General features: G+C 57.9%; 50 protein-coding genes and 1 pseudogene (2 of these 51 only partly in view). 29 read left to right on the forward strand and 22 right to left on the reverse strand.

Features of this window, described 5'->3' with window-relative positions; all coding sequences use genetic code 11:
* The 10 genes from Q2T94_RS09900 to Q2T94_RS09945 form a co-directional block, all read left to right on the forward strand.
* Positions 1-824 carry the 3' portion of a PDR/VanB family oxidoreductase gene (locus tag Q2T94_RS09900; RefSeq protein ID WP_302263991.1) on the forward strand. It extends 184 nt beyond the left edge of the window, so the window shows 824 of its 1008 coding nt (coding positions 185-1008); its start codon lies beyond the left edge, outside the window; its stop codon occupies positions 822-824.
* A gap of 54 nt (positions 825-878) precedes the next feature.
* The gene (locus tag Q2T94_RS09905; protein ID WP_302263993.1) at positions 879-1865 is read left to right on the forward strand and encodes a VOC family protein; all 987 of its coding nucleotides are present in this window, start codon (positions 879-881) and stop codon (positions 1863-1865) included.
* Positions 1849-2703: an alpha/beta fold hydrolase gene (locus Q2T94_RS09910; protein WP_302263995.1), complete on the forward strand. Its 855-nt coding sequence runs from the start codon at positions 1849-1851 to the stop codon at positions 2701-2703. Before Q2T94_RS09905 ends, Q2T94_RS09910 begins: the two co-directional genes overlap by 17 nt.
* Positions 2700-3443, forward strand: a complete 744-nt coding sequence (locus Q2T94_RS09915) for an SDR family oxidoreductase (RefSeq protein WP_302263997.1) — start codon at positions 2700-2702, stop codon at positions 3441-3443. The genes Q2T94_RS09910 and Q2T94_RS09915 overlap by 4 nt, the downstream gene beginning before the upstream one ends.
* An 83-nt stretch (positions 3444-3526) precedes the next feature.
* The gene (locus Q2T94_RS09920; RefSeq protein WP_302263998.1) at positions 3527-4315 is read left to right on the forward strand and encodes an SDR family oxidoreductase; all 789 of its coding nucleotides are present in this window, start codon (positions 3527-3529) and stop codon (positions 4313-4315) included.
* A 174-nt stretch (positions 4316-4489) separates the two neighbouring features.
* Complete coding sequence (locus Q2T94_RS09925) at positions 4490-5107, forward strand: alpha/beta fold hydrolase (RefSeq protein ID WP_302264000.1); 618 nt, start codon at positions 4490-4492, stop codon at positions 5105-5107.
* Positions 5100-5318, forward strand: coding sequence for a recombinase-like helix-turn-helix domain-containing protein (locus Q2T94_RS09930; protein WP_302264002.1), 219 nt, complete (start codon positions 5100-5102; stop codon positions 5316-5318). Before Q2T94_RS09925 ends, Q2T94_RS09930 begins: the two co-directional genes overlap by 8 nt.
* A 3-nt stretch (positions 5319-5321) precedes the next feature.
* Complete coding sequence (locus Q2T94_RS09935) at positions 5322-6419, forward strand: Rieske 2Fe-2S domain-containing protein (protein ID WP_302264004.1); 1098 nt, start codon at positions 5322-5324, stop codon at positions 6417-6419.
* Positions 6420-6479: 60 nt separating this feature from the next.
* A complete protein-coding gene (locus tag Q2T94_RS09940) occupies positions 6480-6788 on the forward strand; it encodes a hypothetical protein (RefSeq protein ID WP_302264006.1) in 309 nt (102 codons plus the stop codon).
* Complete coding sequence (locus Q2T94_RS09945; RefSeq protein WP_302264008.1) at positions 6785-7171, forward strand: RidA family protein; 387 nt, start codon at positions 6785-6787, stop codon at positions 7169-7171. The genes Q2T94_RS09940 and Q2T94_RS09945 overlap by 4 nt, the downstream gene beginning before the upstream one ends.
* Before the next feature lie 281 nt (positions 7172-7452).
* Here Q2T94_RS09945 and Q2T94_RS09950 read toward each other — a convergent pair whose 3' ends face one another.
* On the reverse strand, positions 7453-7971 hold the full coding sequence (locus Q2T94_RS09950) for a cupin domain-containing protein (protein ID WP_302264010.1): 519 nt from the start codon (positions 7969-7971) through the stop codon (positions 7453-7455).
* 198 nt (positions 7972-8169) lie between these two features.
* Here Q2T94_RS09950 and Q2T94_RS09955 point away from each other — a divergent pair, with 198 nt between their 5' ends.
* From Q2T94_RS09955 to Q2T94_RS09975, 5 genes are all read left to right on the forward strand, one after another.
* Entirely contained in the window at positions 8170-8712 is a 543-nt protein-coding gene (locus Q2T94_RS09955) for a MarR family winged helix-turn-helix transcriptional regulator (protein WP_302264012.1), read from the forward strand.
* A 742-nt stretch (positions 8713-9454) separates the two neighbouring features.
* Positions 9455-10606: an FAD-dependent monooxygenase gene (locus tag Q2T94_RS09960; RefSeq protein ID WP_302264014.1), complete on the forward strand. Its 1152-nt coding sequence runs from the start codon at positions 9455-9457 to the stop codon at positions 10604-10606.
* Complete coding sequence (locus Q2T94_RS09965; RefSeq protein ID WP_302264016.1) at positions 10590-11396, forward strand: IclR family transcriptional regulator; 807 nt, start codon at positions 10590-10592, stop codon at positions 11394-11396. The genes Q2T94_RS09960 and Q2T94_RS09965 overlap by 17 nt, the downstream gene beginning before the upstream one ends.
* Before the next feature lie 452 nt (positions 11397-11848).
* Positions 11849-12835 carry a VOC family protein gene (locus tag Q2T94_RS09970; RefSeq protein WP_302263993.1) on the forward strand — a complete coding sequence of 329 codons (987 nt, stop codon included), beginning with the start codon at positions 11849-11851 and terminating at the stop codon, positions 12833-12835.
* A 215-nt stretch (positions 12836-13050) separates the two neighbouring features.
* Positions 13051-14718, forward strand: coding sequence for a thiamine pyrophosphate-binding protein (locus tag Q2T94_RS09975; RefSeq protein ID WP_302264018.1), 1668 nt, complete (start codon positions 13051-13053; stop codon positions 14716-14718).
* Between the two features lie 285 nt (positions 14719-15003).
* On the opposite strand, the pseudogene Q2T94_RS09980 reads toward Q2T94_RS09975, so the two are convergent.
* A pseudogene (locus Q2T94_RS09980) lies at positions 15004-16071 on the reverse strand (transposase).
* Between the two features lie 210 nt (positions 16072-16281).
* On the opposite strand from Q2T94_RS09980, the gene Q2T94_RS09985 reads away from it, so the two are divergent.
* The 4 genes from Q2T94_RS09985 to Q2T94_RS10000 are packed head-to-tail and all read left to right on the forward strand — an operon-like array spanning position 16282 to position 21264.
* The gene (locus Q2T94_RS09985; RefSeq protein WP_302264020.1) at positions 16282-17163 is read left to right on the forward strand and encodes an FAD binding domain-containing protein; all 882 of its coding nucleotides are present in this window, start codon (positions 16282-16284) and stop codon (positions 17161-17163) included.
* Entirely contained in the window at positions 17160-17729 is a 570-nt protein-coding gene (locus Q2T94_RS09990; RefSeq protein WP_302264022.1) for a (2Fe-2S)-binding protein, read from the forward strand. The genes Q2T94_RS09985 and Q2T94_RS09990 overlap by 4 nt, the downstream gene beginning before the upstream one ends.
* A complete protein-coding gene (locus Q2T94_RS09995; protein ID WP_302264024.1) occupies positions 17726-20053 on the forward strand; it encodes a xanthine dehydrogenase family protein molybdopterin-binding subunit in 2328 nt (775 codons plus the stop codon). Before Q2T94_RS09990 ends, Q2T94_RS09995 begins: the two co-directional genes overlap by 4 nt.
* Positions 20054-20070: 17 nt before the next feature.
* Complete coding sequence (locus tag Q2T94_RS10000; RefSeq protein WP_302266402.1) at positions 20071-21264, forward strand: XdhC family protein; 1194 nt, start codon at positions 20071-20073, stop codon at positions 21262-21264.
* Positions 21265-21695: 431 nt separating this feature from the next.
* On the opposite strand, the gene Q2T94_RS10005 is transcribed toward Q2T94_RS10000, so the two are convergent.
* Positions 21696-22232: a cupin domain-containing protein gene (locus Q2T94_RS10005; RefSeq protein WP_302264026.1), complete on the reverse strand. Its 537-nt coding sequence runs from the start codon at positions 22230-22232 to the stop codon at positions 21696-21698.
* A 203-nt stretch (positions 22233-22435) separates the two neighbouring features.
* Between Q2T94_RS10005 and Q2T94_RS10010 the strand changes: the two genes are divergently transcribed.
* Together Q2T94_RS10010 and Q2T94_RS10015 are read left to right on the forward strand one after the other, a co-directional pair.
* Positions 22436-22990 carry a MarR family winged helix-turn-helix transcriptional regulator gene (locus Q2T94_RS10010; RefSeq protein WP_302264028.1) on the forward strand — a complete coding sequence of 185 codons (555 nt, stop codon included), beginning with the start codon at positions 22436-22438 and terminating at the stop codon, positions 22988-22990.
* Positions 22991-23028: 38 nt separating this feature from the next.
* Positions 23029-23829 carry an aspartate dehydrogenase domain-containing protein gene (locus Q2T94_RS10015; protein WP_302264030.1) on the forward strand — a complete coding sequence of 267 codons (801 nt, stop codon included), beginning with the start codon at positions 23029-23031 and terminating at the stop codon, positions 23827-23829.
* Between the two features lie 428 nt (positions 23830-24257).
* Here Q2T94_RS10015 and Q2T94_RS10020 read toward each other — a convergent pair whose 3' ends face one another.
* Together Q2T94_RS10020 and Q2T94_RS10025 are read right to left on the reverse strand one after the other, a co-directional pair.
* Complete coding sequence (locus Q2T94_RS10020) at positions 24258-25229, reverse strand: ABC transporter substrate-binding protein (protein ID WP_302264031.1); 972 nt, start codon at positions 25227-25229, stop codon at positions 24258-24260.
* A 386-nt stretch (positions 25230-25615) separates the two neighbouring features.
* On the reverse strand, positions 25616-26383 hold the full coding sequence (locus tag Q2T94_RS10025; protein ID WP_302264033.1) for an IclR family transcriptional regulator: 768 nt from the start codon (positions 26381-26383) through the stop codon (positions 25616-25618).
* A gap of 158 nt (positions 26384-26541) precedes the next feature.
* On the opposite strand from Q2T94_RS10025, the gene Q2T94_RS10030 reads away from it, so the two are divergent.
* The 6 genes from Q2T94_RS10030 to Q2T94_RS10055 are packed head-to-tail and all read left to right on the forward strand — an operon-like array spanning position 26542 to position 32381.
* Positions 26542-27921, forward strand: coding sequence for an MFS transporter (locus Q2T94_RS10030; protein ID WP_302264035.1), 1380 nt, complete (start codon positions 26542-26544; stop codon positions 27919-27921).
* Positions 27918-28895, forward strand: coding sequence for a C-terminal binding protein (locus Q2T94_RS10035; protein WP_302264037.1), 978 nt, complete (start codon positions 27918-27920; stop codon positions 28893-28895). The genes Q2T94_RS10030 and Q2T94_RS10035 overlap by 4 nt, the downstream gene beginning before the upstream one ends.
* Positions 28896-28905: 10 nt before the next feature.
* Entirely contained in the window at positions 28906-29682 is a 777-nt protein-coding gene (locus Q2T94_RS10040) for a glucose 1-dehydrogenase (protein ID WP_302264039.1), read from the forward strand.
* Positions 29679-30344, forward strand: a complete 666-nt coding sequence (locus Q2T94_RS10045; RefSeq protein WP_302264041.1) for a bifunctional 4-hydroxy-2-oxoglutarate aldolase/2-dehydro-3-deoxy-phosphogluconate aldolase — start codon at positions 29679-29681, stop codon at positions 30342-30344. Before Q2T94_RS10040 ends, Q2T94_RS10045 begins: the two co-directional genes overlap by 4 nt.
* Positions 30341-31300, forward strand: coding sequence for a sugar kinase (locus tag Q2T94_RS10050; RefSeq protein WP_302264043.1), 960 nt, complete (start codon positions 30341-30343; stop codon positions 31298-31300). Before Q2T94_RS10045 ends, Q2T94_RS10050 begins: the two co-directional genes overlap by 4 nt.
* Before the next feature lie 58 nt (positions 31301-31358).
* Entirely contained in the window at positions 31359-32381 is a 1023-nt protein-coding gene (locus Q2T94_RS10055) for an L-idonate 5-dehydrogenase (RefSeq protein WP_302264044.1), read from the forward strand.
* A gap of 241 nt (positions 32382-32622) precedes the next feature.
* Here the strand turns inward: Q2T94_RS10055 and Q2T94_RS10060 are convergent, their stop codons facing one another.
* On the reverse strand, positions 32623-33771 hold the full coding sequence (locus Q2T94_RS10060) for a DNA cytosine methyltransferase (protein WP_302264046.1): 1149 nt from the start codon (positions 33769-33771) through the stop codon (positions 32623-32625).
* Between the two features lie 287 nt (positions 33772-34058).
* Between Q2T94_RS10060 and Q2T94_RS10065 the strand changes: the two genes are divergently transcribed.
* The gene (locus Q2T94_RS10065) at positions 34059-35732 is read left to right on the forward strand and encodes a TIGR02391 family protein (protein ID WP_302264048.1); all 1674 of its coding nucleotides are present in this window, start codon (positions 34059-34061) and stop codon (positions 35730-35732) included.
* Positions 35733-36174: 442 nt separating this feature from the next.
* Here the strand turns inward: Q2T94_RS10065 and Q2T94_RS10070 are convergent, their stop codons facing one another.
* From Q2T94_RS10070 to Q2T94_RS10145, 16 genes are all read right to left on the reverse strand, one after another.
* Positions 36175-36942 carry an ATP-binding protein gene (locus tag Q2T94_RS10070; protein WP_302264050.1) on the reverse strand — a complete coding sequence of 256 codons (768 nt, stop codon included), beginning with the start codon at positions 36940-36942 and terminating at the stop codon, positions 36175-36177.
* Between the two features lie 62 nt (positions 36943-37004).
* Positions 37005-37763, reverse strand: coding sequence for a Mu transposase domain-containing protein (locus Q2T94_RS10075; RefSeq protein WP_302264052.1), 759 nt, complete (start codon positions 37761-37763; stop codon positions 37005-37007).
* Positions 37757-38287 (reverse strand): DDE-type integrase/transposase/recombinase, encoded by a 531-nt coding sequence (locus tag Q2T94_RS10080; protein WP_302264054.1) that lies wholly within the window; start codon positions 38285-38287, stop codon positions 37757-37759. The genes Q2T94_RS10075 and Q2T94_RS10080 overlap by 7 nt, the downstream gene beginning before the upstream one ends.
* Positions 38284-38538, reverse strand: coding sequence for a hypothetical protein (locus Q2T94_RS10085; RefSeq protein WP_302264056.1), 255 nt, complete (start codon positions 38536-38538; stop codon positions 38284-38286). The genes Q2T94_RS10080 and Q2T94_RS10085 overlap by 4 nt, the downstream gene beginning before the upstream one ends.
* 746 nt (positions 38539-39284) lie before the next feature.
* A complete protein-coding gene (locus Q2T94_RS10090; protein ID WP_302264057.1) occupies positions 39285-42380 on the reverse strand; it encodes a Z1 domain-containing protein in 3096 nt (1031 codons plus the stop codon).
* Positions 42380-43378 carry a PD-(D/E)XK motif protein gene (locus Q2T94_RS10095; RefSeq protein ID WP_302264059.1) on the reverse strand — a complete coding sequence of 333 codons (999 nt, stop codon included), beginning with the start codon at positions 43376-43378 and terminating at the stop codon, positions 42380-42382. Before Q2T94_RS10095 ends, Q2T94_RS10090 begins: the two co-directional genes overlap by 1 nt.
* A gap of 3 nt (positions 43379-43381) precedes the next feature.
* Positions 43382-44923, reverse strand: a complete 1542-nt coding sequence (locus Q2T94_RS10100) for an ATP-binding protein (RefSeq protein WP_302264061.1) — start codon at positions 44921-44923, stop codon at positions 43382-43384.
* 8 nt (positions 44924-44931) lie between these two features.
* On the reverse strand, positions 44932-48402 hold the full coding sequence (locus Q2T94_RS10105) for a sacsin N-terminal ATP-binding-like domain-containing protein (RefSeq protein ID WP_302264063.1): 3471 nt from the start codon (positions 48400-48402) through the stop codon (positions 44932-44934).
* Between the two features lie 236 nt (positions 48403-48638).
* Positions 48639-48908 carry a DUF6398 domain-containing protein gene (locus tag Q2T94_RS10110; protein ID WP_302264065.1) on the reverse strand — a complete coding sequence of 90 codons (270 nt, stop codon included), beginning with the start codon at positions 48906-48908 and terminating at the stop codon, positions 48639-48641.
* A gap of 412 nt (positions 48909-49320) precedes the next feature.
* The gene (locus Q2T94_RS10115; protein ID WP_302264066.1) at positions 49321-51060 is read right to left on the reverse strand and encodes a thiamine pyrophosphate-binding protein; all 1740 of its coding nucleotides are present in this window, start codon (positions 51058-51060) and stop codon (positions 49321-49323) included.
* Between the two features lie 37 nt (positions 51061-51097).
* The gene (locus tag Q2T94_RS10120; protein ID WP_302264068.1) at positions 51098-51907 is read right to left on the reverse strand and encodes an SDR family NAD(P)-dependent oxidoreductase; all 810 of its coding nucleotides are present in this window, start codon (positions 51905-51907) and stop codon (positions 51098-51100) included.
* A complete protein-coding gene (locus Q2T94_RS10125) occupies positions 51904-52662 on the reverse strand; it encodes an ABC transporter ATP-binding protein (RefSeq protein WP_302264069.1) in 759 nt (252 codons plus the stop codon). The genes Q2T94_RS10120 and Q2T94_RS10125 overlap by 4 nt, the downstream gene beginning before the upstream one ends.
* Positions 52649-53380 carry an ABC transporter ATP-binding protein gene (locus Q2T94_RS10130; protein WP_302264071.1) on the reverse strand — a complete coding sequence of 244 codons (732 nt, stop codon included), beginning with the start codon at positions 53378-53380 and terminating at the stop codon, positions 52649-52651. Before Q2T94_RS10130 ends, Q2T94_RS10125 begins: the two co-directional genes overlap by 14 nt.
* Entirely contained in the window at positions 53373-54512 is a 1140-nt protein-coding gene (locus Q2T94_RS10135) for a branched-chain amino acid ABC transporter permease (RefSeq protein WP_302264073.1), read from the reverse strand. Before Q2T94_RS10135 ends, Q2T94_RS10130 begins: the two co-directional genes overlap by 8 nt.
* Positions 54509-55375, reverse strand: a complete 867-nt coding sequence (locus Q2T94_RS10140; RefSeq protein ID WP_302264074.1) for a branched-chain amino acid ABC transporter permease — start codon at positions 55373-55375, stop codon at positions 54509-54511. The genes Q2T94_RS10135 and Q2T94_RS10140 overlap by 4 nt, the downstream gene beginning before the upstream one ends.
* A gap of 69 nt (positions 55376-55444) precedes the next feature.
* Positions 55445-56701 carry an ABC transporter substrate-binding protein gene (locus Q2T94_RS10145; RefSeq protein ID WP_302264076.1) on the reverse strand — a complete coding sequence of 419 codons (1257 nt, stop codon included), beginning with the start codon at positions 56699-56701 and terminating at the stop codon, positions 55445-55447.
* Between the two features lie 181 nt (positions 56702-56882).
* Here Q2T94_RS10145 and Q2T94_RS10150 point away from each other — a divergent pair, with 181 nt between their 5' ends.
* A protein-coding gene (locus Q2T94_RS10150) for an IclR family transcriptional regulator (protein WP_302264078.1) crosses the window boundary here: on the forward strand, positions 56883-57671 show its 5' portion. The gene runs 9 nt beyond the window's last position; 789 of the gene's 798 nt are visible here — the first part of the coding sequence; its start codon is at positions 56883-56885; the stop codon falls past the right edge of the window.

Below are 57671 nucleotides of genomic sequence, written 5' to 3' on the forward strand. Positions count from 1 at the left end.
AGCTGGCCAACGGCCTTGTGCGTGAATACTCGCTCTGCTCGGACCCCACGGACACCTCGGGATGGACTGTTGCGGTCTTGAAGGTGCCTGATTCCCGTGGAGGCTCGAAGTCAATCCACGAAGAATTGAGGGTCGGCTCCATTGTCACCGTAGACGGTCCTAAGAACAACTTTGCCATCGAGCCCTCCGCACACTATGTATTTGTAGCCGGCGGCATTGGTATCACTCCGATCATTTCCATGGTTCGGGAAGTCGCGTCTGCGGGAGCGTCATGGTCGCTTCTTTACACCGGACGATCGCGTTCAAGCATGGCGTTCCTTGACGAGATCGCTTCCCTTCCAGCCAACCACGTCACCATTCATGCAGATGACGAAGCCAACGGAAAGTTTCCCGATCTTGTGGCCGCCGTCGGAAGCATTTCTGCAGACACTCTCGTTTATGTTTGTGGCCCGGAGCCATTGATGAACGCAGTGGCAGGTTCAATGGCCGACGAGTCTCAGCTGCGGATCGAAAGGTTCAAGGCGCCGGAAGTTGTCGTCGACCCGAACGCGGAAGAAAACTCCTTTGACGTTATCTGCCAAAGTAGCGGGGAACGGGTCACTGTAGGGCCAGATACCTCCGTCCTGGACGCTCTCCAAGAGGCGGGATTGGACATGCCGAGCTCTTGCACAGAGGGAATTTGCGGTACCTGCGAGGTCGGGGTCATCCGTGGGGACGTGGATCATCGGGACTTCCTCCTGAGCCCGGCCGAACAAACCGCAAACAAGACCATGTTCATCTGTGTTTCGCGCTGCCGTTCCGCGGAACTCGTCCTGGACATTTAGGCAATTCATTAATTCTGTCGCACCATCCTCCAGCCAAGAAAGAACACTGACCAAATGAATTTCTTTGCAGCAGAGCCTGTTTGCAATCTGCGTGCCCTGCGTTCGGTATCCCTGAAGATGCCGGAGTTGACGTCGACGAAGGATTTTTACCACGAGGTTTGGGGTCTTTCCACCGTTGAGGAGGATGGGGACAAGTTTTGGTTGCGGGGTACGGGGGACGAGCACCATATCCTGAGGCTTGAGAAGGGTGAGCAGAATGCCTTGGGCAGTATTTCCTTTGCTCTTGCTACACCGCGGGATGTTGATGAGGCGGCCAGGAGGCTGGAGGAGCTGGGGATTCCGTTGTTCCGCGAGCCCGGTCCGTTGGATGATGCCGCGGGCGGGTATGGCTTGCAGCTGGTGGATCCGGAGGGGCGCCTGGTGGAGCTTTCCGCGGACGTTTTTGCCGTGGCCAAGCAGGAGCCGGCCGGGAGGCGTGCCATTCCACGCAAGATTGCCCACGTCGTGCTGAACACCGTTGATATCGATCGGGCCACTGCCTTTTACACCCAAGTGTTGGGCATGCGGATTTCGGATTGGTCGGAGCACCAGATGGCTTTTTTGCGGTGCAACTCCGAACACCACGTGATTGCGTTCAACCAGGCCCCGTGGACGGCGGTGAACCATGTTGCCTACGAGATGCAGAGCATTGACCACTTCATGCGGGGGATCGGGAGCTTGAAGACCAACGGGATCACCCCGCAGTGGGGTCCCGGGCGCCATGGCCCGGGTGACAACACCTTCTCGTACTTCACCGATCCGGCGGGCCTGGTCTGCGAGTACACCTCGGAGGTAGCTCAGGTGGATGAGGACAGCTGGCTGTGCCGGACGTGGAAGCGGACCCCGGAATTGTCAGATCAGTGGGGGACCGCTGGTCCTCCGACCACTGAGGTGCGTTCGGCGATGGCGGGAATCCCTGATCAGGGGTACCGTTCCCTGGTGGTTCCCGGTGACCCCGGCTATTTCTCGGTTCCGGAGTTGAGCGATGTCAATACACACTAACGGCTTCTCTCCCGATACCGAACACGAGAACTTATCCACCACTGAACTACGTCTGGACCAACCAAGGACTTTGACGACTTCGGAAGGCTTAGCGCTAGTCATCCGCGGTGCTGGGACCCCTGTGTTCCTCATGCACGGGATCGGCGGCAGTGCGCTGTCCTGTGGTGGCCTCGCCCAGGAGTTGGCAGCGGAAGGCTTCCAAACGATTTGTTGGGATGCTCCCGGCTACGGGGATTCGAAGAATCCAAAGCCGGATGTCGAACACGCTGAAGCGGCATTAAGGGCACTGGACGAGCTAGGGGTTGCCAGCGTGCATCTTATTGGAACGTCGTGGGGCGGCGTTATTGCTACCCGCATTGCAGCACAGAACCCGGTACGCGTGCTTTCAGTGATCTTGATGGACAGTACACGAGGATCAGGAAGAACCGAAGAATCTGCGGACAATATGCTGGCACGGTTGCCGGAGCTGGAAGCGCTTGGTGCCACCGCATTCGCCGCTAAACGTGCCGCAAAACTAGTCTCACCCATGGCAGGCGAAGAGGTGGTTGCGGCGGTGCGCAATGACATGTCTCGCATCCGAATCCCGGGGTACGGTGCCGCTGCACGGATGATGGCAACCTCCGATACCTCGGAGGACTTAAAAAGAATCACCACTCCGGCACTGGTGCTCGTCGGAGAACACGATATTGTCACCGGGGTGGCTGAATCCGAGGTCTTGGCCGAATTGATTCCGGGCGCCGAATTTGCAGTGGTTCCGGAAGCCGGGCACGCAGCAATCCAGGAAAAACCCCGTGACGTCGCCGCCTTGATCTTGAACTTTTGGAAGAAGTCATCATGAATCGTTTGATCGTTGTTACAGGTGCCGGCCGCGGCCTCGGATTTAGCATCGCCCAACGTCTTGCAAGCAAAGGTAAGCGCATAGTCATTGCCGAGAAAAGTGCGGAGCTTGCACAATCTGCCGCTTCAACACTGCAGGGCCTGGGTTATGACGTGGTCTCCCACGTCACCGACATCGCCGAAAAGGGATCCGTCATGGACCTCGCGTCCTTTGTGGATTCCCTGGGAGGAGCCGACGGACTGGTCAACAATGCGGCCATGGCCGACGGTGTCGGCGGGGACACCTTCTGGGAACTGGACGAAGATTTCTTCAAACGCGTGATGAATGTAAACGCCTATGGCACTTGGCTGGTCAGTAAACACCTCGTTGGGCAAATGATAGGCAAGAAATCAGGGGCAATCGTCAACATCGCCTCGGATGCCGCGCTCTTTGGATCCCCACGGCTCGTTCACTATGTTGGTTCCAAAGGGGCAGTCATGTCCATGACGAGGACCATGGCCAGGGATGCCGGTGAATATGGAGTCCGAATTAACGCGGTTGCACCCGGACTGACACGGGTGGAGGCCACCGAGACAGTTCCAGTCGAACGCTACAAGCTCTATGAAAACAATCGAGTGCTCAAGCGAGAACAGACACCGGATGACGTTGCAGGCGCAGTCGAATTTCTACTCTCCGACGAAGCGGCGTTCATCACTGGCCAAACGCTGGTGGTTGACGGCGGATTTGTCATGGGCCACTAGCTTCACACGTACGCTCATCCGACACTGAAGACTTGGGGCCGGCCGATTCCGTCCTCCCCGTTTATTACCAAGGAGAATTACTGATGGATCTGCAGCTTAAAGACCGGACAGTTATCGTCACGGGGGCAAGCTCCGGAGTCGGGCTCGCCACGGCCCGCTATTTGTTGGGCGAAGGTGCCCGCGTGGCTGCCTGCGCCCGCGACATGCAGCGGTTGTCTGCGGCGTTTGAAGAATTCACTTTTGCGGATCCGGATCAGATACTGCTTGGCACCTGCGACGTGACGGACAAGTCCAAGACTGATGCCTTCGTCGCCCTGACCAATGACCGCTTTGGCGGTATTGACGGCTTGGTGTGTAATGCCGGTCGCTCTCTGATGGCGACCTTGGATGAGACCAGCGAAGAACAATTCCGCGAGGAATTTGAGCTGAAGATCTTCGGTGCCTGGAACATGGTTCGTTCGGCACGGGGCGAATTGGCGCGCTCGGGCCAAGGCTCGATTGTCAACGTCAATGCGATCCTGTCCCGCCAGCCGGAAACCCGTCTGGCGGCAACCTCAGCGGCTCGGGCCGCGCTATTGAACCTTACCCATTCGCTCTCCGCGGACCTTGCACCCGAAGGAACCCGAGTCAATTCGGTGCTCCTTGGCTTGATCGACACCGGACAATGGCGCCGCCGGTTCGAAGTGGCTAATACCACGCAGAGTTACGAAGAGTGGAGCGCAGAGATCGCATTGGACCGCGGTATCGGAATGGGACGTTTCGGGACCGCCGAGGAAGTGGCCTATCACATCGTCACCATGCTATCCCCGCTCAGTGGTTTTACCACCGGTGCCTCGGTGGATGTCGGTGGTGGTGTTGGCCGCTACATCTAAGCCCGGCCTCCGCTGACCCTCGAACTTGCTCGAGGGTGCATCAGCAATAAGACCGAGTGCGGAATTTCCGGCACCCTTGATTTTGGTGCAATGCATGCGAAAAAGACCAGCAGGAGAAGCTGTTTCGCTGGTATATGTCTCTTTACAGATTTCTGAACGAAGAAAGAATGCCTAATGACAAGCTTTGACCTCGGCTTCGAGGATCTCGATCTTGAACCGGTTTCCACCACCAACAACCAGAAATTTGGCGTTGTGTGCTTGCCCGCACGCAACGACTCCGCATCCTGGTACATGAATCAGGTTAGTGCCTTGAACGCCTCCACATGGAATGCGGAGATGCCCGAGGAAGATGAAGCCTCGATCGGCCGATGGGTGGAAGCAGCCGCTGCCCATCTCAGGGCAGCCGGTGATCGCCCAGTAAACGTCATCGCGTCGGGCGAGACCGCCCTGGGGGCAATTCTGCTGGCAGCTGCGCATCCAGAACTCATGACGAGCCTAATTCTCGGTGATCCGGAGGTGGACGTCACCAGCGAGCTTTTCACTCGGGCAGTTAAGCGCATCCGGACGCCAACGCTTGTCATCGCTGCAACACCCGAGAGGGACACCGACATTTCAATTTCCCAGGGCATCGCCGGTGGAATCGACAATGGGGTCTTCGTCATCATCGATGATTGTGCCGTTCCGGCTCACCACAACAAACACGATTCGTTCAATGAATGGACAAGTTCATTTATCAGGATCGCCGAAGGTCTACATACCTTTGGCCAGTCGCAGGAGGAAAATAATGTCTGAACAGTACCTGGAACCCAACCAGACTCGTAATGGCCCCGCCACGGCCTACGAATTGAAGCTAGCTGGTTCGTTGTCGGAGGTCTTTTCCACCGGTACACACGACTTGCCTGGAATCATCAACGGGCTCAACGCCTTGGGCCTGCATGCCCCAGGCGGTACCGCCTGGAACGAAGAGAATTTTCGCGCTGAAATGAAACGATTGGGAGCATAGATCATGACAACTTCAACAGTGTCCGCAGTCGCGGGTCGCGCCAAGGGTACAGGACTCAAGAAGCGCTACGTTGTGGGAACCCGGAGGGAACTCGACGCCGGGGAACTAGCGGCAACAGGCCTCCGGGACCGCTGGTACCCCATTTATCCCTCGCGTTTCGTGGGTGTAGGTGACATGGTCAAGGTCAAGCGACTGAACGTCGATTGGCTGTTGTTTCGGGATTCGACCGGACAGATCCGTATGCTTGAAGACCGTTGCCCGCACCGCAGCGCACCGCTATCGGTTGGCCAGCACCTAGGTGACCGGGTGGCATGTAAGTACCACGGTGTCCAAATCGATGGTGAAGGCAAGGTAGTTTCCGTCCCCGGCATGCCGGGCTGTGCCCTTGAGGGCAAGATCGCGACCCCGTCGCTGAAGGTGTTCGAAGCCGCTGATACGATCTTTGCATTCGTTCCGCTGACAGTGGACTCGGTCCCAACTGAATTTGAACTGCCCGAGCGGTTGGCTAACCCTGATGTTTCTTGGTTCCCGAACTATGCGGAATGGGCCGGGCCATGGCGCTTCTACATGGACAACGTGCTGGATCCAATGCATGGTGCATTCCTGCATAGTGACTCGCATTCAATGTTTGGCGGGGACACCAGCGCCAGGTTCCGCATCCGCGAGACCGAACGTGGATTCTTCTTTGAAAAGACGGATCAGCGCGGCGTGAACTTTGACTGGGTCGAGTTTGTGCGTGGCGCGATGGACCACGTGGACCTCGAAATTCCATACGGGCCCTCCGCGGGGCCCGGCGGAACATTCGGCATTGTCGGAATGTCGACGCCCATTGATGCCGAAAACTCCGCCATCTTCCACTGGCGTACCCGGACGGTATCCGATTGGGAGCGGGATGTATGGCGATTCATGTACAAAACGGTGCTTGAGGAAAAGCACTGGGCGGTACTTGAACAGGACCGTGCAGTCCTGGAGGTCCTGGCGGCAGACGCCGACAAGGAAGAAAACATGTATCAGCATGACCTGGGTGTTGCACGCATCCGCCGACTGTACGCTGCGGACGCAGTGGAACAGGCGGCCGTCATTGCCGGTGGCTCCGCCTAAATGAGGCAACAATCTCCGGGGTCCGTCGTTGATGGCAACGGCGGGCCTTCGGATTCCGCCATGATGATTACGGTCTTGTTGCGACACGACCAAACCCAACATTTGGAACAGATCCAGGCTTCGTTGGAAGAACGAGACTGGTGGAACGGGTTTCCTCCGAACGGATGCGAAATCGTTTCCTGGGTTGTCGCCATGGGAATCGGCCAAATAGTCACCCTGCGCTTTCCCGCATGCAACCTCAACGAGGTCAATGTGGAACTTGAGCGTCGTGCATGGGGTGTCTTTTCCACCGAATTCTACCCAACCTACGACTTTCTTCCGGTTCGGGAGCGGCTGAAGCGGGAATCGAACGAGCGGACGGGGCGATGAACGCAGCCACTCCAGGGGGCGTCCCTGCCCCTCCGAAACCAATGATGTTCAGCAACGCCAGGGTCCATCACGGTCACTTCACTATCTCGGGAATGCATGCCGGGGGATCGGACGCCCAAGGAACCTACGAGCAGGCGGTGGAAACGTTCCGCCGCATAGAGCTACTGGCAGCTGAATGTGGTGCTTCCCTAGACGACATCATGGCGCTTCGCATCTACTTGCTGGACATCGACGAAAAGGGTGAAGTGGGCAGGGCCCGGGCCGAGGTGTTTTCAGGGGCGTTCCCCTGTTCGACGCTAGTCGAGGTTTCTGCATTGGTGGAACCGCAGCTGAGAGTGGAAATTGAGGCTCAAGGTATCGTTGGCTCCGCGGCATCGCAGTAGAAGTTCCTCGACAGTCACCAAAACAACGCGAAAGCGAAACCATTCGAATCGGCCGGCGAGATCCACCCCGTAGATGGGGGAATCGCCGGCGGGTTTGAAAGTTTGGTGGAATGCAGCGGATAACAGGGCAAGTGCCAACTGGCCCGTGAGTGAATCTGAGTGTGCCTTGTCCGTCGTGCCACTCAAGAAATGCCGAGAACTGTAACTGAGTTTTGGGTCGGATGAGACACCAATGGTCCGGTCCCCACTGGGGACCCGACCATTGGTGTGTTGCGCTGTGGTTAGCGGGTGACGCCGTGCATTTCGGAGGATGGCGGGTAGAAGGGGAGGGCTGGCTTTTTGGCTCCGATGATGACGCAGATGATGGCGTCGGTTTCGGAGACGGTGCGGAGGCTGCGGGGGACGCCGGCCGGGACGCGGATGAGGTCGCGGTAGCCCAGGATACGGCTGGCTTTCTTGGTGCCGTCTTCGACATCGTGGACACTGAATTCCACTTCGCCTTCGAGGACGAAGAAGACCTCTTCGACGTCGGGGTGGGTGTGCTCGGGGCCGACGCATCCGGCGGGGAGCACCATGTTGGAGAAGGTGAAGTTTTCTGCCTGAAGGATGTTGTTGTCGTCGGAGTGGTCACCGGTGGCGCCGGATCCGATGTAGCGGACCTGTCCGCGGCGGAACTTTTCGCCCATTTTGGTCTGGAACTTGAGGGTGTCGAAGTCGACGATTCGGCTTTCGCTGGAGGCGATTGAGGAATCGATCAATTCCTCGAGTGCGGTTGTCGTTTCGGTGGTGGTTTCGTTCATGACTGGACCTTTCTCGGCACATGCATCGGTTCTGAAGCTTTACCCGAAGGCCTAGCTTCTGACATATAAGTATCTTAAGACTAAGTTACATTGCTGACGTTGGCAAGGCTCTTTTTTGACGATCTTGTAAACCCTTCCGCTCGCTGTGAGACTTAGGATTGAGATTGATAATTGGCGACGAATGCTAGGGGCGAATCAGTGGGCAAGACAACGTCAGCGGTGGAAAATGACGCGGTAGATGCGATCATGGCAGACTGGGCCCGGGAACGACCGGAATTGGACCCGAGTACGCTGGCGGTTTTTGGGCGCCTTCCCCGCCTGGTTGCCCAGCAGCGAATAATCCAAAATGTGAACTACAAGGAGCATGGCTTATCCCTTGCTTCCTTTGACGTGTTGGCGAATCTTCGTCGGTCGGGAGCCCCGCACCGCAAGACTGCCGGGGAATTGGCAAGCTCCTCCATGTTGACCACGGGAGGCATTACCTTCCGACTGGACCGGATGGAGGAACAGGGCCTGATCGAACGTGTGCGCACACCGAGCGACCGCCGGGTTGTATATGCCCAGCTGACGGCCCAGGGCAAGAAGGTCATTGATGAAATCATCGAGAAGCATTTTGAGACCCAGCAGAAAATGCTTGGAGGGCTATCGCCCGACGAAACAAGGAAACTCGCCGCGCTCCTTCGGAAAGCCGAATCTTCAATTAACGAATATGCAGATCACATCGCTAATTCGGTTGAGTAGGGAATGCGGGATTCGCCATCGAGTGACTGGGTGCGTGTAGCTCACTGACGTCTGGGGGCAGCTAGGTCTTCTTTGTGGCCAAGGAATATGGCATGGCAGGGAGTTGGGCCAGCCGGCGCGGAGTGCGTTGAATGACCCTAGCCGCGGTGTTCGGCAGTTTCTGGCGGGTAGCTGATCCCGCGCCATCGACTCGCCAGATATTCGAGCAGGGAATGGCGCGGGCCGATCCCCTAAGCTTCTGGCCGGGGCCGCTTTGGGGGCGTGGCGGTATTTTCGGGGCACCTCCCCGCGGCGTGGGACTGCGATTTGTCCCTCGCATGAGAGCGCCCCGGCAACCTGGAACTGGTGTCCAGCTGCAAAATTTAGGGTTGACCGGGTCCGGGTCTGGCGATAAGTTCCGGCAGTGGCCGGCGCTTGCCAATGGTGCCGCACGTGCACGGGAATCTCACAGTGTCAGCCCACTTCGCGTGCAAGTGACGTCTGGAAAAATCTGAGGGTCGTGCCCGCCGGCGGTTGGGGGCCCGCGGAAAGCGCTGGGAGCTTCGCGGTCGGCTCGCTTCCACATGGCGCTTGTGCGGATGGCGCAATGTCGACACACCTCACGTCCGGTGGACGCTCCCGGTATCGGATCCCGGCATCCGGACTATGCGCTCGCGAGGATACGACGGTTTGGGAGTCCGCTTCATTGACCATATTTGAATGATGTGTTCAAATATAAACACATCAACTGAGGGAGAAGATAATGTCCAGGATCGGAATCAGTGGCGCTGGAATCGGTGGGCTCGCTGCAGCCATTGCGTTAAGCCGAAGGGGGCACGATGTGGTTGTTTTTGAGCAGGCACCAAAATTTGCCAGGGTGGGTGCCGACATTAACCTCACCCCGAACGCGGTAAACGCGCTGGATGGACTGGGCGTTGGGGAAGAGCTGCGTAAGACCGCTGCGCGGCCGACGCACCGAATCAGCCGCACCTGGGATACGGGCGAAGAAACCTCGAGACTGGAAATGTCCCAAGCGGCAGAGGACCAGTATGGTGCACCCCAACTGACTATGCACCGGGCGGATCTTCTGACGGCCATGGAGACTGCACTTCCGCGTGGGATCGTTGAGCTGGGACGCAAGCTTGTCTCGGCAACACAGGACGGATCCGTAGTGAACCTGGAGTTCGCCGACGGGAATAAGGACACCGTTGACGTCCTTGTCGGCGCCGACGGCATCCACTCGGCCGTGCGCGAGTCGATCTTCGGCCCCGAACACCCTACCTTCACCGGCGTCGTAGCCTACCGAGCGGTTGTACCTGTTTCACGCTTGGGAGATCTGCCCAACGTCGAGGCATTCACCAAGTGGTGGGGCGATGACAAGGACACCCAGATCGTCACCTTCCCGCTGAACAGCGGCAAGGACGTCTTCATCTTTGCCACGACACCGCAGGATTCCTGGCGTGAAGAGTCATGGACGCTTCCAGGATCTGTTGAGGAATTGCGTGAATCCTATGCAAGCTTCCACCCCGAGGCGCGTCAGCTACTTGGCGCATGCGATGAGGTGCTGAAATCTGCGCTCTACGTCCGCGACCCATTACCTAGCTGGGGGCAGGGGCGGATCACCTTGCTCGGCGACGCGTGCCACCCGATGATGCCGTTTATGGCACAGGGTGCAGGGCAGGCGATCGAAGATGGAATCGTCTTGGCTCGTTATCTCGACGCTGTCGGCGACGGCTCGGTCGAGCAAGCCCTGCTGGACTATGCAGACATGCGTCGGGAACGCACAGCAAAAATCCAAATGGGATCCCGGGAAAACAGCTGGCTCAAGACCGGTGGGACTGCGGATTGGGTGTATGAATACGACGCTTGGAACGTGCCGTTGGGACGATCTGCCCAAATTGAGCGAGTTTCCTGAAATACTTGATCCGGTGACTACCGATACCCCCGCAGACTCGCCGACGTTACGCACATTCCGCCTCTTGCAACACATTGCGTCCGGCGGCAAAACCGCCAATCTCAGCGAACTGTCACGCGAAACGGGCATCAATCGCGCCACTGCCATGCGGCTATTGGAGGATTTGGAAGAAGCCGGCGTCATTGAGCGTGGCCGAGGTGGGCACCGACCGGGTATCGAACTGCTGAAGCTGGCGGCCACGTCCCTGAGCGGGCAAGACCTTCCGGGTCTGGCGCGCTCAGTGATGGAACGTTTGGGTGCACAGCTGGGGCTGACTGTGTATCTAGCGATCAGGCAGGGACGCAATATCCTCTACCTGCTCCGCGAAGTTCCTCAAACGCCCCTGGTGAGCAACATTTCCATAGGAAGTGTGATCCCGGCCCACCTAACGACACCCGGACGTGTGCTGCTGGCCCAATGCTCGGAAAAAGAGATCGAGGAGCTGCTGGGCCCGGATCCCTTGGAGAAAGCGAACTCCCAAGGACCCTCAACGCTTGCCGAATTGCGGCCCTTGTTGGGGGCGGCAAGAGCTGATGGCTGTGCCTGGAGCGAATCGGGATTTGAAGCGGGGATTAGTTCCTGTGCAGCCCCTGTCCTAGGCAGGGATGGTCAGGCAATAGCCGCAATCAGTGTGGTGGGACCGAGCGAATCATTTGCGCCGGACGGCGATCGTCACTTTAGGGGCGTAGTGCAGGGGAGTGTCATCGGAGCGGCCCGTGACCTCTCCGATCTACTACGCGGGATTCAATAAAGCAGGTCTCTGTGCATTGTCCGCACCAGCCGGACGCGGATGAAGGCAACGCCAAGCTAATAGTGGCTTTCACCCACCTTCTTGGAAGTGTGCGAGGCAGTATGGCCTCGTAGCACCGCTGCATCTTCAATTAATCGCCTCCTGCGGAGAAGCTGTACCGACACGGTTAAATTTAATCTTGACACAAAGTATCTTATTGCTGATATTCTTTGGGTGTGGTCGACCAATCAGGGTGTCGCCGTGGCTTGAGTTGGTCGTGCAAGAACCTGCGGCCTGGGTAGGGTCCCGACAAGAGGACGAGAAGGCTGTCATCCCGAACATTTCCAAAAACCCTGACCATCAGAATTTTTCACTAAAAGAAGAGGAGCGGGACCCATGGTTCACCTTCGCTTCGTACTCAATTAGTAGAACTCAAAACGAGTCCACCTTGGCCCCGAAAGAAGGCTGGAACCATGAATTTCTTTGCAGCAGAGCCTGTTTGCAATCTGCGTGCCCTGCGTTCGGTATCCCTGAAGATGCCGGAGTTGACGTCGACGAAGGATTTTTACCACGAGGTTTGGGGTCTTTCCACCGTTGAGGAGGATGGGGACAAGTTTTGGTTGCGGGGTACGGGGGACGAGCACCATATCCTGAGGCTTGAGAAGGGTGAGCAGAATGCCTTGGGCAGTATTTCCTTTGCTCTTGCTACACCGCGGGATGTTGATGAGGCGGCCAGGAGGCTGGAGGAGCTGGGGATTCCGTTGTTCCGCGAGCCCGGTCCGTTGGATGATGCCGCGGGCGGGTATGGCTTGCAGCTGGTGGATCCGGAGGGGCGCCTGGTGGAGCTTTCCGCGGACGTTTTTGCCGTGGCCAAGCAGGAGCCGGCCGGGAGGCGTGCCATTCCACGCAAGATTGCCCACGTCGTGCTGAACACCGTTGATATCGATCGGGCCACTGCCTTTTACACCCAAGTGTTGGGCATGCGGATTTCGGATTGGTCGGAGCACCAGATGGCTTTTTTGCGGTGCAACTCCGAACACCACGTGATTGCGTTCAACCAGGCCCCGTGGACGGCGGTGAACCATGTTGCCTACGAGATGCAGAGCATTGACCACTTCATGCGGGGGATCGGGAGCTTGAAGACCAACGGGATCACCCCGCAGTGGGGTCCCGGGCGCCATGGCCCGGGTGACAACACCTTCTCGTACTTCACCGATCCGGCGGGCCTGGTCTGCGAGTACACCTCGGAGGTAGCTCAGGTGGATGAGGACAGCTGGCTGTGCCGGACGTGGAAGCGGACCCCGGAATTGTCAGATCAGTGGGGGACCGCTGGTCCTCCGACCACTGAGGTGCGTTCGGCGATGGCGGGAATCCCTGATCAGGGGTACCGTTCCCTGGTGGTTCCCGGTGACCCCGGCTATTTCTCGGTTCCGGAGTTGAGCGATGTCAATACACACTAACGGCTGACTTCTGCCCGAACCCGCAGCCACTAATTTGGCGAAGCGGCCCATCCGGGATCTTTGCTCCCAACCCCTCCGCGTCGTTGGAGTCACCAGCTCCAAAATAAACGGGGTGCGACAACGGAAACGGGAAGAAGCATTGTTCATGTTCCCAAACCTGGGACCACATACACTCCCTAACTTTTAGTCCATAGTGCCATGAAAGAGACCACAAAATGTCAGTAGAACTGTCACCAGAAATCCAGAAGGAAGCCACCGGCGGCGATGTCTTGGTTCAAGTCATGCGAAGGCACGGAGTTGACACCGCATTCGGTGTCATCAGCATCCACAATTTGCCACTGGTTGAAGCGGTCGACCGGGAACTAAATTTCGTTGCTGTTCGCCACGAGGCAGCGGCAGTCAATGCCGCCGACGCCTACTCGCGGGCTTCAGGGAAAGTTGGTGTAGCGATAACCAGTACGGGGACGGGAGCAGGTAACGCCGCCGGATCAATGATCGAAGCGCTCACCGCCGGAAGTCGTGTCTTGCACATCACCGGCCAGATCGACAGCGAATTTATGGGCTCTAATCGCGGGGTGATCCATGAGGTTCCGCGGCAGCTTGAAATGTTGGAATCAGTTTCGGGTTGGGCCAGGACCATTTTCAACGCTAAAGACGTGGAAGCGGATCTCGAAGAGGCTATTAGCCATCTGGGGACCGCACCATACTCTCCTGCCAGCATTGAATGGCCCACAGACTTGCAGTATCTTTCGGCACCCGAAGAACAGCGCCCCATTGAACAAACCGCGATCACGAAGCCAGAGATTGACCAAGCTTCTGTGGCACGGACAGTGGAATTGCTATCTCGCGCAAAGCGGCCGCTGATTTGGGTCGGCGGAGGGGCCGCGGGTGCCGAAAAAGAACTGAGCAGATTACTTGAACGATTCGGTGCCGGCCTGCTGACCAGTAACTCTGGTCGTGGAATTGTTCCGGAAGATAACGAACGGGTAATCGGCAACTTTGCCACAACGCCGGAAGCTACCGCATTGATCGCTGATTGCGACCTCTTCTTGAGCATCGGTACGCATTTCCGCTCCAACGAGACTAAGCACTATGCGATGGCTCTTCCCACACCCCATATCCAGATCAACATTGATCCTGCGGCAATCGGCCGCGTCTACCCAGCAGACATTGGTCTGGTCGGAGATTCCAGCCGAGTGCTGGAAGCGATCGACGAATCGGAATGGTCCAGTGCGCCCGATGCGCAATGGGCTAGTCGAATCAAGCAAACGCGAGACACCGTGCGCAAGAACTTGACTGAATATATCGGCGGCTACGCAGAGATCTGTAAAAGCCTGCGTCGACAGCTCGACCGAGAATCGGTGGTAGCTCGCGACGTCACCATCCCCTCCAGCCAGTGGGGTAATCGACTGCTGGAAATGTATTCAAGGGACACCAATATATTTCCAGTCGGCGGAGGTATCGGTCAGGGGCTAGCCATGGGAATCGGAGCTGCTCATGCCCGTCCCGGAGTTCCAACAGCCGTCATGGTTGGAGACGGCGGACTTGCAGTGCACCTTGGCGAGCTGGCCTCGTTGGCTGGTTCCGGCGCATGGTGCGTGGTACTGGTTTTCAACGACAGCGGATACGGCGTGCTGCGCAATATGCAGCAGGCCAACGGGTTTGCCCAGGCCGCAGTCGATCTTCACACACCCGACTTCAAGTTGCTCTCGGAATCGTTGAACTTACCGTTCTGGAGGGTTCGCGGAGCGGGAACATTCGACCAAGCACTATCCGAGGCGCTGGCAATCTGCGGACCAGCCGTGATTGAGATCGATGTTACGGCGCTGGACCCTGTGCCAGGGTCATTCGTGCCACCGGTTCACATCCCAACCCGAAGCTGAACGCCAAAAACGTAAGTGTTTGTAGCTCTTGTGACTCTTGAGTGGGCGTGACCCCCGATCCTTAACGTCCACACGCCGCTTCCTGCCTAGCGTTCCAGCGCCACTGCGCGCCGTGGAGGTCGAAAGTCGGGGCCGTGTCACCTGGGGATCTGGTATCCGGGGTGGTGGTGGCGGGATGCTGGTGATGCTTGCCGTGTTTGACGCCTGTCTCTTCTTGGTAGGTTGTCCGGCTCGTAGCCTAGCGTGGTGCAGAGGGTTCCACGGGAATCTACTCTTCTATGTCTGTCAAGCTGGGTTCTCCACTGCTGCGGCGGCATTGAGCACCCGGTAAACGCGCCGCGCCAAATAGCTGTTTGATGCACCGGCGGGTTTCCCTGTCGGATTTACCCTCGCCGCGTCGTTTCTCCACGTACGCGCGGGTTTCTGGATCATGGGTTATTCGACACCTCGCGACCGTATGCAAGGCGCTGTTCAGGGACCTGTCGCCACCGCGATTCAATCGGTGCAGGATCGTGTTCCCGGAGGATGCGGGGATTGGGTTCACCCCGGCCAGGGATGCGAATCCCGCCTCGCTACTGAGACGGCCATCGTGCGACCACGCGCTCAGGCACGTCGCTGCGGTCACCGGACCTAATCCCTTCAATTCCAGGAGTGGTGCGGCTTCGCTGGCCTGGAGCAGCTCGTCCAGGTACTTCTCATTGGCCGGCAGTTTCTCATTGAGCTCCAAGACATGTCAGTCAGCCGCACGGCCTCGGTGCGGGCAATGGACAGGAGAGTTCTTCCTCGCGGTAGCGCCACTTTGAGACCTCGGTGATCTGGGTGCCGGTGAGTCTCTTGCGGGAATCGATACCCAGGTCGTTGCCCGTACCAGGGCGTTGAGCGCGTTGACCGATCCGGTGCGGGCCTTGGTCATGGATTCCCGGGCGGTGACGAGGATCCGCAGATCTTGGCGCACCCCGTCATTCAGGCGGGGGTGACGCAGTTTCTCCAACCGGCAGGGGCAGGGTGGACAAGGCGATTTGGTGGGCGCCCAGGGCTGATTTACCCACTCCGCGGTGCTTCTTGGCATCCATTGGTGCCTCGGCGAAATCTGTGGGTCGTCACGATGCCGGCCAGGATCGCTTCGTAGGGCGCGGCGCCCTCGATCGTCGAGAGGGTGTCGGCATCTGCGTTGGTGCGGCGGGCGACCCATGTGATGGCCCGGTTGATGCCGGCCCCGGTGGTGGGGAACTTGCGGGTTTCCAGCAGCACGCCGGTGTTGGCGTCGAGGATTGCGTAGACGTGGTGGCGAGCGTGGGTGTCGACGCCCACAATAAATGGGTGGGAATGCGCGACGATAGGTGTGACGGTCACGGCACCTTTCCGTTGGTGATGGACATGCTTCTGCTGGCCGTCACACGGGCGCGTTAAGTGAGGACCTGAGGGCAAAATCGCGAACCGCTATCCGTCGAGCTATCCTGACATGATGTTGATTTATGTCACATTAAATCTTAGGATAAAGATAGTTAGTAATGTGCTAGATCTTCCTGGGTGGCGTCGGCGTCAGCCCATGACAGGAGCAATATGCGTACCCAACTGCTTGGTTCCGGGCTGATCGCCCAGAGCCAATCATCATTGCCGCCTTTCGTACTACATCGTCCGGCATCACTGCCTGAGGCAATGGAAACGGCGCTCCGGAAGCCAAACGCGCTCATTGTGGCAGGATGTTCCGACCTCGTGGCCCAGTTCCGTGAAGGGTTGGTGCCCGATGAGGTGGTGTCCCTTCAGCGGGTTCCTGAATTGACCGAGATTTCCCACGAAAACGGTGTGTTGAGCATCGGGTCCATGGTTACCCACCACAGGGGTAGTACCAGCCCAGTAGTTAGGGAAGTATCCCTTGCGCTGGCAGAAGCCTGGAAATCGATCGCTACCGTGCGCATTCGCTTCAAGGCAACGATCGGCGGCAACCTCATGTCCCGCCGCCATCGCTATGAAATGCCGATCATCTTATCCGCGGTGGATGCAGAAATGCATTTTTGTGGCGAATCGGGGGACCGTCGGCTACCGGTTTCCGCGTTGTGGGACGCGGAAAAGACCCCGTCGGGCTTGCTGACCAAAGTGACAGTTGAAACCGATTCACTGGACTGGTTCGGCTACGACCGTTCCATGCGCCCGCTCACGACGGTGGCATTGTCCATTCGATCGGAGGGGCCCGCAGGATTGAGGATCACGGCCACGTGTGGCAGTGAATACCGCAAGACTTTCATCATGAGCCATGTCCAGGAGGTGGCCGGGGTCTGGGAGCTCGATGCGCGATCAGTGGCTTCCACGCTTGTGGGGCAGCTTCCCGAAGAGGCCGCCGATTATTCCGGAACGATTGACTATCGCCGCCATCTGGTCGGAGTGTTGTGCCGCAGGCTCCTTCAATCAGCCATTGCAACCGCAAACGAGAGAACGACACTATGACCGTCCAGAATTCCACCGAGTGCGGCTCTGGCTGCCAGAACTGCGCCGATGGCAACACGGCCAATGGCCGCAGTGTCGAGATTGAGTTCACTCTCAATGGGGAAAGCCAGCAACACGTCATCCCCACCAACGTCACGTTGCTTGATTTGTTGCGTGATCGATGCGGCAAGCGCGGAGTCCGGTCGTCGTGCGAACGAAGCGTGTGCGGTGCGTGCACGGTGTTGATCGATGACGTGCCTGTTGCATCCTGTGCGACGTTCGCCTTTGACGTCGACGGTTCCAAGGTAGAAACGGTCGAGAGCCTGGAGATGTCTGACGGCACGCTGAACCCGGTTCAGGAGGCATTCCGCCAGTGCGGAGGTTACCAGTGCGGGTTCTGTACTTCCGGAATGCTGATGCTCACCACGGGATTGCTTCGGGAAAACCCCGCTCCGGAACGCATCGAAATCAGGGACTGGATTAGCTCAAACACCTGCCGTTGCACGGGCTACGAAATGATCATGGAATCGGTGGAACGCGCGGCAGAGCTCACACGTGAAGCAGGAACGGAAGGTGCATGGGCATGACCGCCATCATTGAGGCATCGGTTCAGGCAACCGGGCCGATTGTCGGGAGCGACCGCCCCCGCCTGGATGCAATCCAAAAGGTCACTGGCAGAGCCAGCTACACGGTGGACGTACGCCGGCCGGGAATGCTGCACGCAAAGGTCCTGCGTAGCCCGCACGCCCACGCACGCATCCTTGGCATCGACACATCCGATGCCCTGGCGCTCGAAGGCGTGGAGGCTGTACTTACAGGTGACGATGTTCGCCAACTTGCCAAGTACGGTTCCTTCGTCAAGGACCAGGCGGTCTTGGCTCTGGATGTGGTCCGTTATGTAGGGGATCCAGTCGTGGCGGTGGCGGCCGTTGACGAGCGCACGGCAAGTGCCGCGTTGGACCTGATCCGGGTGGAGTACGAAATTCTGCCCGCAGTCTTTGACATTAAATCCGCGATGGATCCCGAATCACCGTTGATTCATGCCGACCGGGTCGTGGCGAATGTACCTCACTATGGCCCTGGCACGTCGGGTTTTACCCACTCCGCACACAACGTTAACTATGAGTTTCGCTATGAAACCGGTCCCGAGTCGGTGTGGGATGAATGTGACCATATTTTTGAGGACACGTTCACCTTTGGTCGGATGAACCATATGCACCTAGAGCCCTTTGTTTCGGTGGCAGAAGCAACCGATGAACAAATCGAAATCTGGACTTCCACCCAGGCCCCGTTCCAGATCCGTTTGGAACTCTCCGGAGTCTTCGGTCTTCCAGATAACAAGGTCCGGGTCCATGCTCCGATGCTTGGCGGCGGGTTCGGTGCAAAGCACGGACCGCATGCCGAGGCAATCGCGATCGGACTCTCGCAACGTGCCAATGGCAGGCCGGTGCGCTTCTGCATGACAACAGAAGAAGTTTTCCTTTCCTTGACCCAGCACGAAGCGATCCTCACCTTAACCACCGGGGTGAATTCCGATGGCGAATTTATTGCCAGGAACTCACGGGTCTGGCTCAACAGCGGCGCCTATGCGGACCTATCGCCGTTAGTGGTCGAAAAGGCTGGCTACCGGATGGCAGGTGCCTACCGCTGGAAACGCATTGATTCCATCTGTCAAGGGGTTGTCACCAACACTGTTCCTGCAGGTGCCTTCCGCGGGTTTGGGGGGACCCAGGCTTCTTGGGCGAGCGAACGCCAGGTGGATCTTGTGGCTGAACGTTTGGGAATGTCCCCGTTTGAGCTTCGACTCAAGAACTTGAAGGATCTGGGCGAGGCCTATGTCCCCGGGGAAACCCCGGTCGACTCAGACCTTAAGCTTGGACTTAACCTTGTCGCAGACACAATCGGATACAAGGACCGGCAGAGAACTCCGGGCCGCGGTATGGGTGTGGCCATCGGGATGAAGGATGGCGGTGGCGTGAACAAGCCGGCGCAGGCCCGGGTGAAGATCAGCAGCAACGGCTCTGTATTTTTGAATTGCGCCCTGACCGAAATGGGGCAGGGCGGGCACTCCGCTATGTGCCAGATAGTTGCCGAAGTCTTGGGGTGCGAACCCGTCGACGTCACCTATGCTGCGATCGACACCGACAATTCCCCGTACTGCCAGGGCACCAATGCCTCGTCGGGAATTGCTGTTATGGGCCGTGCGGTTCGCCAGGCAGCGGAAAAAGCCAAACGCGCAGTGCTTGACTACGCTGCTGAGCAGTTGGACAGGGAAAGCGCGGAACTCAGCTTGGTCGGGTGGTCTGTTGAGGACAGCGAGGGTGTGGGCCATCCACTCAAGAAACTGGTCATGCAGAACTTTGGTGCGCTCGGATTCGAATTCATTGGGGAAGGGTTCTTCAAGGCAACTCGCTCCACGGAATCACCGCTGGAAGCCCCCTGCGTATTTTGGGAAATAGGCTGGGCCGCGGCCGAGGTCGATGTGGATCTCGAAACCGGGAAAGTCACGCTCCTTCAATTGGTTGTCAGCGGCGATGCAGGAAAGGTCATCAACAAGATCGGCTGCCGAGGCCAGGACGAAGGTGCCGCGGTGTTCGGTTTGGGGCAGGCGCTGTTTGAGGAGCTGCGCTTCGAGGACGGTGTGCTGCTCAACGCGGAGGCGCTGCTCTACCGGGTCCCCCTCGCCGAGGACATCCCGGAAACTTTCACGTCCATTACGCAGGCACAGGGGCATGGAGGAGGACCTTTTGGTGCCAAGGGCATGGGAGAAGGGACAATGCTTCCAATTGCTCCGGCCATTGCCCAGGCCGTCGCGGATGCCACCGGCGCACAGCTCACCGGACTGCCCATGACGCCCCAGCGGGTATACATGGCCTTGCAAGCCGTCGGCAACGATTCCGGGGCATACTGAATTCCATGCGTGAGGTAATGAAAGGCCTCGAAAGGGCGCAGGCCACCGGCGAATGTCTAGCCCTGGCCACAGTGGTACGAACCGAAAAATCGGCTCCACGGGCCATTGGCACCTCGATGTTTGTCACCGAATCGGGCCAACCCGTTGGTTCGGTTTCCGGTGGGTGCGTGGAGGCGGCGGTGATGGCCGCCGCAGAAGATGTGCTGGAATCCGGGATGCCGGAACTGCACAGTTTCGGAATCAGCGATGACCTCGGGCTTGAAATCGGCCTGACCTGTGGCGGCACCATCGAAATCCTCATCCAACCTTACGAACCGGCGACCCGGTCCGACTTTGCCGCATTGCAACAGGCCTTGGCGTCGAACATCGATTGTGCCATGGTGACGGTCTTCGACGGGCCCCAGGGATTGCCCGGCCGGTCCGAATTGGTACTGCGCGGTGAAGAAGTTTCGGGGCTCCTCGACGGGGCTGGGCTCTCCACCCAAACGGTTGATGAGGCCTCGCGCCGCGTAGCGGATGCATTGGCCAAGGGAAGGTCGGCTTCGATCAGGGTGGCTGGGGTCGTTTCCATGCTCATTGACGTGTATAAAAGCCCGCGCAACCTGCTGATCTTTGGAGCCATAGATTTCACCACGTCCTTGGCCGAACTCGGCCGGTTCTTGGGATTCCATGTCATTGTTTGTGACGCCCGTTCGGTCTTCGCCACGCCTGAACGGATTCCAGCGGCTCATCAAATTGTGATCGAACAGCCGTGGCGGTACCTGGAACGGCAAATCAATGAAAAGAGCCTCCCCCTAGACACGGCCGTTTGCGTACTGACCCATGATTCCAAGTTCGATATCCCCGTATTGGACATGGCCTTGAAGCATGGCTTCTCCTATGTGGGGGCGATGGGGTCCCGGCGCACCGATGGCGAACGGCGGGGAAAGCTGACGTCGATGGGACATGGTTCCGAAACCCTGTCATCGCTTCGCTCTCCCATCGGACTGGACTTGGGGGCGCGCACCCCCCATGAGACGGCTTTGTCAATCATGGCCGAGATTGTGGCAAGTACGTCCGGAACCTCCGGCCTGCCCCTGCACCGCATTGACGTACCAATACACGAGAGGGATGAAGCTGCCGCAGGAACCACGGGATCCTTGGCATCCAAGGCAGGGCACTGGGCGCCGGACTGTACCGATGTGCAAAGTGCAGAGCGGAACATTCGCTGAGGCGAGAGTTCGGATTGTTCGACCGCCTCCCGGATAGTGAACATAGTTGCAAGCGAGCTATTTACCGGGGTGGTAATCATTCGTTCCGGCCGACGGTGGGAAGGCTCGGTTCTGGCGTTTCAGTGCTCGTACCAGCTTGGACCCGTCATGGGTGCTGAACGGAGCAAACTGGGCAGGCCAAGCGCGCACCAAAACTCTTCGGTTTGGGATAACTGTGGGTCTTCGGCCATTTTCGAGGAACCCGAAGCAATCACGCGCAAACGCCGAGACGCGGCGCCAGCTCGTGGCTAAGGTTGATGTGGATACTCCAGACCGCAAACGCGAACAGCCGGTCCCGGTTTACCGTCCCTCGGTTGGTCCTGCAAATATTCGTGAAGCCCTGGAATGTAAGACATGAAGAGCGGTTCTGGTTGGTATTCCAGAACCGCTCTTCATGTCTTGCGCTGTGGTTTGTGGGTGACGCCGTGCATTTCGGAGGATGGCGGGTAGAAGGGGAGGGCTGGCTTTTTGGCTCCGATGATGACGCAGATGATGGCGTCGGTTTCGGAGACGGTGCGGAGGCTGCGGGGGACGCCGGCCGGGACGCGGATGAGGTCGCGGTAGCCCAGGATACGGCTGGCTTTCTTGGTGCCGTCTTCGACATCGTGGACACTGAATTCCACTTCGCCTTCGAGGACGAAGAAGACCTCTTCGACGTCGGGGTGGGTGTGCTCGGGGCCGACGCATCCGGCGGGGAGCACCATGTTGGAGAAGGTGAAGTTTTCTGCCTGAAGGATGTTGTTGTCGTCGGAGTGGTCACCGGTGGCGCCGGATCCGATGTAGCGGACCTGTCCGCGGCGGAACTTTTCGCCCATTTTGGTCTGGAACTTGAGGGTGTCGAAGTCGACGATTCGGCTTTCACTGGAGGCGATTGAGGAATCGATCAATTCCTCGAGTGCGGTTGTCGTTTCGGTGGTGGTTTCGTTCATGACTGGACCTTTCTCAAGATGCGGTGTCCTGAGAATGTGGCGAAAAATTTGTGAATTCCCCAGAGATCCATTCTGTCGCTTCTGGTTGTCTCGAAAGTAAGGCGCCTGATGTTCGCGGACAAGCCTTTCGGATAAGTGATCCGATCAAGGGTTGGACTGGGAGACTTAGGGCTAAGATAGTTCTATGAAGACTAAGGAGTGCCGTGAGTACTGAACAGCAAGCCAGCCGCCTCGAGGGCGACTCGGTTGACGATATTTTGGAAGATTGGAAGCGCGAGCGACCAGATCTGGACGCCGAAACGATCGGCGTCTTTGGGCGGCTCCCCAGGGTTGTTGCCCAGCAGCGGGCCATGCAAAACGAGAACTACGAGGAGTTCGGGCTAACACTTGCTTCCTTTGACGTGTTGGCGAATCTTCGTCGGTCGGGAGCCCCGCACCGCAAGACTGCCGGGGAATTGGCAAGCTCCTCCATGCTGACCACGGGAGGCATTACCTTCCGACTGGACCGGATGGAGGAACAAGGCCTGATCGAACGTGTGCGCACACCGAGCGACCGCCGGGTTGTATATGCCCAGTTGACGGCTCGCGGCAAGGAGATTATTGATGCAATCATCGCCAGGCACCTTGAAACACAGCGCCACATGTTGGGCGACATGGAACCTGCAGAAATCGCACAGTTGGCGATGTTGCTGAAGAAGGCTGGGAATTCGATTGCAGCCTACGAGAAGAGCCTCACGCTTTCCGAACTTGCGGTCTAATGACAGCAACTGACGCCGGACCTGTAGACGGGAACGAAATGAAGGCACAGACCGCAAGCCGGATCGGCGTCATCGGGCATGGTGCTGTCGGATCACGGGTGGCGGCAGACCTGGCCGCAGGACGGGTCAACGGCGCCGTACTGGCGGGGATCGTTGTGCGGGGAGTGTTGGTCGATGCTCCTGCGCCACAGCTTGACTTGGCGCAAGCGTTGGAGCAATGCGATCTCATCGTGGAATGCGCCGGACAGGAAGCACTGCTTGCCCATGGAAAGGCGATACTCTGTGCTGGAGTTGACCTGTTGATCACTTCCATGGGGGCACTGGCCGACTCGAGGTTCTTACAGAGCCTGGAAGCGGCAGGTCCGGGCAGGCTTTTTCTGACGTCCGGTGCCATTGGAGGCCTTGACCTGCTGGCGTCCGGTGCCCGCTCCGACGGATACGATAGCGTCGTGGTGACCACGAAGAAACTGCCGTCTTCGTTGCTTCAGCCATGGATGGTCCAGGCCCAGATCGACGAACTCACCGCTGCCACCGAACCTGTGGAAATTTTCTCCGGCTCCGCGCGCGATGCCGCACGACTTTTCCCTAAGTCACTCAATGTGGCCGCCGCCGTGGCTATGGCCATTGGGGATTGGGAGGTGGTCAGCGTGAGGCTCATAGGTGATCCGACGGCCGAATTAACTGAGCATGTGATCGAAGCAAACGGTCCCAGCGGGGAATATTGCTTCGTCATCCGCAACAAACCCTCGCCGGAAAATCCGCGTACCAGTGGTGTGGTTCCGTTCTCGGTGCTCCGCTCCCTGGAATCGATTGTTGGCGTTCGCGGGGGCTTGATCTAGGGCGCATCTTCTTACTCGGCATCCTCGCCCGCAGCATTCTAGAAGTGTCCTGCAAGAGGGGCGGTGTCCTAGTGGTGGGTCAGTGACGGTTTGTCGCAGCCAGCGGAATGCTCCGCCATTGCTGGAGAGTGTCTATTCTGCGATCACGACATTGACTCGTGTGCGGGCCGCCCCTTCGCAGGTCACCGGCCGTCAGCGCGCCTATTCCATGTTGCGGTTTGATCGCATCGAAAGGTGTTGAGCTACGCGTGGTAGCGTTCCAAGACATGGCATACCACCGGGCGTCGTCGGAAAACGTCTCGCGATCCGGGAACACAAGGAGTACCGGCGCCGTGGGACAGAGTGTGCGCCAACTCCGAGGTCCTTAGAGCTCGGGGTTGGCGCGCCAGTGAGAGGCAATATTCTGTTTGGATGTTGCGACTAAAGGATTACTTCAGGTACGTGTGCTGACTTACGTCGGATTCCTTTATGATGCCCTGTTCGACGAGCATGTCGGTTACGGCTTGCAACTTTTCGACCTTCATCTCCGACTCGAAGACCGGCAGCGCCATTTCAGCTGCGACTTCGGGGGTGACGCCGGCAACGCCGGGTAGCCATTCGCGGAATTCGGCCTCCTTGGCGGCGATATCGTTCCCGGCTGCATACATGGCGTCTACGAAGGCCACCACGGTTTTCGGATTCTTCTCGACGAAGCTGTCGCTGGCGACGAATGTTGCCGCGGTCAATTCCGCATTGGGTCCTTGGGTGAGGTCTACAACTTCTCTCAACCCGGATTCCCTGGCAGCCGATGCAAAAGGCTCAGGAAGATAGCCGGCATCGATGGAATCTGCTTGGACGCCAGCCGCTATCTCATTGAAGGGTACTTCGATCCAGTTCGGCTTGATGTCTAGGTGCATAGACGAGGCAAGGTTTTTGAACGTGACGTCCCCGATATTGTTGGTCGTGTTTACGCCGACCGTCTTGCCTGCGAGGTCCTCGAGGTCCTCGATTGGCGAATCTTGCTTGACGAAGATCAGGTTGCTGTGGGGGCCTAGGCTGCTGCTAGAAACCACAGTCGTGACCGGCGCGCCCCCAGCGGTCGCGATAGCAGTGGATATTGAGTTCGCGAAGCTGAAATCCAGCTCGCCCGAGGCGACTTTCTGCACCCCGATTGGACCGCCCTGGAGCGGCTGAACTTCCACACTGAGGCCGACCTTTTCAAAGAATCCATGATCGTCTGCCCAGTAGACGGCGGCATAGTCTGCCAATGGTAGAACACCAACGGTCAACTGTGTTTTCTCCAACTGGCCGTCGCCGCCGGGGGATGGTGCTTGCGCCGCGGTTGGCCCACTGCAGCTCGCCAATGCAAACGTGAGGGCCAAGCAGGCCAGCCCAGCGCTGGCCGTGATGTGTTTCTTCATCCTCGTGTCCTAATCTATATGGCCGGATAACCTGAGTGCAGCCCTAGGCCGATTGATGGCTCGAATTGAATAGCTTCGAACCAAGTAACTTTGCACAAAGAACCTTTGTGTTAAAGGATTCTTGCCCAGGAGAGGCTCTGGGTCAATAGGCGATTGTGAATGGAGCCACTTCCGGGGTCCACGGGTTGGATCGGGGACTTAGCAGAAATCTGCTATCTATTGCATCAAGGGCCCATAAATCTTAGACTTAAGATTCCGAAATCTAATCTAAGGTGAGGTCGTGCTTCGCAATGTCCGCCTGGAAGGTCAAAATGGATCCCCATAATTGCACCAGCGCGGCCACACCGCAGTGTGCTCTTGCCCGGAGTTGAAGCGTCAGGTCGGAGTCAGTCCCAGGAGTCCTTGAATCCCGGCGGCAGGCAGCTGGTGATCTGGGGCGCGTGTGAGTTCAGCAGGGCCACCAGGTCCGAGATCCGTTCCGGGGGCATGTAGACGCTGGGGGCCGAGACCGAGATCGAAGCGACCGGCTGGCCGCTGAGATCGGGAATGGGGATGGCCACGCAGATGATGCCCAGTTCGTTTTCCTGGTTGTCCAGCGAGTAGCCGCGTTCGCGGACCAGGGTCAGCTCGCGGTCGAAGTCTTCCACCGTCTTGAGGGAGTAGTCGGTGATGGTGGCGGTGGGATCGAAGTGGGTCAGCGCCTCGGCGCGTGGCCGCAGCGAAAGGATCATCTTTCCCATCGCGGTGTTCTGGGCACGCAGCCGGCCGCCGGGTCGCGATGCCATTTCAATGCCGCGGGTTCCGCGCGCCTTGGCGAGATAGAGGACGTCGTCCGCCTCCAGGATGCCCAGGTGCGTGGTGTCGCGGGTGGCCACGGCGATCTCGGCCAACCGGGACTGGATTTCCTCCGGCAGGTTCAGGCTGCTTTGCGTCTGGGCGCCGAGCTCCATCAGCTTGAGGCCGAGCTTGTAGCGGTTGTCCGGGCCCAGGGAGAGGTAGCGTCCGGCCACCAGCGACGTCAGCATTCGGTGGGTGGATGAGCGGCTGAGGCCTGCCGCTGCGGCGATCTCATCGAGCCTGTCGACACCCGCTGCAACGTGGTCTAGCAGATCGAGGCCTCGCTCGAGAGTCTTGGCTCCGGTCGTTTTTTCCATGCCAACAGTCTTGCATGACTTGGGCCTTTCCTTGCCGGGCCCCCGGCGGATGTGACCGGGGTTGCAATTCGGGGTGTGAGGTGGCTTATAGTTGACTTTATTGAAAGTGGGACGTCATCCCGATAATAGGGATGGCACAATTCTTTGGATTGGTGACTATGAACGAGAACAACGGTGTTCCGGCCAGCGGAACAGTGACGGCTGGCCCTCAGCCCGCCGCCACGACGCTGCGGCATGACCAGAAGAACGTCCGACGCGCCGCTTGGGCAGGCCTGGTCGGCACGGCCCTTGAGCAGTACGACTTCGTGATCTACGGGACCGCGTCGGCGATCATCTTCAACACGATCTTCTTCCCCAACGTCAGCCCGGCCGTGGGCATCATCGCCTCCTTCGGCGCCTACGCAGTGGGCTTCGGCGCACGCCCGCTCGGCGGGTTGTTCTTCTCCCGCTACGGCGACCGCCTGGGACGCAAGTGGGTGCTGGTCTGCACGCTGATGCTCATGGGCGTTGCCACCTTCGCGATCGGCCTGCTGCCGACCTACGCCCAGGCCGGTGTCTGGGCGCCGATCCTGCTGGTGGCCTGCCGCTTCCTGCAGGGCTTCGGCGCCGGTGCCGAACAGGCCGGCGGCGTGGTGCTACTGACCGAGCTCGCCGCGAAGGGCAAGCGCGGACGCTTCGCCTCGCTGGTCTTCGTTGGTGCCGCCGCCGGCACCGCCATGGGCGCCGTCGTCTGGATGCTGGTGCAGCTGATGCCGAGGGAAGCGCTGCTGTCCTACGGCTGGCGCCTGGTCTTCTTCTCCTCGATCTTCGTCACCATCGCCGCTTGGCTGATCCGCCGCAACCTCAAGGAATCCCCGGTCATGGCGGAGCTCAAGGCCGAGGTCGGCATGGCCGAACGCCAGAAGACCCCCGCCGCCGACGTGTTCAAGAACGGCCGCCGCGGCCTGTTCAGCGTCTTCTTCATGAACGTGGGCGCCAACGCCCACTCCTACATCTTCCAGACCTTCATGGGCTCCTACCTGATCACCTACCTCGCGGTGGACTCCACCTTCATCCCCAAGGTGCTGTTCATCGGCGCCATGTTCGCCTGCGTCTCGGCCTGGATCGCCGGCAACCTCTCGGATAAGTTCGGACGCCGCCCGCTCTACCTGGGCATTACCGGGTTCCTGCTACTCTTCCCGTTCCCCGCCTTCATGCTGCTGAACACCGGCAACCTGTTCTGGATCGGCGTGGTCATCGTGCTCGGCTTCATCTTCGCCGCGCAGGGCACCGTGGGAGTGCAGGCAGCCTACTTCCCGGAGCTATTCGGTTCCCGCTACCGCTACGCCGGCGTGGCCCTGGGACGCGAGTTCTCCTCGGTCTTCGGCGGCGGCATCGCCCCGCTGATCTGCTCCGCCCTGGTCACCTGGGCCTCGGGTTCCTGGATCCCCGTGGCCATCTACATGATGTTGATGATGGCCATCACCTTCATCGCCGCCCTCAAGGCCCCCGAAACCCGGGACCGCGACCTACTCACGGAAGAAGACGCCCACAAATGAGCATCCGCATCTTGATCACCGACTGCGACCACGACTCGATCGCCGTCGAGCAGGAAGTCGCCGCCGCGGCCGGCGTCGAGCTGGTCCTGGCCCAGTGCCACACCGAGGACGAGGTCATCGCCGCGGCAGCCGACTTCGACGGAATCGTGGTGCAGTACGCGCCGATCACCGCACTCGTCATGGACGCCCTGCCCAGGCTCAGGGCCATTGGCCGCTACGGCGTGGGAGTCGACACCCTGGACATCGAGGCAGCCACCGCACGCGGGATCGTGGTCTCCAACGTCCCGGACTACGGCACCGAGGACGTCTCCGACCATGCGATCTGCCTGGCCGCCACCCTGGCCCGCGGGATCACCCGCCTGGACCGCGAGCTGCGCGCCGGCTCCTTCTCCCTGGAATCGGTCAAGCCGCTGCGCCGCATCCGCGGACGCGTCTTCGGCGTGATCGGCCTGGGCATGATCGGCGCAGCCACCGGCCGCAAGGCCAAGGGCCTGGGCTACCAGGTCATCGGCTCTGACCCGGCCCGCGAGGTAGGCACCACCACGCAGGAGGGCATTGAGGTGCTCACCATGGACCAGGTCCTCGAGCAAGCCGACGTCATCTCCCTGCACGTGCCGCTGAATGCGCACACCCACCACCTGGTCAACGACGACTTCCTGGCCATGGCCAAGGACGGCGCGGTGCTCATCAACACCTGCCGCGGCGGTGTCGTCGAATCGGCCGCCGTGGTGCGCGCCCTGCGCAGCGGCAAGCTCTACGGCGCCGGTCTGGACGTCTTCGAGGAAGAACCACTTCCCAAGGATTCGGACCTGCTCACCGAGCCCAACGCGGTGCTGACCCCGCACGCGGCCTGGTACTCCGAGGAGTCCTATACCGAACTGAAGTCACGCGCCCTGGGCAACGTCATTGACGTGTGCCAGGGCAAGGAACCACGCAACATCTACAACCCGGCAGCACTCGCTGTTGCCCGCTAGGAGCTCTACCGTGTCCACCCACACGACCCAGACCGGGGGAGTCTTTGACATCACCGGTCGCACCGCAGTGATCACGGGAGCCTCCCGCGGCATCGGACTGCACATTGCCTCAGGTCTCATGCGCCAGGGCGCCAACGTGATCACGCTGCAGCGCGGCGAGCTCGCTCCCGAGCTGGCCGAACTTGCGCAGGAAACCGGGCGAACCGCGCATGCCATCGCGGTGGACCTGAGCGACGAGGAATCGGTCGCCAGCGCCGCCGCGCAGGCGCTGGCCTTGGGGCAGGTGGACATCCTGGTGAACAATGCAGGAACCCAGATCCGCCATGACGCGGTCGAATTCCCGTTGGTGGACTTCGACACCGTGATGAACGTGAACACCCGCGCGGTGTTCCAACTCTGCCAACTCTTTGGCGCCCCGATGCTCGAACGTGGGAACGGCAAGATCATCAACCTCGCCTCGATGCTCACCTTCCAGGGAGGCTTCCGGGTTCCCGCCTACGCGGCCTCCAAGGGCGCGGTGGCGCAGTTGACCAAGGCCCTGTGTAACGAGTGGGCGGGACGCGGAGTGAACGTGAACGCTGTGGCCCCCGGCTACATCGCCACCGACATGAACGAGGCGCTACTGAATGATGGGGCACGCAACGAACAGATCCTGGTGCGCATCCCGGCAGGACGCTGGGGCAACCCGGATGACCTTGCAGGCGCGGTGCTCTTCCTGGCAAGCCCCGCGGCCGACTATATCCACGGCACGGTTCTTCCGGTGGACGGCGGGTGGCTGTCGCGATGAGCACGAATACGAATCGTCCGGCACCCGGTGCGCTACTGCGCGAAACCCCGATCGTGGCGGTGCTGCGTGCCAAACATGCGAGTGAATACGCCCCGGTCATCGACGCACTGGTCGCAGGAGGGGTCACCAGCATCGAGCTGACGCTGAGCACCGCCGGCGTCTTCGAAGAACTGCCGTCCCTGCGCGCCCGCTACGGAACCGCGGCCGACGTCGGAGTCGGCACCGTCACCACGGTCGAGGAGGCAGAGGCCGCCATTGCCGGCGGCGCCGGCTTCATTGTCACCCCGATCACCGACCCAGCAATCGTTGTCGCCGCAGTGGCGGCGGGCATCCCGGTCTACCCGGGCGGCATGACCCCCACCGAGCTGTTCGCCGGCTGGAAGGCCGGGGCCACCGCGGTGAAGGTCTTCCCAGCATCCCAGGTGGGCCCCGGGTTCCTCAAGGACCTGCGCGGTCCCTTCCCTGATATGCAAGGGATCCCTTCGGGAGGCGTCGGCGTGACCGAGGCCGTTGAGTGGATCCGTGCCGGGGCTCTCGCGGTGAGCGTGGGCGGCCCGCTGCTCGGAGACGCGTTCAAGGGCGGGAACCTGGACGAGCTCACGGCCAGGGCCAAGGCCCTGGTCGCCGCCGTCGCGGCCGCCCGAGACGAGGAAAAGGCATGAGCCAGGAAAAGCACACCGACGTGGTGACCCTGGGGGAGACCATGGCGCTGATGCGCGGCACCAGTGCGGGCCCGCTGGCGCATGCCGCCACCCTGGGACTGGGCATGGGCGGCTCCGAGTCGAACTTCGCCATCGCGCTGCGCCGGTTGGGAACCTCGGTGTCCTGGATCGGGCGGCTCGGGGCGGACAGCCTTGGCGACCTGGTGCAGCGCGAGATCCGGGCCGAGGATGTGAAAACCGTGGTGGTCCGCGACGAGTCGGCCCCCACGGGCCTGATGATCAAGGAACGCCGCACCGAAACCCACCAAAAGGTCTGGTACTACCGCGCCGGTTCCGCCGGTTCGAAGCTGTGCGCCGCCGACCTTCCGGTGTCGCTGATCTCGGGCGCCCGGTTGCTGCACCTGACCGGGATCACCCCCGCGCTGTCGGCAGAAGCCGCCGGTGCGGTGGACGCAGCCATCGCGATGGCGCACGCCGCCGGGGTGCTGGTGTCTTTCGATTTGAACTACCGTGCGGCGCTGTGGAGCGAGGACGCGGCGGGCAAGGCCTACCGCGAGATCCTGCCCAAGGTCGACGTGGTGTTCGCCGGGGACGAGGAAGCCGCCATTGCCGTGGGTCCGAACGAGGATCCCATGGAGCTGGCCCGCCGGATCGCTGCGCTGGGTCCTCGCCAGGTCATCATCAAGCTTGGCGGTGCCGGCTGCGCGGCGCTGATTGACGGCAACGAGTTCCGGCTGGACGCCGTGAAGGTCCCGGTCCTTGACACCGTCGGCGCCGGCGACGCATTTGTCGCCGGATACATTGCCGAGTTGCTGAACGGCCTGGATCCGCACCAGCGCTTGGAAACCGCCGTTCGTACCGGTGCCTTTGCCTGCATGGTCCCGGGCGACTGGGAAGGCATGCCGCGACGCGACGAGCTCGGGCTGCTCGAGCACACCGAACCGGTGGCCCGCTAAGAAACTCCCCGACAGGGCCAGCAGGCAAGACCAGACAGAGAATAACCAAGGAGTTGTAGTGAAGGCAGTAGTGGTGCACGGACCCAAGGACCTGCGTGTGGAAGATATCCCGGAATCCCCGATTGGACCCGGGGAAGTGGCCGTGGATATCGCCTACGGAGGGATCTGCGGGTCCGATCTGCACTATTGGCAGCATGGCCGCAACGGGTCCTTCGAGGTCAAGGAACCGCTGGTCCTGGGCCACGAGGTGGTGGGCCGGGTGCGTGAGCTCGGTGAGGGCGTCACCGGCTGGAGCGTCGGGGACGCCGTCGCGATCCACCCGGCAACTCCGTGCCCCGAGCCAGGGGCAAAACCAACGGGCATGCACCTGGTCCAGGGCGGCACCTACCTGGGCAGCGCCAGTACCACGCCGCACACCCAGGGAGGACTGGTCGAGGTGCTGCACGTCCAGGCGCAACAGCTGCGCCGGCTGCCGGAGGGCCTGGACCTGCGAACCGCGGCGTTGGCCGAACCCCTGGCGATTGCCTTGCACGGAATCGACCGGGCTGCGGGCCGTATTGAGGGTTCACGGTGCTTCGTCAGTGGTGCCGGACCGATCGGTCTGCTGGCCGCGGCGGTCTTGAAACTGCGCGGTGCGGCATACGTTGCGATCTCGGACCTGCAGTCCCGCGCCCTCGAGGTGGCCAGCTCCATAGGCGTTGAAGAGACCTTCAACATCCTGCACGGGGATGGCCCCGAAAAGCTCGGCTACGACGTGAGCGTCGAGGCGGCAGGAGCAGCGGCCAGCCTGCAGGTCGTGCTGGATGCGACACGACGCGGAGGAACCGTGGTGCAGCTGGGGATCCTGCCCCGCGACGCCGTGTCGATCTCACTCTCCGAGCTGGGTCTGCGTGAGCTGACGGTGTTTGGTTCGCAGCGCTTCGAGACGGAGCTGGACGAGGCGGTGGAATTGTTGGCCGAGCACCCTGTCTTGGCCCAGGTCATCAGCCACGACTTCCCGCTCCACGAGGCCCAGGCGGCCTTCACCATGGCGCTGGATTCGGCCGCGTCCTCGAAAATTTTAATCAAGGTGATTCACTAGAAGTAACAAGCAGCATAACCCCTATGTGTAAGCAAGCATCCACCGATCGCTATTCAGCAGTTTCGATTCCATGCGTGGCAACGAAGGAATCTCTGAAGAGCGATGAAGTGGGATATGCCCCAACTTAGAGTGGACAGGTCTACCGAGTCCTCAACTCACATGTCAGGTACTTGAACAACGCTTGGCAGACATAGAAGGGTCTCAAAGTCCGAGAGCCGTCATGGAGGTAGCGAATGGTGGACTATTCCTGTCGGTCTGAGGCTCTAAGAGCCTCAGCAATACGTTGCCCAATGGCGACACCGAGTGGGATAGGTACTGCGTTTCCAATTTGTCGGACTATGTCTGTCATGGAACCAATAAATCTATATTCATCGGGGAATCCTTGGAGTAAAGCGCCTTCAAATGGAGTGATGGAACGATGCAGTTCCGGGTGCAGGTATCGCCCCTTTTCCGGTTTTATAAATTCTGTTCGGATCGTAACCGAGGGCTTGTTCCAGTGGAGTCTTCCCATCACGTCACCGGACCCAGATTTGTGTTTTTTCCAACATTCGGAAAGAAGTACAGTGGGGATATCGAACCTATTACCGCCGAGTGGAATGCTTTTGAATCTCTCGAGAGATTTCTGGGAAAAATTACGAGATACATGAAGCTCCCGTGCCGTAAATGGCCCACCCGTTACCTTGCCGGCGACGGAGATCTTCCGGGAAGGTAAGAGAGCAACATCTCCCACATGGCTGATGGCGTCGCTTACAGTTCGCCAAGTGGACTCATCTGCGTGGGTCGGTTCGGGGTGTGATAGAGGAGCCTGTCCTATCCGCGTGCCAAGAACTATTACGCGCTTGCGGACCTGTGCCGCACCAAATTGAGCGGAATTTAGAATCCGGGCCTCGAACGTATAGTTGTGTAGAATTCCGTCTTCTCCAGTCATAGCTCTTAGGAGTTTAAACTGGGGTGAAGATAAGAACGCAGGAACATTTTCCATAACGAAATAGCGTGGCTGCGCTTGGTAAACAGCTTCCGCATACTCTCGCCAGAGAGAATTGCGTTCGTCCTCCACGTCGCGTTTACCAAGAGTCGAAAAACCCTGGCACGGAGGTCCTCCAATGACGAGATCCACTTGGGGAACGCCAGTTTTTCCGTCCCTCTTTGCCTCAGCTTTCTCGCGCAACCATGATTGGATGGAACCGGTGTGTACGTGAGCAGCATGGTTCAGCGCGTATCCGGCAGCTGCGCGTGGATCCATCTCCACGGCTTCTAATGTGCTCATACCAGGCAGGCCTCGCCGAATCCCTTCACTAAGTCCGCCGACTCCCGCGAAAAGGTCGAGCATTGTCCACTGTTCTGACTTCTGGGTGGAAACTGGGGGAAGACCGTCCGGCAAATCTCGCATGCTCCAAGTTTAAGGGACCATTATCGGTACTGATGGCCGGCGCGCCGTGCAGTGTGGATAGCCTCACAGTCTGATTGGAGTAGGACGCGTTCAAGCGGTGAATTTAAAGAGAGGATCCAGTTTTTGGACCAATCGTTTGAGATTTTGTGAGTTTGCGCCCTATGTAGGGATGATACGTCGGCATGGAGCCGGGGAACTTGGAAGCAATAGTGAGAAACTGGTTACGATTTGACTGGGCACTACCATCAAGCCGTAAAAGGCGGCTGATGCAATCACTGGAGGCCAGTATGAATGAACAACTAACACTTTCGTTTGAACCGAAGACTATCGAACACTTGGGTCTCCAGATGTATTCGACATTGCCCGCTGCACTGGCAGAGTTGGTCGCGAATTCTTACGACGCGGATGCTAAGACTGTCACGATAGCAATTGAGGTTGATCCCGACAGCGGGAAAGAATTCATTTCCGTTGAAGACGACGGTCACGGAATGTCGATCGGAGACCTTAACGAGAAGTATTTGCGCATTGGCAGAAATCGGCGGGCGGATGTTCTCCAAACGAAGAGTGAGAGCGGTCTCCGAAACGTGTCTGGGAAAAAAGGTATTGGTAAATTGGCGCTATTCGGTATTGGCCGGTTCATTAGAATCAAAACATCTAGGAGTGGTATCGAGGAAGCAACCGTCGTAGAACTTGTATGGGCGGACATGATGGCGAGCGAAAATCGGGAGTATCACCCTCATTCAATGACGATTAGTCAGGAAGCAGCATCGAGCGGGACACGGATCGAAATTCGCGACCTCACTAAGAAATCAAAAACAAAAATTGATGAACTCGCAAAGAGTCTCTCTAGACTTTTTGATTATTCTAGTTCAGACTTTAAATTGTTTGTTGCAAGCGGCGGCGATTGCAGAGAAGTAACTCCTGATCTTCGTTTTGATGACGACGATATTCAATTTGTTTGGTCGATTCCAGAATCATTGCCGAGAGATAACGAGGCAAGAGAGTATTTTCGGCTTTTAGGAATTACCGGTACGGTAGTAGCTACGCATAAGACGCTTAGACAGTCACTTCGTGGCGTAACGGTTTATGTGAATGGCCGTAGGGCAAATGATGCAGAATTCTATGGCGCGGCGGAATCTAGCTACGCATTTTCATATCTTTCCGGAACACTGAACGCCGACTACTTGGATGATTTAACTGACGACGTGATTTCGACTGATCGTAGTTCGATCAATTGGGAGATGGCAGAGACCGATGAACTGAGGAAGCAGATTGTTCGCGCCTTATCGTGGGTAGCGTCTGATTGGCGTCGTCAGCGAAATGAATTGAAAAAGAGGCAGACGGAACGTCGTACGGGTAGAGATCTTTCAAGTTGGGTAGCCAAGCAACGCGGTGACGACGGGGCGCAACTTGGAGCACTGCTCGACGACCTCACGTCGGATGATATTGAGATGAGTAGCGGAACACTAGACAGGGTCCTTTCAAGGGTAGGGAACTTGGTTCCTGAGTATGCGAGGCTTCACTGGCGTCATCTGCACCCCGAAGTGAAGAAGGCTTCGAAAGATGATTATGAGCGTCAGGACTACCTTCGAGCCGTTGATGAAGTTGTAAAAGAGTATTCTGCAGCGGTTAGGCAAAAGTCGGGCGTAACCGCAGCCACGGACGATGCAATAATGAGCGGGGCGTATGGGCTTAGCAATCTCAAACTGGACATCTTCGCGATGTATTTAGAAGGAGAGGACGGAACGCGTTTGACTTCTTCAACTGGGGATAATATGCGCAGAGGTCAGATGCTCCTGTCCCAAGGAGTCGTTGCAGCTTTTCGCAACCCTCTTGTTCACACGCCTAAATCGGTTATCGAAGCCACTGGAATTATTGACGACGAGGATTGCTTGGATATATTGAGCGTTGTTTCGCACTTATGGAATAGACTTGATAATGCTGTTGTCAGTTCGAACTAGCTGCCCTAGATTATTTCAAAGATGTAATTTGCAGTATCCCTCTTCTTCCAGGCCTTGTAGAGTCACATGCATTCCTTATTGTGCCAACGGACTGTGAGTGTGACCTGAATGCCAAGCTCGTTTGCCGTGACAGCAACTTCTCAATTGAATATTTGACTCTTTGGGGGCCAGCAATATTGCGATTGGTGCCACCACGAAAAAGCGGGAATATTGTCCTTGGGGGCCATCCGTCGCGTTCTTGGGAGCCACCAAATAGGCTCCTTCCACCATATGAGGGCCACACGGCGGAAGGAACAGTTTCAATGGTGGCAAACATGCCTACCCGGTACGGATGTTCCGCGTAAGTGGTACGGATTTTCCGGGTAGGCGGTACCGGGCCATGGATCCTGGCGGTTATCCCGGCACCACCTAATGTTTCCGCCGGTGGATGTGCAGAAGGTATTTACTCCCAGAAATCCTCGCTGGCGCGGGCCTGGTCGTGCTTGGTCCGGCGCATGTCGCGGTCGCCCATCAGGATCCAGCGGGTGTTGTTTGCCAGCCTGTTGAAGATGGAGTCTGCCGCCACCCGGTCGGGCAGGGCCTGGACCCAGTAGCTGGGATTGGTTTGGGCGGCGATGACGGTCGGGAGACGGTGCTCGCGGTCGGCGAGGATCGCGAAGAGGTCGCTGGCCGCGTTCTGGTCGATACCCACGGTCAAAAAGTCGTCCAATATTAACAGGTCAATGTCGGTGAGCTTGTTGAGCAGTTCCTGGTGCACGATGGAGTCGCTGCGCGTGGCAATCAGCTTGCGGGCCAGGTCATCCATCCTGCTATAGAACACGGTGTGCCCCGACTGGCAGGCCGCGTTTCCGATGGCGCAAACCAGGTAGGTCTTTCCGCCGCCTGAGGGCGAGATGACGATCAGGTTCATCGGATCGGCATTCCACTGGTGGGTGGCATATTTGTTCATGCTCCGCTCGCTGATGGACCGGCCGTCGAGGTAGTCGATCTCGGCCAGCGAGGCGCCGGGGATGGGGAACCGCGCCTGGCGCGAACGCTTGGCAACGCTTTCGGATCGCCGTTCGGTCAAGATGTCATCGGCCGCAGCATTGAACAGGCCTTCCGCGGTGAGGTGGTGGTTGGCCTCGTCGTTGGCGAGTTCCTCGAACTTCGAGGCCAGGCGGGTGATCCGCAGGGCCTTGAACTTTTCGTGGGCTTCGGGGCTAAACATTGCGCTGGCCACCGATCTTGTAGTGATCCGCCCCGCGCGCCCTGACACCGGGCTGACCGATGTCAGGGGTGGTGTTCTTCTCGTTGCTGGCCGCTGGCCGCTGGCACCGGCGGGCCGCCGGCTTGGGCATCACTTGCAATGGCGGCCATGATCCTTTTGAGCGTGCCGTAGGTGGGATGCCCGCCCAGGTTCAGCGCCTGCTGGCTGGCTGCTTCCAACCGGGCCTTGTTCTTCTTCCCCAGCCCGGTGAGGATGTTCTTGCAGGGCAGGTAGCCCTGCGCCTCGATCGGGTAGCGGTCCAGGACCTGGGTGATCACCTGGACGGTGGACGGACCGAAGCTGCGTGCCAAATCGAGGAACCATGGCCGGGACCAGAGCCCGTCAATATTGCGGTGTTGCTTCGGGACATGCTCCAGGACCGTGGAGTATTGTCCCTTGCGCCCGATTTTTCGGGCGTGCTCGCGAACGATCTGCTGCCCGTCGAAGATCGTGACGGTGCTACTGGTGAGCCGCACCCGCAGTGTCCTGCCCGCCAGCTGGTAGGGAACTGAGTAGTACTGATAGTCCGAACCGACATGGTAATTCCTGCCTAGTTTAAGTTCCTTCCATTCCACCGATTCGAAGGGCAGCTGCGGCAACGGCATCAGGAAGGGAGCCTCTTCGGCATCGAAGCGTTGCTGCCGTGTGGTGCCGTCGGGGCGGTGGATCCGTTCGTTGGCGTCCACCAGGCGCTCGGCGATGGCCTCGTTCAGCTCGGCGAAGGTGGTCCAGGTTTCCTCGGCCAGGTAGCCGATGACCCGCTTTTCGACGGTGTTCACCATCGACTCGACGTGGGCCTTCTGCCGCGGGCGATAGGGGCGGCCGGGACGATCGCGGTGCCGTAGTGCTCGGCCAGCTCCCGGTATCTGGCGGTCACCACCCGCTCGGTGTCCCCGCGTTGTCGCCGGTGCACCGCGCTTGTGGCGTTATCGGGCACGATGATCTGCGTAACGCCGCTGATGAACGCCAGCGCGTTCACGTGCGCCTGGTTCCAGGCGTCCTGCTTCATGTTCGCAAAGGCCTGGCAGAACACCAGTCCCGAATACGGCAAGGAGGCAACAAATAGGTAGGCCTTGTGAATCTGGCCGGTGACAGCATCCTGCACCTCCATGGTGTCCCCGACCCAGTCGACGAACATCGACTTGCCCGGCTCGTGGCGCAGCGTCGCGACGACGTCGTTGGATTCGGCAAAGCGGCCGAAAAGTTCGGCAAACTGCGAATACTGATACTTCTTCCCGGGATTTCCTGCGGCATCCATGTAGCGGGTCCAGGCCTGTTGGATGGTGAAATGCCGGTTCGTTTTCATCGCGGCGAATACTCAACCTTGGAAAAGTCGGGCTGCGCATATTCCGAGGACACGTTGCTGCGCCCGTCGGGGAACAATGCGGCAGTATCCGTCTTGCTCATTGTCCCGAATTGTTCCGCGGTGATGGCGCCGGCTTCGATGGTTTTCTTCACCATCGACACATCGCGGCGTGAGCAATTCGCTGATGCGGTGATCTCCGTGTAGCTGCGGTGCTTGAACATCAACGACATGATCGCACTGTGGTCCACCATTGCGTTTCTCCTGTCTCGGATTCACGGCGCCTGTTGCGCGGTGAATCCTCTCAGCGAAACACGGAAGAACCCGAAGCGGTACCGCCTACGCGGAAATGGCGTACCGGGTACGCGGAATGGGCGTACCGCCTAGGCATATTTGCCATTCAATGGTACGTAGAATCAAGGCGAAGCATCACGTCCGTTCTCGAGGCGGCCCAGCAGCGAGGCGCCGGCTGGGACGAGGTGCGGGAGAAATCCGAGAGCGAGGTGTATGCCGTGCTGTTCCCGGGCCGCGGCGACCACCAGAGCGTTTTCGCCCAGCCGGACTCGGTGCCCAGAGCCCTGAACACCGGCCTCCGGGACCGCGCATGCCCACATCTCGCTCAGCCCATTAAGGAGATGGAGAACACCAGGTCCGCCAGGTTACAACGGGGCCGAGTCAAGGATCGAAGCACTGCCACTTCCCCGGAATTCGATTACCGCCTGCCCGGAGGACTCACTACCCGGTCGCCAGAACAGCACTACCATCAGACGCTATTTGGCAGAGTTACACACTGCCCGGAGGGGGCGCTACCAAGTCACCGGAATACCACTACTAGGAGGGGCTATTTGGCAGAAAGCGAGGAAGTAATGCTTGCCACGGCTCAATTAACTCAGCGTACGAACCATCATCTCTGTTCGCTTCCAGAGTGGTGAATCCATAACAGGCTGGACCACCAACAACTATGAGCCCCGGCAAGCAGTACCGAATCTACACACCGAATCTACGACACTTCGACGGTGGGAGCGTGGGGTCGGTCTGGAGCCATGACGCTGAACCCAGCTTTTCCCTTCGGTGCGGCAGCATGGGGAAGAGCCCAGGAGAATAGCGTCACGATATTCTCTGGATTGACCACGCCTGGAGGCAATGCGCTGGGATCCGAAACTGCCGCGTGGCCGTCCCATTGATCTGCTGCGAGTGTAATGATGACTGCCCCCGTCGTTCGGGAAGAAGGGTCGTTGGGCCCCTTTTTCTTAGTGAAGTCCTCTTCCAGCGGCATTCGTGTCCATCTAGACGATCCAGAGAAATCCCCCCGCTCGCGTCTGTTTCGTTCAATTATAGGGAACGAAACCGATCCCGTAACGTCGAGATCAATCTTGCGCATGGCCGGGTTTTTTGAAGGAATTGGCATGACGACCTTGAAGTCAGTGATACTTCCCTTGCTGATTGCTTCTTTTACGAAGGCAATGTCCGCATCTGCAAAGCCGGGTTTGCTCCACTCAAATGACGCCAGAGCGTCGATGACCACTTGTGCGGGCACGAGGCCTGTCTTGGCTTTATAAGATGACTGCTTCTCAGTAGTGGTCGTGTAAAAGAAGGTTTCCTCATCCGTCAGAAGGTTGAGCACTGGAGCAATAGCCATCAGATTCTCGCGGTTCTTGGATTCCTGTGGATTCCGCGCGGGGAGATAGAAGAAGTCCTTAAATCTGTCGCCCTTTGCGTATTGAACGATCTGAGCGTTGTACATACGGTTGCGTGCAGTGGGCCTGAGCCACGGCAAGCTTTGGGATACGAGCGGTGGGATATCGATGGGGCGCACTTGAGGTTGCCCATTTTCATCGAGTTCAGCGAACTGTTCAAGTTGGTCTCGAAACTCTTCCTCATCCTCGATCATGGATTCAAACGCCTCGTACAGATCATAAGGAGTGGGATTCCTGGGCGACGCCGGAACATTCCGTCCAATGTACAGCCGCACAAGATCTCGATAACCCGGCCGGAAACCGAACCAACGACCCATCTGCATCAAAGTGTCTGCTGCAAGCGCCTTGCGGGAGTACCAAGTAACAGTAAGGCCCTCAATCGTAAATCCACGGGAGAGTTTCGCCCCTCCCACCAGCATTTTCCACACAGGCCCTTTTTGGAAGTCAGCTCCCGCCTGAGTGTATTCGCTGTCCTTGTCGCCGTTGACTACCGCGATTGGGCGGAGGCCGCTTTCAATGCGCTTTACGACTTCTGGAATGTAGACGCCGACGTCATCAAACGAGGAAGGGACCGGGTGCATTCGATAATCGGGTAACTCCGAATCGTTCCTCGTCGCCAGTCCTCGCATGACAACGTCAAAATCGTCTGTCCATAGAGCTGCGATGCGGTCATATCCGTCGAAGCCCAGATAATCGGATCTCTTCCACAGGCGGTGTATTTCCTCAGCCAGGGCTTGGTGCTCAACCTGCTTCACAGATTCATGGAAAAGCATGGTGTGATGCTTGAAGTCTCCATGGCTGCCTCTAGCTTCGCGCCAGAGCTTGATCGCTCCGGAGAGAACAAATGAATCCACGGCTCTCTGCATTTCACGTTGCCGCAGCTCCACAGTGTTGTGCCCTGATGATATGTCCCTAACGTAGGCCGCTTGGTTGCTTGAAACAGCCGTTCTGGTCTCTCCAGGTTCAAGGACCATATCGCGGTCGTGAAAGGAGCGTCCGCCCATGTATGTGGCGGGAGGGGTCAAACTGAAAATGAAGTCCTTGGGATAAATGTCCTCAACGTCCGCAGCATCAATGAAGACGTTGGCGAAGGGGGTTGCCGTGTATCCGACGTACTGGGCACGTGGCAAGATTCCCAACAGTTCCGACAAGAGTTTGTTTATGGCAGTCCGCTCTCGAGACTGCTGGTTTTCTTCATCTTGTTCTTCTTTGGTCAGCGTCAGCGGGGGCTTCTTCGTATTGATTCCGGCCTGGTCAGCCTCATCATCAATGATCAGAGCGGGATAGTCTTGAGTGTTGCCGCGAATCTGTTTGAGATCCTTGATGACCTTACGCAATACGGCTGCATTCTTTTTGATCACCACCAGACGGACTGGTGTATCCCACAGGTTGTCCGGATGGTAGATCTTCTGCTCAGGGTTGCGTATATGTGATTTGTAATCGAGAGTACTGAGACCGGCTCTCAGCGACTTATAGTCTTCTTTGCTTTTCGTCAGGCGAATGATGTGGGGAACGCCTGGAACGCTTTCAGGGTCGTAGCCGAACTTCACGAATTTATCGCCCGCCAACCAGTCTTCATCCCGGTTCGCAATGTAATCGATGGTTTCTTGGGCAAGTGCTTCATCCGAAAGATCTATGCCGCCGACAATGTTTTCGAAACCCACTAGCTCCTTGTCAAGGCGGCGTTGGGTCTGGCTTCGAAGAAGCTCAAGGGTGCCGGTCAATACGATGATGAGTCGATAACCTGCATCAATCGCTTTGGCTACGGTGCCTGTGAAATTCGCAGTTTTGCCGCTTTGGACATGACCCACGACAAGGCCTTTCGTTTGGTAGGTTTCGTCCCATGTGGGGTCTGCGAACCTACTAACGATTTCTGTGGTTGATTCATCCAACGCAACGATGGCATCAGCACTGAACCCACGGCGTTTTAATACGCCTTGGTAGACATCCCAGTAATGGCTCCGAGCTCGACGATCCGATGAATACCATGGCCAGCGGCCATCGGTTGGATTCGCGACGATCGTTCCAGCATTGATGATCGGATAGTAGGAGTTGATGGATCGATATTCGCTTTCGGCAAAGCCGAGTTTCCCAAGCACGTATGCGCGTCTTTCGGGGCCCTTGGGCTGGATGGAGGACGAGGAGGCTTCGTTGATAAGCCAATATGCATCGGTTGTCTGGTCCCATCTGGATAGAGCCAGCCGAAATTCGACCTGTATCTGATCGTTCGGATCCCCTTCGCGTGTCAGCAGATTGATTAAATCTGCAGGGGTGAGTGTCTCTACTCCGTCTTCCTCCAAGGAGAAATTGACACGATTTAGGAGCGGTTTTGGACCCTTCTCCGCAATCATCGCGATGGCGCTTGTGATGGCGTCGACCTGGGCTTCTGACTTTGGCATCAGGACATCCTTAGTAGAGTAACCGAGTAATCAATGAATCCGTTTAACTCTTCTGGTATCGAATTGGATTGCAGGTGTGATACGTCGGTCCTGTATGAAATTTCGGACAGATGCTCGTAGTTTGCTAGCAACTGGCGCAGAACCGAGTCTTGCATAGAGGGGAAGTTTTCATTCACGGCGTAGAAGGCTGGTCGTGAGCGGAGCACGTACTTGTTGTTATATGAATCGGAGTCCGCCGCCCTCCACCCCAAACTCGCCAAATAATCATTGAAGGGTGCTGAATGATGTCCCAGATCGTCTCGAACCTCCCTTACCAGTTGGAGGAGGCTAAATGAGTTGTCAGCAGTGCCGGCTGCGGTGATCTGGATGGAAAGGAAAAAAAGTGCACGGTTAACGGTTGGCTCGAGCTGTGTGGCTGAGCCAATGCGGTGGGTTCGTCGTTCCGATTTCGTAGTCTTGACTTCTAGGTCGAAGGTACCGAAAGAGAAATCGTGTTGCTCTGCTTCCGGTCCGAGCCAAGATGTCAGTGCAGTGACCGGGTCCATGCGGCAGAGATACTTCAATAGAAGGAGCTCTCCCAGTAGACCAGTCTGCTTCTCAGAGCTCAGCAAGCTCCGATTTTGAAGCAGCAGCTCATATTCGTTAAGGCTCCGTGAAATGGCGTTAGAAAAGAGATTACCGTGCTGCAATTCTTCGACGATCTTGGCAATAAATGAGTACGCCGCATAGTGCATCCCCTCGGCCGCGAGCTTCAGGCTAAAGTAGTCCTGCGTTGAATCGTTTAGGTATTCAATATCAATGTTTTCGAAGAGACTGAGGTCGGGAATCGAGCCGTCCCCTGGAACCTGGAGTTCAATGAATTGGGTGGATGGTTCGATTCGAAGCTCACAATGAGGATCTTGCAAAAGGAGGTGTACGACAGGAGTAGGTGATTTGAAATAGCGCTCAACGGTTTCGGGATCCAGTCTGGGAATTGTTCCCGGGGGGCTTTGGTGCATCGTCTACTCACTACCATTCTTCTCGGGGTCTGGCGCACTAAAATCTTCAGCAAATGCCGATAACAGAACGTCATTCAGGAGGCGTTGTCGCTCTTCTCTCACAGCGCTCCATCGTTGCTCAACTTTGAAATCGTTTTCCAGAAGAAAATAAAGGAAAGTCTTGAGCAACTGTCCGTCCCGGTTGCTAAAGCGTCCTTCGGATCCATAAATTTTCCGCACAATTTCTACATTGATGTCGATTCGTCGCGCTATGCGATCGGCCCTGAAGAGCTCGGTGGCTGGGAGGGTGACGAAACGGAGATCAATTGAATCGGATTCAGCGAAATTCTGGAGGTCATTTAACCGGGACATAACCGCGGGGTTCAGGCCTATCGAGGGTTCAACGAGCTGTATTTCTTGGCGCTTCATCCTCTTGGAATCTTTGTGCGCCCTTTGAAGGTCGGAAAAGTAAGATTCCAAGGAAACGGGTGAAGGCCCCAAACTACGAGAACTAGCCATTGATTTGGTGAAATCTGCCGAGTATACGGGCGTTACTTTCTCAGGATTGAGAGTTATGTAGTGATCGCCATCTGCCTCCAAATCGATCTTGATTCGACCAAGCCCCAATTCTTTTTTCGGAAGACGGAGACCGGCCCAGTTTTGGCCACCCGATATGAGTCTCCCCCGTCGATATAAGTAGATTCCTTGCCTAGCTTCTCCAGGTTCCCCATACAGGTTAAACGTTGGAGAGTTTAGGCGCGGGGGAAACATATGTGCCTCAATCGTGCAGGATGTTCCATCCGGAAGATCGACTAGAAAATTACGTGGGTAGCTGTCGCGATGCAAAGAATCTTTGAACGGGTCAATGGCACCCACCAGAAGCGGGGGGAGAGCCCGTTTGCGATCAACGTCGAATGTATCTATTGCTATTTCTACGTTTCCGAGTTCCAAGTGACGATGAAATGTGACTCCAAGGTGTTCGCGGATGGAACGAAGGTTGGCTGATCTCCATTCCGTAAGCTCTCCTTGATCGGATGTGTGAATCACATCTTTCAGGCCGCGCCACTCGACCACGGTGCCGCTTGAAAGGTCCATACCCGACACGTCTTCGAGTCGCTCATTTGCGGCCCCTGCCTCCATCACCCCCACGCTGAAGTCGAGGCTTACGGACTGGTCCATTCTGCGACCAACTGCTGGTCCCCACTTCTGACGTGAATAGATTTCGAAGGAATAAGCCTGGGATAGGGAGGCAGCCTTGAGGCCGAGCCCAAAATGTCCCAGGTCCTCCGCTTCGTACTCCCGCCTCGCCCCAAAAGTCATCGCACGTTTGATTCCCTCGGCTGTTAGGCCGTTTCCGTTGTCGATGATTTGCAGCCCCAAGATGCTGGTGCCCTGCTGCACGAAGCGGATCCGTACGTGTGTGGCAGCGGCATCTATTGAATTATCAACTAGGTCGGCCAGGGCGCTTGTAAGGGTGTGGTGCATGCCAATAGCGGCAATTGTCGAAGGGTCCGGCAGGACAGTCTCAAAAGACCATTGCCGCTCGTCAAGTTCGTATCCAGCCATCATTTTTCTTAATGCTCAAACCGGGCTTGGCCGCCGAGTTTCGATATATTTTCCATTACTTTGTCAGCCGATTCACTGGCGATACCTCGCGAGGCATCCACTTCAAAGTTGAGTCTTAAGTCAAAGACGTCAGCATCGGGAGTATCCAGATAGCGAAGCACCGCCTGTTCAATCAATTTCATTTGTTCGTCCAAGTTCCTAGATGCGTCAAGAGGGATAAATCCGCTGACATGCGTCTTGAGCTGCTGCTCGGGCTCTGCGGCGGGTTCGTCATTTTCCGTAGCATCCGGGGCGGTTTTCGCTAATCGGCGCATCTCTGCTTCAACGTCCGCGGTACGCCGAGAACTGCCGGCTTCCAATAACAGAGCGGTGAGCAGCCTTCTACTGGATAGGGCTGAGGAATAGTAGAATTTCATACCCTCGCGAAAAGTCTCATGTGCTTCCACATTTTGCTCGTCGTTGAAGCTGTTTGACCGGATTGTACGCAACGAAAGGCAGGGGACGCATTTGGAGCTCCGCCTGATTTTTGCTTCAACCTGAGACAAGAAGGGAAACAGATCGTTAATGGTCTTGGTTTCCGATTCCACATCCTCCGAGTATTCGAAAGCGCTAAATAGATCCACCTTAATCGCTTGGAGTTTCCACCGTTCTGCCAGGGGAACCGACAGTTCCGTGTTTCCGACATACAGTGCTGGTTTCTTCGCGGATTTCAAAAGAAACTGGTATGTATCGTCGTCGTTTGCTACAACGACAAAATCCGCTGGGTATCGGGTGCTGGAACCATCGGCTTGCTGGACTACTAACTCTTTGGGTCGACGAACACCAAGTTTTGCCAAAATTCCATATAGCTCATGAACTCGTCCAACCGGGAGCTTTTCTTCAGCCAAGGGCAGAGCAAAGCCCCAGTTGATGGCATCGACCGAATCCGCCAATCCAAGCTTCTCAGCGTGTGCCGGCCCAGGATAGGGAAGGAAGCCGACAGGTATCTCGTTTACTGCGCCGGTGCAATACTTGACGTCAACCAAGTCCAGTCGCGTTTGGAGGACCCCAAAGTTCCGGACCCACCACATGTCTGGTCCCTCGATGGTTTGCGCAGTCTTGTAGGCGCTACTGAACTCCACCTTAGATTTGTACTGTTCGGCAGAAAGTATTCTTTGGGTTACCTTTTCGCGTGTGCGAACAGACGCTTTGCACAGGAGATGGAGCCCTTCAGTTCCCATCGCGGTGCTGAAACGAAGTGATGCTTTTGACACAGGTACGGCTGAATTGACTGATTCTTCCGAGATTCTCGCAGCCTCCGCCGACTGCCACATCTCATACGTTTTCCCACTGTTCATAGAGGTGGGATCCGACAGGCCACTCTTAATCTTGAGATTCTTCAGGAGGTTGAGGTCCTGCCTGTGAAATTGATCGTCCACAAGTAGGTGTTCGTCTCCTATGCTGCCAGAAGCGATCAATCCGTTGGGAAGCCAAACGTTAATGGTGGGCCGCCAAAGGCCGTCTTTTGAACGGATAAGCAGTTTGTCGATGTCGATCCAACTGTTAATGATAGTCAAGAGTTCGGGAACTGGTAGAGCTCTCGAAAGGCGCCAAAAAGACTCTGCTGCCCCCGCGTCCTCGTAGTCCTTTGAAACCTGTCGGGCGACTCGATCAACCTTGCCCCTGCCATCAAGAGCCTGGAAGTCCAAGGCTTTCAGCAAAGTACCCGAGTCACCGTGGTGCAGGAGTTCGTAGGAAACGAGGTTATCTCCCTTGTCTTCTCCATCCAGCGGAAGGAACACTTTTGTAGTGATGGGCGGCCGGGCGCTCCCATCCTGCATGAGTATGATTCTGCTTCGGCGCATGGCGGCCTGATGCTCCGGATGGCGCTTATCGATCTCCACCGCGACTCTCAAGGCATTTTCGAAGTCGTCGAGCCGATGGCCATGCGTGATTTCTTCAAGCCATTTCTCGACTGGTGCTCTACCCTTGTTAGCGTTGCCAAGGAGCCGGCGCACCATGAGCCGGCGTTCCTTGGTAGTCGATGCGGACCGGTGCAACCAGGGCCGATCTATCTTCACCGAGTTATCCCACATCTCTTCAATGCGAGTGGCTTCGTCTAGGTCAGGGGGGAAGAAAAGATCGGAAATGGGCTGAGGCACCCCGGCCCTGTCTGGCAGGCAGGGGACGGTCGATAGAGCAACGAAGATCGGCTCATTGATGACGGTGTCCGCCCAGGAAATGATCTCGCGTCCGCGAGCAGGCAATAGATCCAAAAACGAGGCGGGATCCTTTTCATCGTGAAACGTCGATAACGCCCCGGCTACCAGTATTGGGACAGCCTTCTGGAGGATTTCCTTGTTGTAAAGCGTGTGAAGCATGCTGTGGCGGTCTTCGTTCATCTTGAAGGCCGCGTTCACAATTCCCCGCAGTGTTGTCACATGGCTTGTCGGGAAGTAGTTCCAGAAGGAGCCTCGCTGGCGGCGGGGATTGCCAACCAGGGGTACTGCCCAAGTGACTTCGACGATTTCTCGAGCTGCGATCGACCCTGCCTCTACGGCAGCTTGCTCACTGATGCGATGCATATATCGGAAGATTCGCCATTCTTCCTTCGTTTCACTGTCTTCCAAGATGATATTGGAGCCATCACGTCGTGCAGACCACGCCGTAAAAGTCCCGTCAATTCTGTTTTCGAACTCTAGGGAACCAACGTTCTGTGAAAATAGCAGAAATTCATGAGGAAAATCGTGCATCTCCTTGCCGAGCCATGCAGGTTGCTGAACCAAAGGGAGCTTTACAACCGTCGTCGCCCAGGACATGAGTTCTCCCAGAATGGGATCGGAACCGGCTGCATCAACAGGATCCACTGGAGTCGCGATTCGTAATACGGGGTATGACGTCAGTCCCGGATACAGCGGTTCCAGGAGCTCATTGCTACGTCCTCGGTCCCATCTAACGGAACCGCTGGTGCTGAAAATTTGAGGGGCGTCCGAAATCTGAATGACCGACTTGAAACCAAGTCCGAATCGCCCAATCTGGTCGTCTCTCTTCTCCGAGGAATGCGACAGCATCAACGTACGGTATCCGGCCTCAGTAAAGGGCGAACCTTCATTCGCGCAGTAGAGCGCATGCTCCGTTAGCACGATCCGTATGCGGCCATTTGGAAGATCGACGGCATCGGCTGCGTTCTGGATTAGCTCATTCAGCTGTTTACGCCCATACCCACTCTGAGTAATCGCCTGTTCGATATTGCTATGTTCGCGTACCAAATCCGGACGTGCTTTGTACGCGTTCAATGCTTGCTGTGTCTCGCCTTCCACAAAGCGGCTCAGTTCGCTCTCGATACCCGCCCAAGATCCGTATGGCAAAGTGTGTCTCCCAAGAAAATTGATGACCGTCAAACATCCGCTGCGGAATGACAGATGTACTTGTTTTGCAGAGTATCCCATGGGCGACCATTGCAAAAAAACACGACTCGCTTCTTCGGTGAAAAATTTCAAGAGAGTTCTGATTTAGCGTTGTTAACGCGTAGTGGCATCTTTTTATGGAAGTATTTCTAATTAGCGCTTCAATAATGCGTTGCAGTGAGCTCATCGAACAGGCAGCCGGGGTGCGCATGGTGATCCTGTGCAACCCCGGCAACCCCACCGGACGGGTCCACGCCGAATCGGACCTGCAAGGCACTTGAGCAGGCGCTTGCGGAGAACCCTCAGCTGTTGCTGCTCGCCGACGAGGCCTACGCCCTCACCAACTTTGACGGCTTGGGGTTCACTTCCGCACGGTAAAACGTCAGGTTGGATTCCCCGTGCACCGTGGTGCCCTTGTTGCCAATCGTGGTCTTCTTGACGCCCAGCAAGTCGCCCAATTGCTGTGCTCGCATATGCATCGGCTGCGACGGGTCGAACAGGAAGTTCTCCGACACTAGCGCGTTGAGGATCCCGCTGGCCCAGATCCGCAGGTCTCCGCGCAGATGTGAGGATGATCGTTTGCGCGCGAGTTTGCCCACCGCATTGCGGGAACCAGAGGTTTGGGGTGATTAGGCCAAAGTGGCGGTGAGGGACGTGCGACCGGTTCGCACCTCCACGCTGGTGCAAGGGGAGCTTGCTCAGTTGCGCAGGTCAATTCCCGTGGTTTCCTTTCTATGTCATAGAAAAGGCTGAGCCCAGATTGACGATGATCGTGTAGACATTGAATGCCCATCCAAGATTCGCAGAGTTGGAATAGGCGTTCAAGTGGAAGTACCGCTGATAATCGCGACGGTGAGCAACATTTCCTTGCTCAGGATACGGCGCGGTAGTGTTCGGCTGGGATAACCAGCCGAACACTACCGCCCTCTAAGACTCAGCTAACCTTCAAAAGGTGTTGCGGCGATCCTAGAATCGTCTCGTGGCATACCAATCCGCTTTGCTTTGCAGCGTCTAGTGGACTTCTACGTCCTCATAGGTTTCAACTTCTTCGTGGCCTTTGCTGGCCATTTTCGTCTCGACGCTCTTGAAGGAGACGTTCGGGTCGGTGTGGACGACAAGAACGCCAACTCCGCCTGCAGACAGCAGCGCCTTCAGGCCAGAGCGCACCTCGTCTTCGCTGCGGGCCGACTCCACATTGCACCCTATGGCGAAAGCAATAGCAGCGTGATCAAAGGGGTGGAAGTCGGACAGTAGGGGACGATCGCCTTGTCCGTGCTTAACCCAGCCAAGCATTTGGTTGTCCATCAGCACCGCGATAAGCGTGCGCTGACTCTCCACAGCAGTCATGAGCGCGTGGAGGCTCATGGCGAAGCCCCCGTCGCCGGTCACCGCGACGGGGAGTCGGCCGGGATCAGCGAAGTTGACTGCCAGCGATGCTTGGATGGCGTAGCCCATGCCTCCGCCGCCGTTGGGTTGAAGTAGGTCCATTCCCTCACGGACCTGAAAGTCGTGCAGCATGTATATGCGGTTCTCGCCTGCGTCGCAGGTGAGAGTCGCGTGGGATGGCAGTACTTCGCTCAGGATCCGCGCGAGTCGACGGGGATGGACGCGTTCCCGATCTTTCCAATCTTCGATGTTGATCTCGTTGTACAGTCCGCCACTGGCGAGGACATGTGTTTCACCCTCGAAACTCTTATCTCCGAGCGCTTTGGAAAGCATCGGAAGCGCAGCTGCGGCGTCCCCTAGGATCCCCGTGGCTACCGGCTGGGTCCAGCCAATGTTCAGCGGCTCTATATCAATCTGTACGATCGCCTGGCGTCCGGCGTCGACCAGGTCTTTCCGCTCATTTAGCAGATCCGAGGAGCCCAGCTTCGTCGCGATGGCGATGATGACATCAGCCCTCGCGACGAGCTCGTTCGCGGAGTCTTGGCCGTGTGATCCCATGGTCCCTCCCGCTAGAGAAGATTCTTCGTTGAACACTCCCTTGCCGCTCGACGTCGTCACTACGGGGATTCCGTGGGCTCGGGCGAATGCGGCAAGAGCTGCACGGGACTTCTCGGAGCGAGCACCATTGCCGGCGATGATCACGGGAGTAATCGCCTTAGCGAGCACCTTTGCAGCTTCCGCAATCGATTCCTCAGACGGTGTGGGATTGATCGGCGCGTAACCCTTCGTGGCATGAAGTCGCTCAACTCCATCCTCACCGAGGGGAGCGAGAAGCGCAGCTGAATGGAACACAACAGTCACCGGCCCAGGCTGCCCGGTCATGGCGTGTTTGTAGGCGAGCTGGGTCATCTGCACGGCCTGCACCGGATCGATCGCCACGAACACGCGCTTACTGATCGCATCCATGGCCCGGGCCAGATCGTATGCCCCGTACCCACCGAAGCCCGACTGGTATGGACCGTGGTGCGAGAAGCTTCCTCCCTCTGTAGCATCGATGAGGATCACTGCCGGGGATGCCCCGAGGTGGGCCTCCATAACCCCGATGCCGCCAGCCCCAAGAACCCACGCGCCTTGCGCCATTACTACGGCTGGAGTGTGTGCGATGCGGCCGTAGGCCTCGGCCATGACCGTACCGATGGACTCCTCGCGCACTAGGACGCACTCCACGCGGTCCTGCATGCTATGAAGCGCGTCATAGATATTGATCGTGTGGCCACCTGGCATACCGAAGACGAGCGGGCGTTCGAATTCTGCGATGACCTTGGCGACGCCTGTGGCGCCGAAATCGTTTGCACTAAAGTTCATGATCTTCTTTCCTTCTTTCTAACTGTGTGTCAGGGTTTTAAAATTCGGTAGTGCCGCCGTCGATCGGGATGACGGTTCCTGTCACGTAGGAACTCTGATCAGTGGCGAGGAATTGTAGGACATCTGCGCAATCCTCAGGTGTACCGAATCGGCGTAGGGCTACCTCATCCGTGAGTGATTCGCTGCCCATGGATTCGAACATGACTGAAAGGCGTCCGGTGGCGATGTAGCCGGGCGCTACGCAGTTGACAGTGATCCCTGCCGGGCCCAGTTCCTGAGCCAGATACTTCGTGTACATGATGATCCCGGCTTTGGCTGCGCCGTAGTGGGCGTAGCCTCCGCCTCGGTCCGCACGACGTCCGGCCTGCGACGACACCGTGATGATGCGCCCCCAACCGTTGTCTCGCATGTGCGGTACCGCAGCCCGGCAAGTGAAGTAGGTGCCGTAGAGATTGCGCTCCACCACGGCAGTGAAATCCGAAGGGTCCACACTGCTAGCTAGGGTGGTCGCAGGTGTTCCGGATCCACCTCCCGCGTTACAAACGACAATGTCGATGCTGCCGAATTCTGCGGCGATCTGGTCGAAGGTGGACTTCACCGAGTCCTCCTCGGTCACATCACACGTGTAGGACTCGGCCTTCCGGCCAAATTTCCTAAGGGCTTCTTCGGCCGGAGTTCCGCCGACGAGCTTGTTCTCGGCGTCATATTCCTCATAGGACCGAACGTTCTGGTCGACAACAGCAACGTCGGCACCCAGCTGGGCAAGTCTGAGCGCATACGCGCGCCCAATTCCTCGTGCGCCGCCGGTGACTATGGCTGTCTTGCCGTTAAGCGATTTGGCACTCATTTGCTCACTTCTTTCCTTGTTTCGCTCGGATCGGGGGAGAAGGACGCAATGCCGAGCATTACGTCTTTCAGCCGGGGGTCGGTCAGCAGGGCTTCGCCTGTTCCCGATAGATATGTCTGGCCCTCCTGCATGGCATAAGCGCGGTCGGCCATCCGCAGCGTGCGGGTGACGTTCTGTTCGACGATCAGCACGGTGACGCCCTGATCTGCGACGTTGCGGATGATATCGAACAACTGGGACACGACGATGGGTGCGAGGCCTAATGAGGGTTCATCGAGCATCATCAACTTTGGTTTGGCCATTAGGGCGCGGCCAATGGCGAGCATTTGCTGCTGACCACCACTGAGCTCACCAGCGCGTTGTGCCTTTTTCTCGGCGAGAATCGGCAGCATCGCATAGATCTCGTCTTGGGTCGCTTTCGCGCCGGTGCGGGCCTTCTTTGAGTAAGACCCCAGCAAAAGGTTGTCCTCGACTGACAGGTTCTTGAACAGGTGCCTGTTCTCCGGCACTTGTACCAGGCCCAACTCCGGGAGTTTTGACGGTGCGGCATCGGTGATGTCGTGACCGTTGAACATGACTGATCCTGACGTCAACCTGTTGAATCCCGAGATCGCGTTGATGACGGTAGTCTTCCCTGCACCATTGGCGCCGACGAGAGCCACGATTTCACCGTCATCCACATGGAACGACATGGAGTTCAATACACGAATGTGTCCGTAGGCGAAATCGGCGTTGGAAATATCAAGAAGCGGCATACGTCTCTCCTAGGTAGGACTGAATAACGGCCTGGTCGTTGAAGACTTCGTCTGCAGTGCCCTCGGCGATCTTCTTGCCTTGATTCATCACCACGATGCGTTGCGCCAGTTCGGTGACAGCCTTCATGACGTGTTCAACCACAATGAGGGTTGTTCCGGATCGGTTGATATCGCGGAGCGTGTCAAGGAACCCATCGAGTTCCTCAGGGTTGAGGCCAGCCATCATTTCGTCGAGGAGGAGCACCTTGGGCCCGGTCGCAAGCGCCCGTGCGACTTCCATCCGTTTCTGGCCCGACAGCGTCAGGTCCTGCGCCACCACCTGCATCTTGTCGCCGAGGCCCACGGTGCGACATGCGTCGGCGGCGATCTCGTGGGCAGCGGCAGTGGACGACGTTTGTGAGAATGCTCCGACCATCGCATTCTCGATAGCCGTCATCCCTTGTAGCGGCCTCACGACCTGGAAGGTCCTAGCAACGCCGCGTCGACACATTTCGAAGTCTCGGGCTTTGGTGACGTCTTCGCCGAACGCCACGATCTTTCCCGTGGTCGGTTGCGTCGAGCCGGCGATCAGGTTGAAAAGCGTGCTCTTACCCGCGCCGTTGGCTCCGACGAGCCCCAATAGTTCTCCATTGTTGACGTGGAAGTCCACTCCGTCGACGGCGCGCACACCACCGTAGTGCTTCGACACTCCGGTTGCTTCGATCAGGCGCTCAGCCATGTGAGTCCTCCTCATGCTCATTGGTGGCCAAGGTTGGCCCCCCTGGTGGGGTCTTAGCCGCAGGCTTCCTAGACGTTCCGTCGCGCGACTTCCGGAGCTTCCATCGATCGATGCCTTGCTGGATGAATCCCCACAAGCCTTTGGGTGCGAAGAGCACTACGAGGATCAGCACGATGCCATAGATCAAGGTGTGCAGGCCGGGAACCCCGCCCCCGAACTGATCGAGAATCAAGTTGCTGAGGGGCACCAAGAGTGCCGCGCCGACCAGCGGCCCATATATGAAACCGGCACCGCCAACGACCGCCAGTGCCAGCACTTCGATGGAGAATTCGATGCCAAAAGCGCTGTTAGGTGAAACATAGAGAATGTACTGGCCGTAGATTGTGCCGAGGCCGCCCACTAGAACGCCACTGACGGTGGCGGCAATGAGTTTGACGCGCATCGCGTTTACGCCCAGGGCACGGGCAGCGTCCTCATCGTCGCGCACGGCTGCTAGCTGGTATCCGAGCTTGCGGCGCAGGATATATGAGGAGACGAACACGCAGAGGGCTAGGAATGCGCCAGCAAGCACCACGTAGGACCAACGATTCTCGAATATCATGTTCGCCAGTCCCGGCTCGTACGGGATGGGCATGCCTACGTGACCACGGGTGAGGTCTTGAAGCTCCACCGAGAGGTAAAACATGATCATGCCGGCAGCGAGCGTGGCAAGAGCGAAGTATGGCCCGCGGAGCCTGAATGCCGGGATACCGATAAGCAGGGATAGCACTCCGCCCGCTACCATTCCGACAATCATGCCGATCCAAGGAGAAACACCGTAATTTACAAACAGGATCGCGTTGGCGTACGCGCCGACTCCGAAGAATGCCGCATGGCCAAGCGATATCTGCCCGGCGAAGCCGCCGACTATGTTCCATGCCGTCGCCGCGGATGCCCAAATCAACGTCATGACGAGGATGTGCGATGTCGAGTCGCTAGAGAAGAACGCGATGATCGTGAGCACGGCAGTGAGTGCAAGGATAATCGCCGGAGGTGTGAACTCGGAGCGCAGTGAGCCAGCCTCGGAATTGATTTCCTCCACCGCGTTATCGCCCAGTTTAGCTTCTGCAATCATGCTGGCTTCGGTTTTCATGCTGCTTCTCCTTTCATGATTCCGCGCGGGAGAACGACGAGGATAACGCCGAACAGGGCTAGGACGATGACTTGGCTAAGAGCCGCACCGACAAAATAGCCGGACACTGACTCGACGACTCCGACGATGAGACCACCGATAAGGGCACCGACGACGCTTCCGAGGCCGCCTAGGACCACCACGACGAAGGCGATGGTCATCATGGTCATGCCAATGGTCGGGAAAACGGGATAGATCGGCAGGAGCACTGCAGCCGCGATACCGGCCAACGCCGCTCCGACACCCATCGTGATGAGGTAAATTCTCTTCACAGGGATGCCCATTAGTTGTGCTGCGTAGCCGTCCATTGCCGTTGCCCGGATCGCCTTGCCGATAAGCGTCTTGTCAAGGAATACGAGCAGCGCCACCGTCACGACTATTGCTATAACGAAAGCGATGACACGCGTCATACCCAAGTTGATGGGCCCCAGCGAGATCGCCCCGGTGAAGCTGTCCGACATTGTCGCGGATCGGAAATTTCCACCGAACAGCACCAACGCGAGGCTCTGCAGAACGATTCCTATCCCCAGCGTTAACACGATTTGTCGTGTGTGCCCGCTGTTGATTGTCCATTGGATCAACCCGTAGTGAATCAGCGCGCCGAACGCAAACATGACTATGGCCACGATTGGCAGCGCGACGTAAGGGGAAAGCCCGAGCCCTTGGTTCAAGAAGAAGGTAAGAAACATGCCCACCATCATGAAATCACCATGTGCGAAGTTCACGACCTTGAGAACTCCGAAGATGAGCGTGATACCGCCAGCCAACAGTGCGTATACACCTCCGATCAACAGTCCAGAGGCGATGAGTTGTATGAAAGTCATGGAAAAATCCTTTCCGATCGAGTGTTAGCCGAACGGGGCTAGCGGATGCGGCCGCTAGCCCATATCCAACTAACGGAGCTCGAAGTCTTTAGCGGCGACGTTTTCGGGGTAGATGGTGACCATCTTCTTGTCGGAATACTGCATGAGGAAGGTCATGGCTCGTTCGTTTTGGCCCTTATCGTCGAACTTCACGCCGAAGTAGGAGGCGGTTCCGCCTGGAGCGATGTCGACTTTACGGGCAACCTCGAGAAATTCCTCGCCGTCGAGGGGGTCCGTCATCTTGGAGAGAACCTCTTGGAACAAGGTCATGGCACCCACGTAACCAATGGTTGCGTGCACGAGCGGGGCGCGATCGAACTTGGATTCGTAGCGCTCAACGAATTCCGAGTATGAGGGTGTCGGATTCTCGGGGAGCAGGTCGTCCTGAATGCCGATGGGTGCACCGTCCATCGCCACGATCCCGTTGACGCGGTCACCCAGCGCGTTGACGATATCCGGTGTTGTGTAGCCCGCGCCGTAACCGAGAACGACTGCCGGATCGAAGCCGAGTTCTGCGGACTGGTTCATGAGGAGGATCGCATCATTAACGTAAGCGGCGGAGTACAGGACTTCCACTTGCGAGGTTTTCAGGTTCTGTACCACCGAGGAAAGGTCCGACGTCGTGGCGGTATAAGGCTGTTCCGCGACAACGTTCCATCCGTTCTCATCCGCGATTTTCTTGAAGGATGCCGCAGAGGAAACACCGAACGCGCTGTCTTCATGGGCAATTCCGATCTTCACCTCGGACATATCCTTGCCCATGGCCTTGGAAATCGTATTTTGGAAGAAATCGGCAGTCATCGCGCTGGTCTGTGGCTGGGACGCAGTGCCGCTCGTGCGGAATAGGTATTCAAGGCCACGGTCAGTGATCTCATCGGCGGCACCACCGGTCTCCCAGTAGGGCTTCTTATTCCGGTTGGCGACCTCGGAGGCCGGGATAGCTATACCGGATGAATACGAGCCCATAATTGCGGCGACGGAAGCATCAGTACTCAGCTTGGTCGCTACGCTCACGGCATCTTCCGGGCTTGGGGCGTCCGAAGTCACGAACTCGACATCGCGACCGTTCACACCGCCCGCCTCGTTGAAGAGCTCTTGGGCTACGAGATACCCGTTGTTCATCTCATTGCCGAGGGCCGAGAGGTTGCCAGTCAGCGGAAGAACCACGCCAACCTTTATCGCTCCGCTAACATTCGCACTACCTGAGCCGCCACATGCGCTTAATACGAGGGCCGCAGCGAGCGCGGTAGCACCGACCAAGAAAGGTCGCCTGTTGAATGGCTTCATGCCAAACTCCGATCATCTTCGTTGATTTTCGTGAGGTCCACCGGCCGAACACCGACGTTGACATTCAGCTTCCGGTCGTGTGATGCGGAGCACAATAGCTGGTTCATGAAATCCCATAAGCTTGGATCACGTGTCCCACTGAGTGATACTTGAGGTTCCTGGGGGAACCGGAGGACGTAACTTGTCAACACCACTGACTGGCTTTGGACGCACCATTGCGCTCTATAATCTCGTTGCTGAGGAGGGTCCGGTCACTATCACGGAGATCGTCGGCGGGCTCAATGTTCCGCGAAGTACCGCGTATCGGCTGGTTAGCTCGCTATTGGACGAGTCGATCCTGTACCGAAAGGCCAGTGGCGAGATTGATCTGCATCCGAGTCACATGGCTAAGGCCCGCAGGTCCATCGACCGCCTCACCTTCCGTCAGCAAGCACTACCTGCGCTGCTGAAGCTTCGCACTTCGACGAACCTCGCTGTATTGCTGTCCGTCCAGCACGAGGATATGGCGCTATGTCTCGCGCGCATGGAGGGTACTTCGTACCACGCCGGTGGAATGGAGGAGGGTGCACATCTCCCACTGAACGCCGGCGCGGCCCCTCGGGTCTTGCTCGCATATTCGGGGGAAGCGTTCATCGAGAAGTGGTTCTCCCGAGCGGCAAGGGGTTCCTCAGCCCAACATGTGACGCACAGAACTCTCGTCGATTTGGAGATTATCCGACGACGCCTCTCGGTTACCCGATCTCGAGGCTTCGAGCTCAGCACCGACGATTCCCACCTCGGATTATCGTCGATTGCCGTGCCGGTACTCAGCACTACGGGTGGATGCGTCGCTGCCCTCACCTGCGCAGGTGAGACACACTTGGTGATGCGCCAGGAAAAGGTGGATGTAATCGTCGAAGCGTTACAGAAAGCTGCGTCCCAAATCGCCGCCGACATGCGTGAACGAGGCTCTGCGGGGAACCCACCTTGG

Origin of the sequence: Paeniglutamicibacter sulfureus (assembly GCF_030512175.1) — a bacterium.
Lineage (GTDB): Bacteria > Actinomycetota > Actinomycetes > Actinomycetales > Micrococcaceae > Paeniglutamicibacter > Paeniglutamicibacter sulfureus.

Excerpts from the sequence above, each read along its gene's own strand:
- Q2T94_RS09905 (WP_302263993.1), top strand. The coding sequence starts at position 879 with ATGAATTTCTTTGCAGCAGAGCCTGTTTGCAATCTGCGTGCCCTGCGT.
- Q2T94_RS09910 (WP_302263995.1), top strand. The coding sequence starts at position 1,849 with ATGTCAATACACACTAACGGCTTCTCTCCCGATACCGAACACGAGAAC.
- Q2T94_RS09915 (WP_302263997.1), top strand. The coding sequence starts at position 2,700 with ATGAATCGTTTGATCGTTGTTACAGGTGCCGGCCGCGGCCTCGGATTT.
- Q2T94_RS09920 (WP_302263998.1), top strand. The coding sequence starts at position 3,527 with ATGGATCTGCAGCTTAAAGACCGGACAGTTATCGTCACGGGGGCAAGC.
- Q2T94_RS09925 (WP_302264000.1), top strand. The coding sequence starts at position 4,490 with ATGACAAGCTTTGACCTCGGCTTCGAGGATCTCGATCTTGAACCGGTT.
- Q2T94_RS09930 (WP_302264002.1), top strand. The coding sequence starts at position 5,100 with ATGTCTGAACAGTACCTGGAACCCAACCAGACTCGTAATGGCCCCGCC.
- Q2T94_RS09935 (WP_302264004.1), top strand. The coding sequence starts at position 5,322 with ATGACAACTTCAACAGTGTCCGCAGTCGCGGGTCGCGCCAAGGGTACA.
- Q2T94_RS09940 (WP_302264006.1), top strand. The coding sequence starts at position 6,480 with ATGATGATTACGGTCTTGTTGCGACACGACCAAACCCAACATTTGGAA.
- Q2T94_RS09945 (WP_302264008.1), top strand. The coding sequence starts at position 6,785 with ATGAACGCAGCCACTCCAGGGGGCGTCCCTGCCCCTCCGAAACCAATG.
- Q2T94_RS09950 (WP_302264010.1), bottom strand. The coding sequence starts at position 7,971 with ATGAACGAAACCACCACCGAAACGACAACCGCACTCGAGGAATTGATC.
- Q2T94_RS09960 (WP_302264014.1), top strand. The coding sequence starts at position 9,455 with ATGTCCAGGATCGGAATCAGTGGCGCTGGAATCGGTGGGCTCGCTGCA.
- Q2T94_RS09970 (WP_302263993.1), top strand. The coding sequence starts at position 11,849 with ATGAATTTCTTTGCAGCAGAGCCTGTTTGCAATCTGCGTGCCCTGCGT.
- Q2T94_RS09975 (WP_302264018.1), top strand. The coding sequence starts at position 13,051 with ATGTCAGTAGAACTGTCACCAGAAATCCAGAAGGAAGCCACCGGCGGC.
- Q2T94_RS09985 (WP_302264020.1), top strand. The coding sequence starts at position 16,282 with ATGCGTACCCAACTGCTTGGTTCCGGGCTGATCGCCCAGAGCCAATCA.
- Q2T94_RS09990 (WP_302264022.1), top strand. The coding sequence starts at position 17,160 with ATGACCGTCCAGAATTCCACCGAGTGCGGCTCTGGCTGCCAGAACTGC.
- Q2T94_RS09995 (WP_302264024.1), top strand. The coding sequence starts at position 17,726 with ATGACCGCCATCATTGAGGCATCGGTTCAGGCAACCGGGCCGATTGTC.
- Q2T94_RS10000 (WP_302266402.1), top strand. The coding sequence starts at position 20,071 with ATGAAAGGCCTCGAAAGGGCGCAGGCCACCGGCGAATGTCTAGCCCTG.
- Q2T94_RS10005 (WP_302264026.1), bottom strand. The coding sequence starts at position 22,232 with ATGAACGAAACCACCACCGAAACGACAACCGCACTCGAGGAATTGATC.
- Q2T94_RS10015 (WP_302264030.1), top strand. The coding sequence starts at position 23,029 with ATGAAGGCACAGACCGCAAGCCGGATCGGCGTCATCGGGCATGGTGCT.
- Q2T94_RS10020 (WP_302264031.1), bottom strand. The coding sequence starts at position 25,229 with ATGAAGAAACACATCACGGCCAGCGCTGGGCTGGCCTGCTTGGCCCTC.
- Q2T94_RS10025 (WP_302264033.1), bottom strand. The coding sequence starts at position 26,383 with ATGGAAAAAACGACCGGAGCCAAGACTCTCGAGCGAGGCCTCGATCTG.
- Q2T94_RS10030 (WP_302264035.1), top strand. The coding sequence starts at position 26,542 with ATGAACGAGAACAACGGTGTTCCGGCCAGCGGAACAGTGACGGCTGGC.
- Q2T94_RS10035 (WP_302264037.1), top strand. The coding sequence starts at position 27,918 with ATGAGCATCCGCATCTTGATCACCGACTGCGACCACGACTCGATCGCC.
- Q2T94_RS10045 (WP_302264041.1), top strand. The coding sequence starts at position 29,679 with ATGAGCACGAATACGAATCGTCCGGCACCCGGTGCGCTACTGCGCGAA.
- Q2T94_RS10050 (WP_302264043.1), top strand. The coding sequence starts at position 30,341 with ATGAGCCAGGAAAAGCACACCGACGTGGTGACCCTGGGGGAGACCATG.
- Q2T94_RS10060 (WP_302264046.1), bottom strand. The coding sequence starts at position 33,771 with ATGCGAGATTTGCCGGACGGTCTTCCCCCAGTTTCCACCCAGAAGTCA.
- Q2T94_RS10065 (WP_302264048.1), top strand. The coding sequence starts at position 34,059 with ATGAATGAACAACTAACACTTTCGTTTGAACCGAAGACTATCGAACAC.
- Q2T94_RS10070 (WP_302264050.1), bottom strand. The coding sequence starts at position 36,942 with ATGTTTAGCCCCGAAGCCCACGAAAAGTTCAAGGCCCTGCGGATCACC.
- Q2T94_RS10075 (WP_302264052.1), bottom strand. The coding sequence starts at position 37,763 with ATGGTGAACACCGTCGAAAAGCGGGTCATCGGCTACCTGGCCGAGGAA.
- Q2T94_RS10080 (WP_302264054.1), bottom strand. The coding sequence starts at position 38,287 with ATGAAAACGAACCGGCATTTCACCATCCAACAGGCCTGGACCCGCTAC.
- Q2T94_RS10085 (WP_302264056.1), bottom strand. The coding sequence starts at position 38,538 with ATGGTGGACCACAGTGCGATCATGTCGTTGATGTTCAAGCACCGCAGC.
- Q2T94_RS10090 (WP_302264057.1), bottom strand. The coding sequence starts at position 42,380 with ATGCCAAAGTCAGAAGCCCAGGTCGACGCCATCACAAGCGCCATCGCG.
- Q2T94_RS10095 (WP_302264059.1), bottom strand. The coding sequence starts at position 43,378 with ATGCACCAAAGCCCCCCGGGAACAATTCCCAGACTGGATCCCGAAACC.
- Q2T94_RS10100 (WP_302264061.1), bottom strand. The coding sequence starts at position 44,923 with ATGGCTGGATACGAACTTGACGAGCGGCAATGGTCTTTTGAGACTGTC.
- Q2T94_RS10115 (WP_302264066.1), bottom strand. The coding sequence starts at position 51,060 with ATGAACTTTAGTGCAAACGATTTCGGCGCCACAGGCGTCGCCAAGGTC.
- Q2T94_RS10120 (WP_302264068.1), bottom strand. The coding sequence starts at position 51,907 with ATGAGTGCCAAATCGCTTAACGGCAAGACAGCCATAGTCACCGGCGGC.
- Q2T94_RS10125 (WP_302264069.1), bottom strand. The coding sequence starts at position 52,662 with ATGCCGCTTCTTGATATTTCCAACGCCGATTTCGCCTACGGACACATT.
- Q2T94_RS10130 (WP_302264071.1), bottom strand. The coding sequence starts at position 53,380 with ATGGCTGAGCGCCTGATCGAAGCAACCGGAGTGTCGAAGCACTACGGT.
- Q2T94_RS10135 (WP_302264073.1), bottom strand. The coding sequence starts at position 54,512 with ATGAAAACCGAAGCCAGCATGATTGCAGAAGCTAAACTGGGCGATAAC.
- Q2T94_RS10140 (WP_302264074.1), bottom strand. The coding sequence starts at position 55,375 with ATGACTTTCATACAACTCATCGCCTCTGGACTGTTGATCGGAGGTGTA.
- Q2T94_RS10145 (WP_302264076.1), bottom strand. The coding sequence starts at position 56,701 with ATGAAGCCATTCAACAGGCGACCTTTCTTGGTCGGTGCTACCGCGCTC.